38 protein-coding genes and 1 other RNA gene are annotated in these 40,883 nt (G+C 68.7%); 12 read left to right on the top strand and 27 right to left on the bottom strand.

Annotation, left to right across the window (positions count from 1 at the left end):
- The 20 genes from lpxC to H261_RS14465 all read right to left on the bottom strand — a co-directional run.
- The coding region (lpxC, locus tag H261_RS14555; RefSeq protein ID WP_008618898.1) for a UDP-3-O-acyl-N-acetylglucosamine deacetylase at positions 1-872 on the bottom strand (872 nt) is incomplete at its 3' end.
- Between the two features lie 278 nt (positions 873-1,150).
- The gene (ftsZ, locus tag H261_RS14550; RefSeq protein ID WP_008618896.1) at positions 1,151-2,776 is read right to left on the bottom strand and encodes a cell division protein FtsZ; all 1,626 of its coding nucleotides are present in this window, start codon (positions 2,774-2,776) and stop codon (positions 1,151-1,153) included.
- 63 nt (positions 2,777-2,839) lie between these two features.
- Positions 2,840-4,084, bottom strand: coding sequence for a cell division protein FtsA (gene ftsA / locus H261_RS14545; protein ID WP_008618893.1), 1,245 nt, complete (start codon positions 4,082-4,084; stop codon positions 2,840-2,842).
- Positions 4,085-4,086: 2 nt separating this feature from the next.
- On the bottom strand, positions 4,087-5,055 hold the full coding sequence (locus H261_RS14540) for a cell division protein FtsQ/DivIB (RefSeq protein ID WP_008618890.1): 969 nt from the start codon (positions 5,053-5,055) through the stop codon (positions 4,087-4,089).
- A complete protein-coding gene (locus tag H261_RS14535) occupies positions 5,046-5,963 on the bottom strand; it encodes a D-alanine--D-alanine ligase (protein WP_008618888.1) in 918 nt (305 codons plus the stop codon). The genes H261_RS14540 and H261_RS14535 overlap by 10 nt, the downstream gene beginning before the upstream one ends.
- A complete protein-coding gene (gene murB, locus H261_RS14530) occupies positions 5,960-6,886 on the bottom strand; it encodes a UDP-N-acetylmuramate dehydrogenase (RefSeq protein WP_008618886.1) in 927 nt (308 codons plus the stop codon). Before murB ends, H261_RS14535 begins: the two co-directional genes overlap by 4 nt.
- Positions 6,883-8,313, bottom strand: coding sequence for a UDP-N-acetylmuramate--L-alanine ligase (murC, locus tag H261_RS14525; RefSeq protein ID WP_008618884.1), 1,431 nt, complete (start codon positions 8,311-8,313; stop codon positions 6,883-6,885). The genes murB and murC overlap by 4 nt, the downstream gene beginning before the upstream one ends.
- Before the next feature lie 3 nt (positions 8,314-8,316).
- A complete protein-coding gene (gene murG / locus H261_RS14520) occupies positions 8,317-9,426 on the bottom strand; it encodes an undecaprenyldiphospho-muramoylpentapeptide beta-N-acetylglucosaminyltransferase (RefSeq protein WP_008618882.1) in 1,110 nt (369 codons plus the stop codon).
- Positions 9,423-10,553 carry a putative lipid II flippase FtsW gene (gene ftsW, locus H261_RS14515; protein WP_008618880.1) on the bottom strand — a complete coding sequence of 377 codons (1,131 nt, stop codon included), beginning with the start codon at positions 10,551-10,553 and terminating at the stop codon, positions 9,423-9,425. Before ftsW ends, murG begins: the two co-directional genes overlap by 4 nt.
- Positions 10,550-11,923: a UDP-N-acetylmuramoyl-L-alanine--D-glutamate ligase gene (gene murD, locus H261_RS14510; RefSeq protein WP_008618879.1), complete on the bottom strand. Its 1,374-nt coding sequence runs from the start codon at positions 11,921-11,923 to the stop codon at positions 10,550-10,552. The genes ftsW and murD overlap by 4 nt, the downstream gene beginning before the upstream one ends.
- Before the next feature lie 12 nt (positions 11,924-11,935).
- Positions 11,936-13,024 (bottom strand): phospho-N-acetylmuramoyl-pentapeptide-transferase, encoded by a 1,089-nt coding sequence (gene mraY, locus H261_RS14505; protein WP_008618878.1) that lies wholly within the window; start codon positions 13,022-13,024, stop codon positions 11,936-11,938.
- On the bottom strand, positions 13,025-14,425 hold the full coding sequence (locus H261_RS14500) for a UDP-N-acetylmuramoylalanyl-D-glutamyl-2,6-diaminopimelate--D-alanyl-D-alanine ligase (RefSeq protein ID WP_008618877.1): 1,401 nt from the start codon (positions 14,423-14,425) through the stop codon (positions 13,025-13,027).
- Positions 14,422-15,858 carry a UDP-N-acetylmuramoyl-L-alanyl-D-glutamate--2,6-diaminopimelate ligase gene (locus H261_RS14495; protein WP_008618876.1) on the bottom strand — a complete coding sequence of 479 codons (1,437 nt, stop codon included), beginning with the start codon at positions 15,856-15,858 and terminating at the stop codon, positions 14,422-14,424. Before H261_RS14495 ends, H261_RS14500 begins: the two co-directional genes overlap by 4 nt.
- Position 15,859: 1 nt before the next feature.
- Entirely contained in the window at positions 15,860-17,626 is a 1,767-nt protein-coding gene (locus H261_RS14490) for a peptidoglycan D,D-transpeptidase FtsI family protein (protein ID WP_008618875.1), read from the bottom strand.
- Complete coding sequence (ftsL, locus tag H261_RS14485) at positions 17,623-18,261, bottom strand: cell division protein FtsL (RefSeq protein ID WP_008618873.1); 639 nt, start codon at positions 18,259-18,261, stop codon at positions 17,623-17,625. Before ftsL ends, H261_RS14490 begins: the two co-directional genes overlap by 4 nt.
- Complete coding sequence (gene rsmH, locus H261_RS14480; RefSeq protein WP_008618871.1) at positions 18,258-19,214, bottom strand: 16S rRNA (cytosine(1402)-N(4))-methyltransferase RsmH; 957 nt, start codon at positions 19,212-19,214, stop codon at positions 18,258-18,260. Before rsmH ends, ftsL begins: the two co-directional genes overlap by 4 nt.
- Positions 19,211-19,672 carry a division/cell wall cluster transcriptional repressor MraZ gene (mraZ, locus tag H261_RS14475; protein ID WP_040476569.1) on the bottom strand — a complete coding sequence of 154 codons (462 nt, stop codon included), beginning with the start codon at positions 19,670-19,672 and terminating at the stop codon, positions 19,211-19,213. Before mraZ ends, rsmH begins: the two co-directional genes overlap by 4 nt.
- A 340-nt stretch (positions 19,673-20,012) precedes the next feature.
- Positions 20,013-20,414: RNase P RNA component class A (gene rnpB, locus H261_RS23440), an RNA gene on the bottom strand.
- Between the two features lie 135 nt (positions 20,415-20,549).
- Positions 20,550-21,281: a protein phosphatase CheZ gene (locus tag H261_RS14470; RefSeq protein WP_008618867.1), complete on the bottom strand. Its 732-nt coding sequence runs from the start codon at positions 21,279-21,281 to the stop codon at positions 20,550-20,552.
- Positions 21,278-21,733, bottom strand: a complete 456-nt coding sequence (locus H261_RS14465) for a bacteriohemerythrin (protein ID WP_008618864.1) — start codon at positions 21,731-21,733, stop codon at positions 21,278-21,280. The genes H261_RS14470 and H261_RS14465 overlap by 4 nt, the downstream gene beginning before the upstream one ends.
- Before the next feature lie 135 nt (positions 21,734-21,868).
- Here H261_RS14465 and H261_RS14460 point away from each other — a divergent pair, with 135 nt between their 5' ends.
- The 7 genes from H261_RS14460 (at position 21,869) to H261_RS14430 (ending at position 26,803) form a co-directional block, all read left to right on the top strand.
- Positions 21,869-22,861, top strand: coding sequence for an endonuclease/exonuclease/phosphatase family protein (locus H261_RS14460; protein WP_152426885.1), 993 nt, complete (start codon positions 21,869-21,871; stop codon positions 22,859-22,861).
- Between the two features lie 78 nt (positions 22,862-22,939).
- Complete coding sequence (locus tag H261_RS14455; RefSeq protein ID WP_008618860.1) at positions 22,940-24,106, top strand: cyclic nucleotide-gated ion channel; 1,167 nt, start codon at positions 22,940-22,942, stop codon at positions 24,104-24,106.
- Positions 24,107-24,134: 28 nt separating this feature from the next.
- Positions 24,135-24,479, top strand: a complete 345-nt coding sequence (locus tag H261_RS14450; RefSeq protein WP_008618858.1) for a DUF1491 family protein — start codon at positions 24,135-24,137, stop codon at positions 24,477-24,479.
- Between the two features lie 54 nt (positions 24,480-24,533).
- Positions 24,534-24,908, top strand: coding sequence for a RidA family protein (locus H261_RS14445; protein ID WP_008618856.1), 375 nt, complete (start codon positions 24,534-24,536; stop codon positions 24,906-24,908).
- A gap of 74 nt (positions 24,909-24,982) precedes the next feature.
- Positions 24,983-25,651, top strand: coding sequence for an SDR family oxidoreductase (locus H261_RS14440; RefSeq protein ID WP_008618854.1), 669 nt, complete (start codon positions 24,983-24,985; stop codon positions 25,649-25,651).
- A gap of 9 nt (positions 25,652-25,660) precedes the next feature.
- Positions 25,661-26,263 (top strand): 2-hydroxychromene-2-carboxylate isomerase, encoded by a 603-nt coding sequence (locus H261_RS14435; protein WP_008618852.1) that lies wholly within the window; start codon positions 25,661-25,663, stop codon positions 26,261-26,263.
- 111 nt (positions 26,264-26,374) lie between these two features.
- The gene (locus H261_RS14430; protein WP_008618850.1) at positions 26,375-26,803 is read left to right on the top strand and encodes a flagellar biosynthesis repressor FlbT; all 429 of its coding nucleotides are present in this window, start codon (positions 26,375-26,377) and stop codon (positions 26,801-26,803) included.
- A 41-nt stretch (positions 26,804-26,844) separates the two neighbouring features.
- On the opposite strand, the gene H261_RS14425 is transcribed toward H261_RS14430, so the two are convergent.
- Genes H261_RS14425 through H261_RS14405 form a run of 5 tightly spaced genes read right to left on the bottom strand, consistent with a single transcriptional unit; the run spans position 26,845 to position 33,600 of the window.
- Entirely contained in the window at positions 26,845-28,983 is a 2,139-nt protein-coding gene (locus H261_RS14425) for a flagellin (protein ID WP_008618843.1), read from the bottom strand.
- A gap of 12 nt (positions 28,984-28,995) precedes the next feature.
- The gene (gene flgK / locus H261_RS14420; protein WP_008618842.1) at positions 28,996-31,572 is read right to left on the bottom strand and encodes a flagellar hook-associated protein FlgK; all 2,577 of its coding nucleotides are present in this window, start codon (positions 31,570-31,572) and stop codon (positions 28,996-28,998) included.
- 27 nt (positions 31,573-31,599) lie between these two features.
- Positions 31,600-32,100: a flagellar protein FlgN gene (locus H261_RS14415; RefSeq protein ID WP_008618838.1), complete on the bottom strand. Its 501-nt coding sequence runs from the start codon at positions 32,098-32,100 to the stop codon at positions 31,600-31,602.
- A 1-nt stretch (position 32,101) separates the two neighbouring features.
- Positions 32,102-32,425 carry a rod-binding protein gene (locus H261_RS14410; RefSeq protein ID WP_008618837.1) on the bottom strand — a complete coding sequence of 108 codons (324 nt, stop codon included), beginning with the start codon at positions 32,423-32,425 and terminating at the stop codon, positions 32,102-32,104.
- Positions 32,425-33,600 (bottom strand): flagellar basal body P-ring protein FlgI, encoded by a 1,176-nt coding sequence (locus H261_RS14405; RefSeq protein WP_008618835.1) that lies wholly within the window; start codon positions 33,598-33,600, stop codon positions 32,425-32,427. Before H261_RS14405 ends, H261_RS14410 begins: the two co-directional genes overlap by 1 nt.
- 256 nt (positions 33,601-33,856) lie before the next feature.
- Here H261_RS14405 and H261_RS14400 point away from each other — a divergent pair, with 256 nt between their 5' ends.
- On the top strand, positions 33,857-34,288 hold the full coding sequence (locus H261_RS14400; protein ID WP_008618834.1) for a flagellar assembly protein FliX: 432 nt from the start codon (positions 33,857-33,859) through the stop codon (positions 34,286-34,288).
- Positions 34,289-34,416: 128 nt separating this feature from the next.
- On the top strand, positions 34,417-34,833 hold the full coding sequence (gene dksA, locus H261_RS14395) for an RNA polymerase-binding protein DksA (RefSeq protein WP_008618832.1): 417 nt from the start codon (positions 34,417-34,419) through the stop codon (positions 34,831-34,833).
- 164 nt (positions 34,834-34,997) lie between these two features.
- Here dksA and H261_RS14390 read toward each other — a convergent pair whose 3' ends face one another.
- Entirely contained in the window at positions 34,998-35,795 is a 798-nt protein-coding gene (locus tag H261_RS14390) for a division plane positioning ATPase MipZ (RefSeq protein WP_008618829.1), read from the bottom strand.
- Positions 35,792-37,837, bottom strand: a complete 2,046-nt coding sequence (locus H261_RS14385) for a molybdopterin oxidoreductase family protein (RefSeq protein ID WP_008618828.1) — start codon at positions 37,835-37,837, stop codon at positions 35,792-35,794. Before H261_RS14385 ends, H261_RS14390 begins: the two co-directional genes overlap by 4 nt.
- A 129-nt stretch (positions 37,838-37,966) precedes the next feature.
- Here H261_RS14385 and H261_RS14380 point away from each other — a divergent pair, with 129 nt between their 5' ends.
- The 3 genes from H261_RS14380 to H261_RS14370 all read left to right on the top strand — a co-directional run.
- Positions 37,967-39,091 carry an NAD(P)/FAD-dependent oxidoreductase gene (locus H261_RS14380; RefSeq protein ID WP_008618827.1) on the top strand — a complete coding sequence of 375 codons (1,125 nt, stop codon included), beginning with the start codon at positions 37,967-37,969 and terminating at the stop codon, positions 39,089-39,091.
- Positions 39,088-40,305, top strand: a complete 1,218-nt coding sequence (locus H261_RS14375) for a hypothetical protein (protein WP_008618826.1) — start codon at positions 39,088-39,090, stop codon at positions 40,303-40,305. The genes H261_RS14380 and H261_RS14375 overlap by 4 nt, the downstream gene beginning before the upstream one ends.
- 9 nt (positions 40,306-40,314) lie before the next feature.
- The coding region (locus H261_RS14370) for an AMP-binding protein (protein ID WP_008618825.1) at positions 40,315-40,883 on the top strand (569 nt) is incomplete at its 3' end.

The following is a 40,883-nucleotide window of genomic DNA, read 5'->3' as shown; positions in this document are numbered from 1 at the left end:
CGCAGCAGCTGGTTGGTGACGGCATGGCCGGCGCGCACGCCGTGGTAATGGCCGAGCAGGGGGGCGCCCGCCAGATAGAGGTCGCCCACCGCGTCCAGCACCTTGTGGCGGACGAATTCGTCGGTATAACGCAGGCCGTCGTCGTTGAGCACCTTGGTGCCGGTGCTGTCGATCACCACAGCGTTGTCCAGCGAGCCGCCGCGGGCCAAGCCGTGGGCGCGCAGCATGGCCACTTCCTGCTCGAAGCCGAAGGTCCGGGCGCGGGAGACTTCCGCCTTGAATGTGCCGCGCGACAGGTTGACGAAGAATTCCTGGCGCGAGATGGCCGAGGCGCCGAAATCGATCTCGAAGCGCACCGAAAAGCCCGACGACGGGGTCAGCGAGGCCATGCGCTCGCCGTCCTTGATCACCACGCGCTTGAGAATGCGGATGGCCTGGCGGGGAGCGTCCTGCTCGACCACGCCGGCGCATTCGATGAGGAACAGGAAGGGGGCGGCCGAACCGTCCATCACCGGCACTTCCGGGCCGTTGATCTCGATCAGGCAATTGTCGATCTGCATGCCGGCCAGGGCGCTCATCAGGTGCTCGACGGTGCCGACCACCACGCCCGCCTCGTTCTTCAGGCAGGTGTTCATGCGGGTGTCGCCCACCGACGACCACAGGGCGGGGACGGCGGCGCCGCCGCCGGCGATGTCGACACGGCGGAAAACAATGCCGGTGCCGGCCTCGGCGGGGTGCAGCACCATGGTCACCTTGGCGCCCGAATGCAGACCGATTCCGGTGCAGCCGATGGCGGTTTTCAAGGTGCGCTGGCGCATGGAATCGGAGGAGGACTTGGTGTCGGGTCGCAGATGGCTGACGATCTGATTCACGCTGAAATCCCCTGTCTTCCGGCTCGCCGCGCCGCTTGTGTCGTGTGGCGTCTGGCGACCCTTCATCTTGATGGTGAAAGGTGTAGCAGTCCGGAGTCCAGGGCTCAAATCAATCATTATTGCCAAATGTTACACTCGCCCCAGGTCGTGAAACGATCGGCGAATGCCTTGATCTCAATGGCGTGAAACAAAAATGGGGCCCGGCCGGTAAACCGGTCGGGCCCAAGTCTTACAGCGCGGTCGGACAGGGGGGAAGCCCCCGTCCGCGATCGGTGTGCTCAGTTGGCCTGGCGGCGCAGGAAGGCCGGGATGTCCAGGTCCTCGCCCGCCCGGCTGGCGGTGGGCTCGCGCCGGGCTTCCATGCGCGGCTGGGGCTGCGGCTGGGGCTGCGGCGCCGGCTGGGCGGGGGCGCGGTGGCGGTTGACCAGGCGGTCGAGCAGGCCGCCCATGCGGCGGGTTTCCTGGGGCGGCTGCGGCGCCAGGACCGGGGCGGAGGGGGTTTCGGAAATCTCGGACAGCGCCTTGTGCAGGTCCTTCATCTCGGGCTGGGCCCGCATTTCCGGCTGAGAACGGCCGAGAACCGGCTCGTGACGGGAATCCATCCCGGGCTCGGCCCGCATCTCCGGCTCGAGCCGCAGTTCCGGCTCCATGCGGGCTTCGGCGCGCGCCACCGCTTCGGTCCGCACCATGGGCTCGGGGCGGCCGATATCCAGTTCCGGCTGGAGCTGGGCGGCCACCGCCGGGCGGTGGACCGGGTGGTGCGCGCGGGCGGCGGCCGGGGCCGACACCGGCGCGGCCGCCGCCGGCTGCTGCTGGGGCGCGGTCTGCGGGCGGAAGAACGGCGCCTGGGCCTGGGCGGCGGCCGGGCGGGCGACCTGGGGCGCCGGCTGGGTGGCCGGGGTGACCAGGGAGATGACGGTGGGCTTGGGCTGGGCGGCGGCTTCCGAGGCGATGCCGGTGGCGACCACCGAGACCCGCATCTTGCCGTTCAGCTTCTCGTCGAAGGTGGAGCCGAAGATGATGTTGGCGTCGGGATCGACCTCGTCGCGGATGCGGTTGGCGGCCTCGTCCACCTCGAACAGGGTCATGTCCATGCCGCCGGTGATGTTGATCAGCACGCCGCGCGCCCCCTTCATGGAGGTGTCGTCGAGCAGCGGGTTGGAGATGGCGGCCTCGGCGGCGTCGATGGCGCGCTTGTCGCCCTCGGCCTCGCCGGTGCCCATCATGGCCTTGCCCATTTCGCTCATCACGGTGCGGATGTCTGCGAAGTCCAGGTTGATCAGGCCGGGCATGATCATCAGGTCGGTGACGCCGCGCACGCCGGAATACAGCACGTCGTCGGCCATCTTGAAGGCGTCGGCGAAGGTGGTGCGCTCGGTGGCGACGCGGAACAGGTTCTGGTTGGGGATGATGATCAGGGTGTCGACGAACTGCTGCAGTTCGTCGATGGCGCCTTCCGCGGTGCGCATGCGGTGCGCGCCCTCGAAGTGGAAGGGCTTGGTGACCACGCCGACGGTCAGGATGCCCTGCTCGCGCGCTGCCCGCGCGATAACCGGCGCGGCGCCCGAGCCGGTGCCGCCGCCCATGCCGGCGGTGATGAACACCATGTTGGCGCCGCCGATCTGGCCGAGGATCTCTTCCAGGCTTTCCTCTGCCGCCGCGCGGCCGACGTCGGGGCGCGATCCGGCGCCCAGGCCTTGCGTCACCTGGTTGCCCAGCTGGATGCGGCGCTCGGTGCGGCTTTGGCCCAGCGACTGGGAATCGGTGTTGGCGACGATGAACTCGACGCCTTCAAGCCGCGACAGGATCATGTTGTTGACGGCGTTGCCGCCGGCACCGCCCACACCGACAACGGTGATGCGGGGCTTCAGCTCCTGATGGGCTCCGGGGAGAAAAGTCAGCATATCCAGGTCCTCCGCGCTGTGTTCGGCCGATTCGATGCCGGCCGTCCGTTGAACTCGAAAATCTCAGAAATTCCGTTTGAGCCACGAGCCGAGACGGCCCCAGCCCGACGCACCTTCTCCGCGAGTCCCCGGCCGTTTGCCGCGCGACGGCGCGGGCGCATGGGCCAGGGCGTAGCGGATCAATCCGGCGCAGGTGGAAAAAGCCGGGCCGCCGGTGGCCTCGGGCAGTCCGTGCAGCCCGAGCGGCTTGCCCAGGCGCACCTGCTTGTCCAGCACCATGCCGGCCAGATCGCGGGCGCCCTGCATCTGGCTGGCGCCCCCGGTCAGCACCACCCGGCGCCCGGCCAGCTTGTCGAAGCCGCCCTGCTCGAGATGCGAGCGCACCAGTTCGAAGGTCTCCTCCAGCCGGGGCTGGATGATCTGGATCAGCATGGAGCGCGGCACCTGATTGGAGGCGCCGTCCTCGTCCTCGCCGACCAGCGGCACCTTGAGGATCTCGCGGTCGTCCGAGGCCGAGGGGATCACCGAGCCGTACAGCGTCTTCAGCCGCTCGGCATGGACCACCGGGGTGGACAGGCCGCGGGCGATATCGCTGGTGACGTGGGCGCCGCCCACCGCGATGACGTCGGTATGGACCAACTGGCCGCCCAGGAACACCGCGATGGAGGTGGTGCCTCCCCCTAAGTCGATGCAGGTGACGCCCAGCTCCTTCTCGTCCTCCACCAGGCAGGCGAGGCCGGCGGCGTAGGGGCTGACCACCCGGGCCTCGATGTCCAGGTGGCAGCGGTTGACCACGGTGGAGAGGTTGCGCACCGGGCCGATCCCCGCCGAGATGACGTGGATGGCCACCCCCAGGCGGTCGCCGAACATGCCGCGCGGATCCTTGATGCCCTCGTTGCCGTCGATGGTGTAGTCCACCGGAATGGCGTGGATCAGTTCGCGGTCGGAGCTTTCGTGATGGGCGCGGCCGTGTTCCAGCATGCGGCGGATGTCGGCTTCGTTGACGGCGTGGCCGTTCATGGCCACCTCCACCTTGACGTTGGCCGAGCCGGGATGGCCGCCCGAGATGTTGATGGCCACGGCGCGGACCTGGTCGTTGGCCATCTCCTCGGCGGCCTCGACGGCGGCGCGGATCGAGGTTTCCAGCTCCTCCATGTCCACCACGGCGCCGTTGCGCATGCCGCGCGCCACCTGATGGCCGATGCCGACCATGCGGGGGCTGCCGTCGTCCTGGATCTTGGCGATGAAGCAGCACACCTTGGTGGTGCCCACGTCCAGGGCGGCGATGAGGCCGTTGCGCGGGGCCATGCTCAGCGCTCCCTTCCGGCCAGGGCGGCGGGCGGCGCGGCCGAGGCGGTGTTGACCGCCGGCTCGCGCGCGCTTTTCAGGATCAGGCGGTCGGGAATCCGCAGGTCGATCATGGTGATCTGCTTGCCCGACAGGGCGCGGGTCTTCTCCAGTTCGGCCAGGCGGCGCCAGGCGGCCTCGGTGTCCAGCTCGGGCAGGCGGGCCTCCAGGCCCTTCTCCACGTCGTCGAGCTTGATGTTCCAGCGGCGGTTGCCGACCCGGACGGCCGCCTTGACCCGGGCGGCCAGCTCCGGCTCGGCGGCCAGCAGGGTGAACAGTTCGTCGGTGCGCGACGGCGCGCCCTCGCCGACGATCAGGGGCAGGTCCTCGAAGCCCTCGAGGGCGCCGGGGATGCGGCGGCCGTCGCGGTCGACCAGCACGAAGCTCTTGTCGGTCTGCCACAGGGCCACCGGTTCGCGCTCGACGATGGACAGGTGCAGCGCGCCGGGCAGGCGGCGCTCGATGGCGGCGGCGCGCACGCTGGGCAGCGCCTCGACCCGCGCCCGGACGGCGGCGATGTCGATTCCCAGGATGGGGTCGCCGTAACGGGCGCCCAGGGCGGCGACCAGCTGGTCGGTGGGGGTGCGGCGGCGGCCGGTGACGGTGATGTCGGCCACCTGGAAGCCGGTCTCGGCGGTCCAGGCCAGGACGGCGGTCCCGGCGTCGTGGATGAGCCGCTGGGGCTTGCCCGAATGCCAGAGCGCCATGCCGCTCACCACGACGGCGGTGGCCAGCAATCCGGCGCCGGCCAGCTTCTGCAGCGGGGTCATGGCGAGGCGCAGGCGCGGCAGGCGGCGCTTGGCCTTGGGGCGCGGCGCGTTGGCCGGGGCCGCCGCCGCCGTCTCGCGCTTGGCGGAAATCTGGCGCGGCGCCCGGCGCACGCCGGGGCGGTCGTCGGCGGTGATGACGATGTCGGAGGGGCTCAGTCGCATCGCGCCTCCTCCACCATCCACCGCACCAGTTCGGGGAAGGTGATCCCCTGATGGGCGGCGATCTCGGGCACCAGCGAGGTGGCGGTCATGCCGGGCTGGGTGTTGACCTCCAGCATGACCAGCCGGGGCGCGGCGCCCGGAGCGGTGTCGTCGTAACGCAGATCGGCGCGGGAAACGCCCCGGCAGCCCAGCGCCCTGTGGGCGGCGACGGCCAAGCGGCAGGCCTCGGCGTAATCGGTCTCCGGGATGGGGGCGGGCATGATGTGGCGCGAACCGCCCGGCGCGTACTTGGCCTCGTAATCGTAGAAGCCGTGGTCCGAGGTGATCTCGAGGACGCCCAGCGCCCGGTCGCCCATCACGGCGACGGTCAGCTCGCGGCCGGGGATGAAGCTTTCCACCAGCACCTCGTCGGCGTCGAACGGCCAGCCGGCCAGCGGCGACGGCTGGTTGTCGCCCACGATGAACACGCCCACCGACGAGCCCTCGTTCAAGGGCTTGACCACGAAGGGCCGGGGCAGCGGGTCGGGTCCCTGGGACTCGGCGCGGCTGACCACCTTTCCCTCGGCCACCGGAATGCCGGCATTGGCGAACAGGGCGCGGGCGAAGGCCTTGTCCATGGCCGCCGCCGAGGCCAGCAGGCCGGAATGGGTGTAGGGCACGCCCAAGAGGTTCAGCACCCCCTGGACGCAGCCGTCCTCGCCGAAGCGGCCGTGCAGGGCGTTGAACACCACGTCGGGCTTGGTCTCGGTGAGGGCGCGCACCAGCTCGGCGGGATTGCGGCCGCAATCCACCAGGGCGACCTCGAACCCGGCCTGCTCCAGCGCCTTGGCGGCGGCGGCGCCCGAGCGGAGCGACACGTCGCGTTCGGCCGAGGCCCCCCCCATCAGGACGGTGACGCGCTTGCTCATGACTTGTCGCTCCTGACGCCGATGCGGCGGATTTCCCAATGCAGGTCCACGCCGCTGGTCTCTCGCACCCGGCGGCGGACCTCCTCGCCCAGGTCCTCGATGTCGGCGGCGGTGGCGTCGCCGGTGTTCAGCAGGAAGTTGCAGTGCTTCTCGCTGACCTGGGCGCCGCCCATCGCCAACCCGCGGCAGCCGGCGGCGTCGATCAGCTTCCAGGCGTTCATGCCTTCCGGATTGGCGAAGGTGGAGCCGCCGGTGCGCACCTTGACCGGCTGGGCCTCTTCCCGCGCCCGGGCGATCTCGGCCATGCGCGCTCCGATGTCGGCGGGCTTGCCGGGGCGGCCCCTCAGCGAGGCGGACAGGAAGATCCAGCCCTCGGGCACGGCGCTGCGGCGGTAGGAAAAGCCCAGCTCGCCGGGGCCGAGGATCTGCAGGGCGCCACTCCGGTCCACCGCCTGGGCCGAGACGGTGACGTCCTTCATCTCGGTTCCGTAGGCGCCGGCGTTCATGCGCAGCGCGCCGCCGATGGTGCCCGGCACGCCCGACAGGAATTCCAGCCCGGCCAACCCGGCTTCCTCGGCGGTGCGGGCGACGGTGAGGTCCAGCGCCCCCGCTCCGGCGGTGATGGTGTCGCCGCTGACGTCGATGGTGGCGAAGGGGCCGGTCAGGCGGACCACCATGCCCGGCACGCCGCCGTCCCTGACCAGCAGGTTGGAGCCGACGCCGACCACGGTGACCGGCACGTCCTCGGGCAGGACTTCCAGCACGGCGATCAGGTCGTCCAGGTCGGCGGGGCGGAACAGCGCCTGGGCGTTGCCGCCCACCCTGAACCAGGTGAACGGCGCCATGGGGGCGTCGAAGCTCATCCGCCCCTGGACCGGGGGCAGGGTGTCGCGCCAGTCGTGATGCTTGGCGGCCGCCATCATTCGGCGCCTCCCGGGCTGGGATCGGGCAGGGCGGCCAGTTCGGCCGGCAGGGCATGGGCCCAGGCGGTGATGTTGCCGGCCCCCAGGCAGACCACCATGTCGCCGGGGCCGGCCAGGGAATTGACCAGCGGCGCCAGGGCCTTGGGATCGGAAAGGGCCATCACCCGGCGGTGGCCGTGCTCCTGCAGGCCCTTGACCAGGGCGGTCTTGTCGAAGCCGGTCATCGGCTTCTCGCCTGCCGCATAGACGTCGGCGGCGATCACCATGTCGGCGTCGTTGAAGCAGGTGCAGAACTCGGCGAACAGGCTGGACAGGCGGGAATAGCGGTGGGGCTGGACCACGGCGATGACGTTGCCCCGGCAGGCGGAGCGGGCGGCCTTCAGCACGGCGGCGATCTCCACCGGGTGGTGGCCGTAATCGTCGATGACGGTGACGCCCTTGGCCTCGCCGGTGCGGGTGAAGCGGCGCTTGACGCCCTTGAAGCCGCCCAGCGCCTTCTTGACCACGTCGTTGGCTAGGCCCAGCTCGTTGGCCACCGCGATGGCGGCCAGGGAGTTCAGCACGTTGTGCTCGCCGTACATGGGGAGATGGATATCGGTGATGGTCCGGGTGGCGCCGGTGACGCGGTCGGTGATGACCACGTCGTAGCGCGCCCCGGTGATGTCCATGGAGAGCTTGTCGGCCCGCACCAGGGCCTGGTGGTTGAAGCCGTAGGTCACCAGCTTGCGGTCGGGAACCCGGGCCACCAGGGCCTGGACCTCGGGGTGGTCGATGCACATGGCGGCGAAGCCGTAGAACGGGATGTTCTCGACGAAGGTGCGAAACGCCTCGTGCAGCTTCTCCACCGTGCCGTAATGGTCCATGTGCTCGGGGTCGATATTGGTCACCACCACGGCGGTGGAGGGCAGCTTGATGAAGCTGCCGTCGGATTCGTCGGCCTCGACCACCATCCACTCGCTGGCGCCCAGGCGGGCGTTGGTGCCGTAGGCGTTGATGATGCCGCCGTTGATCACCGTGGGGTCCAGGTGGGCGGCGTCCAGCAATGCGGCGATCAGCGAGGTGGTGGTGGTCTTGCCGTGGGTGCCGCCGATGGCGATGGCGCTCTTCAGGCGCATCAGCTCGGCCAGCATCTCGGCGCGGCGTACCACGGGGACCAGCTTGGCGCGGGCCGCCTGGACCTCGGGGTTGTCGGCCTTGACCGCCGACGACACCACCACCACGCGGGCGTCGCCCAGGGCCTCGGCGGCATGGCCGATATGGACGCGGATGCCCATCTTGCGCAGGCGCTCGACGTTGTAATTGTCGGCGATGTCGGTGCCCTGGACCGCATAGCCCAGGTTGTGAAGGATCTCGGCGATGCCTGACATGCCGATGCCGCCGATACCGACGAAGTGGATGGTGCCGATGTTCAGCGACATGGTGCGCATGGGTCAGGCTCCACTCTGGTTGGGGATCAGCCCGACCACCAGGTCGGCCAGGGCTTCGGCCGCGTCGGGGCGGCCGGAATTGCGGGCGCAGGCGGCGGTCCGCGCCAGGGCTTCGGGCTGGGTGAACAGGGAATCCAGGCGCGCCGCCAGGGTCTCGGCGGTGAAGGAGTCCTGCTGCATCAGCCAGGCGCCGCCCGAATCCTCGGCGGCGTGGGCGTTGGCGGTCTGGTGGTCGTCGATGGCGAAGGGATAGGGCACCAGGATGGCCGGACGGCCCAGGGTGGTCAGCTCGGCCACGGTGGAGGCGCCGGCCCGGGCGATGACCAGATGGGCGGCGGCCAGACGCTCGGGCACGTCGGCGAAGAAGCTTTCCAGGGTGGTCTGGATGCCGGTGCCGGCATAGGCCTTGCGCACGCCTTCCAGATCCTCGGGGCGGCATTGCTGGGCGATGCGGATGCGGACGCGCAAGCCCTCGGGCAGGCGGGCCAGGGCGGCGGGCACCACCTCGGAGAGGATGCGGGCCCCCTGGCTGCCGCCCAACACCAGCAGATCGATGGGGCCGTCGGCGCCGATCCCGGCATAGGCGACCTCGCGGCTCGCCAGGATGCCGGCGCGCACCGGCATGCCGGTATGGACCAGCTTGGGCAGCAGGCGGGCATCCACGTGGCTGACCTCGGCGAAGGAGGTGGCGATGCGGCGCACCCGGGCGGCCAGCAGGCGGTTGGCGCGGCCCAGCACGGCGTTCTGCTCATGGATGGCGGTGGGAATGCCGGCCAGGGCGGCGGCGGCCATGCCCGGCACCGAGGCGTAGCCGCCGAAGCCGATCACCGCCGCCGGGCGGATGGACTTGAGGATCGAGCGGGCCTGGACGATGCCCAGGCCCAGTTCCAGGGCGGAGCGCAGCGCCGACAGCGTGCCGCGCCCGGCGATGCCGCCGGCCGAGATGCGGAAGGTCTCCAGCTTGCCCAGCGTGCCGCCATAGGCGGCGCCGCGCTTGTCGGTGATCAGCGCCAGACGGTAGCCGCGCCCCAGCAGCACCGAGGCCAGAGCCTCGGCGGGGAAGACGTGGCCGCCGGTGCCGCCGGCAGCGAGGGCGATGAGGGGCTTGTTCATGCCTCCATGCCCTCCCGGCCGTAGCGGGTGCGGGTCAGGGCCAGCACCATGCCCATGCCCAGCGCCAGCGCCACCATGGACGAGCCGCCATAGGAGATGAACGGCAGGGTCATGCCCTTGGCCGGCATCATGCGGAGCGTCGAGGCCATGTTGACGATGGCCTGCAGCCCGAACTGCACCAGCAGCCCGGCGGTGGCCAGGACGACGAACAGGTTGTCCTCCTTGTGGATGCGCGAGAAGCCGCGCAGCACGATGAAGGCGAACAGCATCACCACGAACAGGCACAGCACCACGCCGAACTCCTCGCCGCCCACCGCCAGGATGAAGTCGGTGTGGGCGTCGGGCAGCACCAGCTTGACCCGGCCCTCGCCGGGGCCGCGGCCGAACACCCCGCCGTTCTTGAAGGCGCTGAGGGCCGTGGTGACCTGATAGGCGCCGCTGCCCGAGGGGTCGAGGAACTTGTCGAAGCGCGACTGCACATGGGGGAAGACGTAATAGGCGCCGACGATGCCGATGGGTGCCGCCAGCCCCAGCCCCACCACCAGGATCAGCGGCAGCCCGGCCAGGAAGAACTGGGTGCCCCAGATGGCGGTCAGGATGGCGGTCTGGCCCACGTCCGGCTGGATCAGCAGCAGGGCGGCGACCACGCCGAACAGGGCGGTGGCGATGACCCTTCCGGGAAAGGCGGGGTCCAGGCGGGCCGAGGCGAACATCCAGGCGGCGACCACCGCGAACATGGGCTTGACGAATTCCGACGGCTGGATGGACATTCCGGCCAGGTTGAGCCAGCGCTTGGAGCCCTTGATCTCGACGGCCAGCACCGGCACCAGGATCAGCAGGACGATGGAGGCCAGCAGGCCGATCACCGCCATGCGCCGCACCTGCTTCGGCGTCAGCAGCGACACGCCCAGCATGATGATCACGGCGGGCGCCAGGAAGACGAACTGGCGGCGCACGAAATGGAAGCTCTGCGCCCCGATGCGTTCGGCCACCGCCGGGCTGGCCGCCATGGTCAGGATGGCGCCCACCGCCACCAGCAGGAACAGCGCCGCGATGGTCCAGCGGTCGACGGTCCACCACCAGCGGCCCAGGACGGAGGTATCGGTGCGCCCGAAGGTGACGCTCATCCCCCGCCTCCTTCCGTGAAGGCCTGGACCAACTCGCGGAAGGTGTCGCCGCGATGCTCGAACGACTTGAACTGGTCCCACGAGGCGCAGGCTGGCGACAGCAGGACCACCGCGCCGGGAATGGAATCGGATACCGCCAGATTGCGGGCGGCGGCCACCGCCTTGTCCAGGGTGGCGCAGCGGGTGAAGCGCACCTTGCCGTCCAGGGTGGCGGCGAAGGACTCGGTGGCCTCGCCGATCAGGAAGGCGTGCTGGATACGGCCGAAATGCTTCTCCAGCGAGGCGATGCCGCCTTCCTTGGCCTGCCCGCCGGCAATCCAGTAGACGTGGTCGTAGCAGACCAGGGCCTTTTCCACCGCGTCGGCATTGGTGGCCTTGGAATCGTTGATCCAGTCGATGCCGTGGTCGCTGCCCACCAGTTCCTGGCGGTGGCCGAGGCCGGGATAGGTGGCCAGGGCGGCGGCGATGGCCTTGGGGGCCAGGCCCTCGGCACGGGCGGCGGCGTAGACGGCGCAGGCGTTCTGCCAGTTGTGGCGGCCGGGCAGGCTGGGAATAGCCTTGAGGTCGCAGACCGGCTTGGCGTTGTCGAGCAGCACGCCCTCGGGCGCCGAGACGCCCTCGGACAGCACCGATTCCACCGAGATCTTCACCACCCGGACCCCCAGGCGCGACAGCTCGGCGGCGATGGCGCGGCAGGGGCCGTCGTCGATGCCGATCACCGCCGCGCCGCCGGGGGTCAGGTAGTCGAACACCCGGCGCTTGGCGGCGATGTAGCCGGACATGCCGCCGTGGCGGCCAAGATGGTCGGGAGTGACGTTGAGCAGGATGGCGACGCCCAGCTTCAGGCTGTTGGTCAGCTCCAGCTGGTAGGAGGACAGCTCCAGCACATAGCGTCCGTCGCCCGGCAACTCGGGCAGGTCCAGGGCGGGGGTGCCCAGATTGCCGCCGGCCGCCACCGGCACGCCGCATTCGTCCAGCACATGGGCCAGCAGGGTGGTGGTGGTGGACTTGCCGTTGGTTCCCGTCACCGCCAGCATGCGCGCGCCCGCCTTGGCCAGGGCCAGCAGTTCCACGTCGCAGACCAGCGGCACCTTGGCGGCGCGGGCCTTCTCGGCTACCGGATGGGGCTGGGGATGGGTGTGGGGGATGCCGGGGCTCCACACCAGCAGGTCGGCCTTCTCCATGGGGATCAGGGCGGGGTCGCGGATGGGGATGCCGGCCTCGGCGGCGGTCTTGCGCGCCGCCTCGCCGTCGTCCCAGGCCATCACGCCGGCCCCCGCCGCCAGCAGGGCGCGCGACGTGGCGGTCCCGGACTTGCCCAGGCCCATCACCAGGACACGCTTACCTTTGAGGAAGGGGACGGGGATCATGGCGGATTGACCTCAACGCAGCTTCAGGGTGGCCAGCCCGGCCAGGGCCAGGATGGTGGCGATGATCCAGAACCGGATGACCACGGTCGGCTCGGCCCAGCCCTTCTTCTCGAAGTGATGGTGCAGCGGCGCCATGCGGAAGACGCGCTTGCCGGTCAGCTTGAACGAGGCCACCTGGACGATCACCGAGACGGTTTCCAGCACGAACAGGCCGCCGACGATGCCCAGCACCAGTTCGTGCTTGGTCACCACGGAAATGGCGCCCAGCGCTCCGCCCAGGGCCAGCGACCCGGTGTCGCCCATGAACACCATGGCCGGCGGCGCGTTGAACCACAGGAAGCCCAGCCCGGCGCCCACCAGGGCGCCGCAGAACACCGCCAGTTCGCCCGAGCCGGAGACGTAATGGATCTGGAGGTAATTGGCGAAGACGGCGTGGCCGACCAGATAGGAGAAGATGGCGAACACGCCGGACGCGATCATCACCGGCACGATGGCCAGGCCGTCCAGGCCGTCGGTGAGGTTCACCGCGTTGCCGGCACCGACGATGATGAACACCGCGAAGGGCAGGTAGAACCACGACAGCTGCAGCAGGACGGTCTTGAAGAACGGCACCGCCAGGGCGCCGGCCAGGGGCTCGCGCTGCAGGCCGAGCACCCAGATGGCGGCACCCAGGCCGATGGCGATCTCGGCCACCAGCTTGGTCTTGCCCGGCACGCCCTTGGGGTTCTTCTTGGAAACCTTGAGATAGTCGTCCCAGAAGCCGATCAGCCCGTAGCCCAGGGTGACCAGCAGCACGATCCACACATACTGGTTGCGCAAATCGGCCCACAGCAGGGTGGAGACCGACAGCGCCAGCAGGATCATGAAACCGCCCATGGTGGGCGTGCCCTTCTTGGTCAGCAGATGGGATTCCGGGCCGTCGGCGCGGATGGGCTGGCCCTGCTTCTGCCACTGGCGCAGCCAGGCGATGATGCGCGGCCCCACCAGGAAGGCGACGATCAGCGCGGTCAGCACCGCGCCGCCCGTCCTGAAGGTCAGGTACTTGAACAGGTTGAAGACCGGGACCTGATCGGCCAGGGGGTAGAGGAGATTGTAAAGCATTCAGCGGCCCCCTTCGGCCAGAGCGTTGACCACACGTCCCATCCGGCTGCCCGCCGAACCCTTGACCATCACCACGTCGCCGGGACGCAGCGCCGCCTTGACCAGCCGGGCGACGGCATCGGCATCGGCGGCGTGGCCGCCCCGGCGCTGCTCGGCCAGGGCCTCGTGCAGGTGGGCGGTCAGGGGGCCGGCGGTGAACACCAGGTCGATGTTCCAGCTTTCCGCCGCCGCGGCGATGGAGGCGTGCAGCGCCGGCCCCTGGGGACCCAGTTCCAGCATGTCGCCCAGCACGGCGATGCGCCGTCCGCCCTTGGCCGGCCGCACCGAGGCCAGGGTGGCGATGGCCGCCTTCATGGACACCGGCGAGGCGTTGTAGCTTTCGTCGATCAGCTCGAAGCTGCCGCCCTCGATCTCCACCCGGCGGCGCTGGCCGCGCCCCTTGGGCGCCGCCATGGCGGCCAGGGCCAGGGCGCCCAGGTTGACGTCGCCGCCCAGCGCCTCGACCGCCAGCAGCACCGCCAGCGAGTTCATGGCCCATTGCCGTCCGGCCACGCCCACCCGGTAGGACAGGGGCTGATCGGAGAGCAGGGCGAAGACGGCGGTGGACTGGGGGTCGACGGCGCAGTCCAGCAGCCGTGCGGTGGCCTCGATGTGGTTGCCGAAGGTGCGCACGTCCTTGATGCCGAGCGTGCGGGCGCTTTCGTCCAGGAAGGCGAAATGGAGGTTGTCGCGGGGCAGCACGGCGGTGCCGCCGGCCTCGATGCCGGTGAAGATTTCGGCCTTGGCGGCGGCGATCTCGGCGGTGGAGCCGAAGAACTCCATGTGCACCGCCTCGACGGTGGTGATCACCGCCACATGCGGGCGCGCCATGGCGGCCAGGGGGACGATCTCGCCGGGATGGTTCATGCCGATCTCGAAGATGGCGTAGCGCACGCCCGCCGGCATGCGGGCCAGGGACAGCGGCACGCCCCAGTGATTGTTGAAGCTGCCGACGCTGTAATGGGTGGCACCCTGGTCGGACAGCGCCAGGGCCAGCATCTCCTTGGTGCCGGTCTTGCCGACGCTGCCGGTGACGGCGACGATGCGGGCGCCGCAGCGGGCGCGCGAGGCGATCCCTAGGTCCTGCAAGGCCGCCATGGTGTCCCGGACCAGGACCAGGGGGGCGTCCTCGGCACTGCCCGGGGGCAGCTTGTGGACGATGGCGGCGGCGGCGCCACAGGCCAGGGCCGAGGCCACATGGTCGTGGCCGTCGTGGTTGGGGCCTTCCAGGGCGATGAACAGGTCGCCGGGCTGGACGCTGCGGCTGTCGATGGACACGCCCGACGCTTCCCAGGCGGGGCCGGACGGGGTGCCCGAGACGGCGGCGGCCGCTTCGGACGAGGTCCACAGGGGGCGGATCATGCGGCGCCTCCATCGACGAGACGGACCGCAGCCAGGGCTTCCTCGGCATCGTCGAAGGGCAGCACGGCGGAGCCGACGATCTGGCCGCGCTCGTGGCCCTTGCCGGCGACGACCAGCACGTCGCCCTTCTGCAAACCCGCCACGGCGGCGCGGATGGCGTCCCGGCGGTCGGCGATCTCGATGCCGGCCGGGCAGACGCCCCGCACGGCGGCGCGGATGGCCGCCGGGTCCTCGGAGCGCGGGTTGTCGTCGGTGACGATCATGGCGTCGGCCAGACGGCAGCCGATGGCGCCCATCAGCGGGCGCTTGCCGGGGTCGCGGTCGCCGCCGCAGCCGAACACCGCGACCAGACGCCGCGCGGCGTGGGGGCGCAGCGCCTTCAACACCGTCTCCAACGCGTCGGGGGTGTGGGCGTAATCCACGTAGACGCAAGCGCCGTTGGCGCACTCGGCCACCTTCTGCAGGCGGCCGGGCACGCCGTCGAGATGCTCGAGCGCGGCCAGGGCGGACTCCGGGTCGGCGCCGCAGGCCAGGGCGAGACCCAGCGCCGCCAGGGCGTTGTCGGCCTGGAAACGGCCGGCCAGGGGCAGGCGCACGGTGACGGCGCGGCCCAGGATTTCCAGGTCGAGGTCCTGGCCGTGGGCGGCGGGCGTTGCTTCGATCAGGCGCAGATCGGTGGCGGCGCGGCCATAGCCCAACACCCGGATGCCGCGCTTGGCGCACAGCTCGACGACGCGGGGCGCCAGATCGGAATCGGCGTTGATCACCGCGCAGGCCCCTTCGGGCAGCACCTCGGCGAACAGGCGCAGCTTGGCCCCGGCATAGGCCTCCATGTCGGCGTGGTAGTCGAGATGGTCCCGCGTCAGGTTGGTGAAGGCGGCGGCGGCAAGCCTGACGCCGTCCAGCCGGTGCTGGTCGAGGCCGTGGCTGGAGGCTTCCATGCAGGCGTGGGTGACGCCCATGCCGGCCAGCCGGGCGAGGTCGGCGTGCAGTCCGGCCGGGTCGGGGGTGGTCAGGCCGCCGGAATTGTCCCAGCCGGGCGCGGTGATGCCCAGCGTGCCGATGGACGCCGCGACGTGGCCGAGGCGGGCCATGATCTGGCGGAAGAACTCGGCGGTGGAGGTCTTGCCGTTGGTGCCGGTGACGGCGGCCATCACCGCGGGCTGGGCGCCGTGGAACACCGAGGCCATCAGGGCGAAGCGGCGGCGCGGATTGGCATCGGTGACCAGCACCACCTCGTCCGGCAGCTCGAGGCGCGAGCCCTCGGGAGCCAGCACAGCCACGGCGCCGGCGGCGATGGCGGCGGGGATGAAGGCGCGGCCGTCGGCCCTGGCGCCGGGCAGGGCGGCGAACAGCCAGCCGGGACGGACGGCGCGCGAATCGGCGGTCAGACCGCTGATGGTCACGTCGCGGCTGGGCGCGGTCGCCGTCATGTCACTCAACCGCCGCAACTTCACGGCCTCCTCCGGTGCGGGCGATTCCCTTGCTTGCGCCGGAGGGGGGAATCGGCAGGGTCTTGGGCATCAGCCCCAGCAGCGGCGCGATCTGGGCGATCACCCGGCCGGCGGCCGGGGCGGCGGTCCAGCCGGCGGTGATGAAGCCGAAGGTCTGCTTGGTGGCCTGGGGCTCGTCGATCATCATCAGCACCGCGTAGCGCGGCGCATCCATGGGGAAGGCGGCGATGAACGACGACAGCACCGCCTTCTTGCGATAGCCGCCGGCTCCGGCCTTTTCGGCGGTGCCGGTCTTGCCGCCCACCTCGTAGCCGGGAACGTCGGCCTTCTTGCCGGTGCCGTCGGTGACCACCATGCGCATCAGCTGACGCATGTTCTCCGAGGTCTTGGGCTTGAGCACCCGGATGGCGGGGATCGCGTCGCCGGGGGCGCGGGCCAGCAGGGTCGGCGCGTGGTACTCGCCGCCGTTGACCAGGGCGGCGGTGCCGGCCAGCAATTGCAGCGGCGTCACCGACAATCCGTGGCCGAAGGCGATGGTGATGGTGTTGATCTCGCGCCAGGGCGACGGGATCAGCGGTCCGGCCACCTCGGGCAGTTCCAGCGGCGGGGCCTGCAGCATGCCGATGCGCGACATGAAGGCGCGCTGCGCCTCGGTGCCGGCGTCCAGGGCCATGCGGGCCGAACCGATGTTGGACGAGTGGATGAGGATTTCCGACACGGTCATCCAGCGGTTCAGGGCATGGTCGTCGTGGATGGTGTGTCCGCCGAACACCAGGGGCTTGCTGGCGTCGAAGCTGGAATTGATGTTGGCCTTCCCCAGGTCCAGCGCCATGGCGGTGTTGAACAGCTTGAAGGTCGAGCCCATCTCGTAGGCGCCCTTGGTGGCGCGGTTGAACATGGACGGATCGGTGGGCGGCGGCGGGTCGTTGGGGTCGAAATCGGGCAGGCTGACCATGGCCAGCAATTCGCCGGTGCGCACGTCCATCACCATGCCGGTGCCGCCCACCGCCGAGAATTCCTCCACCGAACGGGCCAGTTCGTTGCGCACGATGGTCTGGACGCGGATGTCCATGGACAGGGCCAGCGGCTCGCGGCTTTCGCGCATGGCGTTCTCGAAGCGCTTCTCGATGCCGGCCACGCCCTTGTTGTCCACGTCGGTGACGCCGACGGCATGGGAGGCCAGCGGGCCGTGGGGATAGATGCGGCGCTCGCCCTTCTGGAACAGCAGGCCGGGAATCCCTAAGTTGTTGACGTCGTAATGCTGGCGCGGCGTCAGGTTGCGCTTCAGGTAGACGAACTGGCGGCCCGACGACAGGCGCTCGATGGTCTCCTCCAGGTCCAGCTCGGGCAGCACGGCGACCAGGCGGATGGCGGCGCTTTCGATGTCCACCTTGGCGGCTTTCAGGTCCTCGGGCCGGGCGAACAGCGACACGGTGGGCAGGCTGGAGGCCAGCAGCACCCCGGTGCGGTCGGAAATGTCGGCCCGCTCCATCTTCAGTTCGTCGGTGCGGGCCTGGGGCTGGGCGTGGGGCTTGGGCGGATTGCGGTCGATGACGGCGACGTCGACCATCCGCGCCCCGACGGCGCCGAAGGCCAGCAGGAAGACCAGGGCGGTGATCACCAGACGCGAGCGGCCGGTCTCGATGGCCTGCATGCGAACGCCGTCCAGCCGCAGCGCCGCTCCGGCCTGGAGGTCGTCTCCGGCATGGAAGCCGGGGGTATGGCGGCGGGGCGCGAAGATACTCACCTTGCGCCTCCCGGTTCGGTGGTGGCCAGGGCGGGGGACTGAATCACGATGCTCCGGCCGCCCTTTGCCGGGGCAGGGGCCGGAGCCGGAGTGGCGGTCTTCGCCGAAGGTGTCTCCAGGGGTTTGACCGTCGCTCCCTGGGCCAGGGTGGCTGCGCCGGATTTGGGCGGCTGCGGCTTGTCGGGCTGCGGCCTGGCGCTGTCGGCCGGCCGGGGCCTGGCCGGGCTTTCCGCCAGTTTGGCCGGAATGGCGGGCGGCGCGGCCTTGGGTTCGGCCGGCTTGGCCTGGGCCTGGACCGGCATGGACATGCGCGACGGCGACACGGCGGCGTAGACCACGCCGGTGGCGGGAATGCCGTCCTTGGGCAGGGTGTCCAGGGTCGCCACCTGGGTCGGCGTCACCGGCTTCATCCCCAGGTGCTTCTCGGACAGGGCGCGCAGGCGGGCCGGGTCGTTGAGATAACTCCACTCGGCCCGCAGGATGTGGATGGTCTCCTGGTTGCCGTGGATCTGGGCGTTGAGCCCGGCCAGCCGGTGTTCCAGGTCCTTGACCTCGTACTTCACCACGAACAGCACCACGCCGACGCCGACCGCCAGCAGGGTCCACAGGATGGTTCCGGTCAGTCCGCGTCTCATGGACGGATCCCCCAGGCGGGAGCCTCGGTGCGGGCGGCGGCGCGCAGCTTGGCCGAGCGGGCGCGGGGATTGGCGCGCGCCTCCTCGGGGGCCGGCGCGACGGCCTTGCGCGACAGCAGGGCGAAGCTGGCGGCGGGGCCCGTCCCTTGAGCCTGGGGCACATGGCGGGACGGGCGCGCGGCCTCGCCGGCGCGGGCCTTGAGGAAGCCCTTGACCACCCGGTCCTCCAGGGAATGGAAGGTCACCACCGCCAGGATTCCGCCCGGAGCCAGCAGGCGCTCGGCGGCTTCCAGGCCGCGCTCCAACTCGCCCAGCTCGTCGTTGACCGCGATGCGCAGCGCCTGGAAGGTGCGGGTGGCGGGATCGATGCCGTCGCCCGAGCGCGGCACAACCTTGCGGATCACCTCGGCCAGCTCGCCGGTGCGCTCGAAGCGCTTGAGACGGCGGGCCTCGACGATGGCCTTGGCGACGCGGCGCGACAGGCGCTCCTCGCCGTAGCGGTAGATGATGTTGGCCAGATCGCCCTCGGGCGTGTCGTTGACCATGTCGGCGGCGCTGGGGCCCTTGGCCTCCATGCGCATGTCCAGCGGCCCGTCCTTGGCGAAGGAGAAGCCGCGCTTGGGCTGGTCGATCTGCATGGAGGACACGCCGATATCCAGGGCGATCCCGTCAACCTGGTTGACGCCCTGAACACGCAGCAACGCGTCCATGTCGCCGAACCGGCCCTCGATCATGGAGAAGCGGCCGGACGAGCCCTCCTCCAGAATCTTGCCCCGCTCCACGGCGGTGGGGTCGCGGTCGATGGCCCACACCCGGCAGGCGGCGGCCGACAGCATGGCGCGCGAATAGCCGCCGGCCCCGAAGGTGCCGTCCACATAGACGCCGCCGTCGCGGAGCGCCAGCGCCGCGATCACCTCGGCCAGCAGCACCGGAATGTGGGGGGCGGGGGTCACGGGCTCACCTTGGGACGCAGCGGCAGGGTGGGGCGCGATTGCAGGGCGCGGGCGCGGATTTCGGCCTCCACCGCCTTGTAGGCCTCGGGCTCCCATACCTGGAAGGTCTGGCCCTTGCCGACGAAGGCGACGGAATCGGCGATGCCGGCATGGGCCAGGATGTCCTCGGGCAGGACGATGCGGCCTTCGGGGTCCCAGGGCAACTGGCGGGCGTCGGCGAAGATCAGGGCCGACAGGTCCTCCTGCTCGGCGGAAAAAGCGTCGAAGTTTTGGGCGCCGTCGGACAGGCGCTCCATGAAATCCATGCCGCAGCCTTCGATGCAGGCGTTGGTGAACGAGCGGTAGCAGACGATGCCGCCGAAGCTCTGGGCGGCCAGGGCAGCACGGAAGGTCGCCGGAACCGAGACCCGGCCCTTCTTGTCGACCCTGTTCACGAATGTGGAGAGGAAGAGTGCCACCCTCGTCCGCCTTCCGCCTGCTGTGCCCGAAACCCCTGAGCCATCTCCGGTGACACACTAATCCTGTGGCCCCGATGGGATGGTGTCTAATGGGATATCATGGGAAAACATGGGAGTCAATGGAATCGGATAGTAATCGCATGGGACAGGCCCAATTGGGAACAATGCTGAGAGGTTTTTGCTAAAGTACTCGAGGAACGCCTCGCATAGCGTTGATATTTACCAATTTTTCACAATCTGTTACCGGGAGGGTGGCAAAACCCCGGCAGGACCGCATCGTGAACAGGCGGCCGAACGGCCCCGGCGGGGCTTCGCCGGCGGTTTGGGATTTGGTGGGAAAAGCGTCAGACGGCCTGTAAGCCGGGTTCTGTCCCCGCCCGAGGGCGGGTGGCGACCATTCATCTGGGACGCCCGTTGCCGGACGCCTCTCGCGACCGACCCGGACGGCGACGCGGAAACGCGTTTCGTCCTTCCGAGGAAGAACAGTGCCGTCCCTATTTGGTCTTGCTCCCGGTGGGGTTTACCGTGCCGCTTCCGTTGCCGGTCGCGCGGTGCGCTCTTACCGCACCCTTTCACCCTTACCTGCTGCCGGGCCGGAGCCTGGGAGCGGGCGGTTTGCTTTCTGTGGCACTTTCCCTGGGGTCGCCCCCGCCGGACGTTATCCGGCACCGTGTTTTCCGTGGAGCCCGGACTTTCCTCCCCCCGGACGCAAGGTCCTGGGGGCGGCCGCCCGGCCGTCTGACGCGGCCCCACTTTAGAGCCTGGGGGCCGCAGGTCAAGCGCCGCGGAATGTGAACCGGCGGCAAAAGAAAAGGCCTCCGGTTTTCGGAGGCCTTTATTGTTCCTATACTTTCGTACGATGGGGTGTTCGCCGTATTTACCCGAACAGCTTGTCGATCTCGTCCTGGGAGATTCCCTGGTTTTCCAGGGCCGGGCCGTTGAGCAGCTTGGAATCGTCGTCCTTGTGCTCCTCGAAGATCTTGGGCGACACGTCGGAGATGTTCTCCGGCCCCCAGATCTCGATCATGGCGTTGATGCGGGCCTCGACATATTTCAGGGTCTTGACCACCTTGGTGATGCGCTGGCCGGTAATATCCTGGAAGTTACAGGCCTCGAACATGGAGCTGACGGTATCGTTGATGTCCTCGACCAGGCGGCCGATATAGGAATCGGAGGCGTGGGCGCGGATTTCCTTGCCGATGCTCTCGATCCTCTCGGCGGCTTCCAGGATCTGCTCGGTGGCGCGTTCGGTGGACGACACGATGGCGTCCAACTCGAAGGTGACGGCCATCAGGCGGTCGTCGTCGGCGTCCTTGGGGCGCAGCGCGGCGATTTCCGCCTTGGTGTGCTCGATGCAGACGGCCAGGGCGCGCAGCTCGGTCTTCAGCATGGAGACTTCGGCGGCCTTCTGGGGCAGCGCGTCGTCGATGGGGGTGGCCGCCACCGGCGGCGGAGCGTCGCCGCGAACCAGGAATTCCAGGCCCTTGATGTCGGCGCGGAGGTCGTTGATGGCCTTCAGCACCTCGGAATTGGAGGCGTTGGGCGCGGCTTCGCCGCGCGCCTGAAGCCGCTTGATCTCGGCGGTGAACAACTTGCGCTCGGTCGTCATGACTGCCTGCCGTCCCCTAATTTCTCCGATGGCGGTTTCGCTCCGCCATCAACCACCCGCTCAACCCACGGCCTGTATGATTTATCGGTAACCTGGATGTGCTGGGTCAACCACTTCTTGAGCAATTCCACAACCTGTTCGTCCACGGCGCCGCGTTCTCCCGCCCGGTAGCGCCCGCAGATATCGCGGACATGGGCTTCCAACTGGCGGTGCTCGGCCTTGTGGGCTTCGAGGCCGGGGTAGCCGGAAGCGGCCATCATAGCCTCTTCGCGGCGAAAATGATGCTCTGCATATTCGGAAAGGGCGGAAAGTACGCTGCCGACCACGTCGCGGCTCTGGCCGGTATCGGTGGCGTCGAACAGCTGGACCAGCAGATCGAACAGGATACGATGGTCGGAATCCAGCAGCGGATTGCCCACGCTGAACGCTTCGCTCCACGCGATCGATACCATCGGGCCCCCCGCCCTGCTTCCCGTCTGGTGTCACTATACCTTACATCCAAGGCGGCACAAGCACGCCGCATGTCCAGTGCGCCTCTCGCCGGGCGGCGGGGCTTGATGTAGACTCGGCCCGGGACGGAGGCCGAAGTGACACCATTGCGAATCGCCACCTTCAATCTGGAGAACCTGGACGACCATCCGGGCGGCGGCATGGATTTCGAGGACCGGCTGGCGGTGATGCGGCCGCAATTTCTGCGGCTGCGCGCCGACGTGCTGTGTCTGCAGGAGGTCAACACCCACCCGGCCGCCAAGGGCGGGCCGCGCCTGTACGCAGCCCTGGACCGGCTGCTGGCCGGCACCGGCTGCGAGCACTGGCACCGGGCGGCCAGCCTCAACCGTGGCGGCCGCCACCCGGCCGACAAGCATAATCTGGTCATCGTCTCGCGCCTGCCCATCCGTGCCCACCGCCAGGTCTGGCACGACCTGGTGCCGCCCTGCGCCTATCGCCCGGTGCGGGCCGAGCCTCCTCCCGCCGAGGCCCAGAAGGTGGAATGGGACCGTCCCATCCTGCATGCCGAGCTGGAACTGCCGGGCGGCCGCATCCTGCATGTGGTCAACGTCCATCTGCGGGCGCCGCGCGCCGTCTGGCTGCCGGGCCAGAAGGAGCGTTTCGGCCGCTGGCTGTCGGTGGGCGGCTGGGCCGAGGGCTTCTTCCTGGCCGAGGTCAAGCAGGCGGGCCAGGCCCTGGAGACCCGTCTGCTGGTGGAGGAAATCTTCGACGCGGACCCCGATGCCCTGGTGGCGGTGTGCGGCGACTTCAACTCCATGGAGCGCGAGGGCGCCCTGCGCATCGTCAAGGGTGACGAGGAGGATACCGGCAATGGCCATCTGGCCATGCGCATGCTGGTGCCGCTGGAGCGCTCGCTGCCCGAGAACCGGCGCTATTCGGTGATCCACCACGGCCGCCCGGTGATGCTGGACCATATCCTGGTGTCGCGGCCGTTGCTGGGCTGGTACCTGGGCGCCGAGATCCACAACGAGACCCTGGGCGACGAACTGGTGTCGCCCGCCACCATCCACGGCACGCCGGAAAGCTACCACGCCCCCATGGTCGCCGAATTCGCGTTGCCCGCCCCCTGACATCCGCCTGATTTCGGACGGTGCGCCGCCGCCGCCGCGGGGCTATAGTCATGGGGGGAGTGCGCGGGGGAGAAAGGCATGGGCGGCTGGCTGTACGGATTGGTGGGGGAGTCGCCGTTTCCCCCCATGCGCGCCGTGATCTACCGGGCCGTCCTGGTGGTCTGCATCGTCCTGTCCACCGCCATCGCCATCATCGATACCGTGCACGACGCCTGGGTCGGGGTCGAGGAGCCCGTCGCCCTGGCCGGCGGTCTGTTCCTGGCGGTGTTGTCGGCCGACTACATCCTGCGCCTGCTCCACGCCCGCTCCCAGCGGGGAGAGGGGGAATCCGGCCTGGCGGCCATGGCGCGCTACGCCCTGTCGCCCTACGGCATCTTCGATTTCCTGGCGGTGGTGCCGTTCCTGGTGGGCGAGGCCGCCGCCATGCTGCCCCATGACGGCGAGACGGTGTTCGGCATCCTGCGCTTCCTCAAGCTGGCGCGCTATTCCCCCGCCCTGGAGACCCTGGGCGTGGTGGTGCTGCACGAATTGCGGCCCCTGCTGGCCGCCCTGTTCATCATGCTGATCCTGGCCATCTCGGCCTCGACCCTGCTGTATTTCGCCGAGCGCGCCACCAACCCCAATTTCGCCAGCGTGCCCGCCGCCATGTGGTGGGCCATCGTCACCCTGGCCACGGTGGGCTATGGCGACGTGGTGCCCATCACGCCGCTGGGCAAGCTGCTGGGCAGCGTGGTGGCGGTGCTGGGCCTGTGCATGTTCGCGCTGCCGGCCTCGATCCTGGCGTCGGGCTTTTCCGAGGAGATGAAGCGCCAGAATTTCGTCTCCACCTGGCATCTGGTGTCCAAGGTGCCGTTCTTCGCCCGGCTGCAGGCCAGCCAGATCGCCGAGATCGCCGGCCTGCTGAAGCTGGCCCGCGCCATCAAGGGCGAGGTGCTGATGCGCGAGGGCGATACCGGCGAGTGCATGTACTTCATCGTCAGCGGTCAGGTGGAGGTCAAGGGCAAGGCCGGCACCTTCATCCTGAAGAACGGCGACTTCTTCGGCGAGATCGCCCTGATCGAGCGCTGTCCGCGCACCGCCACGGTCAAGGCCGTCAGCCGCTGCCAGTTGCTGATCCTCGACGCGCGGGACTTCCATAAGTTCGTCGCCCACGACCATGCCTTGCTGGAGGTCATCTGGGATACCGCCCGCGCCCGCATGGCCCAGGCCGGACATGTCAGCGACAAGGAAAAGGAGCCGGCGTGAGGCCGGCGTTCGGGAAGGATGCACTGATTTGAGCGAGCCGAGGCTGAAGGCCAAGCTGTGGATTCACGCCGCCATCCGCCGTTGTTCGGTGCTGGCCATTCCGGCCTTCGTGGTGGCCAAGGGCGACGAGGATGCCGGGGCGGTGCTGGTCAAGCTCAACCGCGGCGCCGCCGGCTGCGAGGTGTTCACCCAGGTGAGGGACGGGGCGGGCGAGGCGGCCTGGCTGCGCGCCACCGGCCCCGACCCGGTGCCCGAGGACAAGGCCGATTCCTATATCCGCCGGAGTCGTGACGTCGATTCCGACCTGTGGGTTCTGGAAGTGGAGGACCGCGAGGGCCGCGTCCCCTTCCTCGAGCGCATCTTGGCGGGCTGACCTCAAATACGCTATGAAGCTTTCTTTCGAAATTTCTGTCCAAGGACCCGTACCATGACCCGTCAGCTGATCTCTTCCGGTTCCTCGTTCGAGGACGTGGCCGGCTATTCCCGCGCCGTGCGCCAGGACCCCTGGGTGTTCGTCTCCGGCACCTCGGGCTTCAAGGACGGCCAGATCGTCGACGATGTGGTCGCCCAGGCCGAGCAGTGCATGGCCACCATCGCCGCCGCGCTGGAGCAGGCCGGCTCGTCGCTGAAGGACGTGGTGCGCGTCAAGGCCTACATCACCGAAGCCGCCTTCTTCGAGCAGATCGCCCCGGTGCTGGGCAAGGCCTTCAAGGGCATCCGCCCGGCCAACACCACCATCGTCTGCGGCCTGGTCGATCCGCGCATGAAGGTGGAGATCGAGGTTACCGCGCTCAAGGCGTAACGGGCGGCGGGGACGGCCGCGCTCCGGGCATGGAGCGCGGGCATCCTGCCCGCCGAGCAAAGGAGAACCGCACCATGCCCACCATCCTGATCACCGGCGCCAATCGCGGCATGGGCCTCGAGTTCGCCCGGCAATACGCCGCCCAGGGCTGGCGGGTGCTGGGCACGGTGCGCGATCCCATGGCCGGCCGCGCCCTGTCCGAGGCGGGCGGCGAGGTCTATGTCTGCGACGTGGCCGATCCGGCCCAGGTGGCGCGGCTGAAAGGCTCGCTGGCCGGCATCGCCCTCGACGTCCTGCTGCTCAACGCCGGCATCTACGGCGAGAAGCAGGAGTTCGGCGCCGTCGATGCCGCCGCCTTCATGAAGGTGATCGCCGTCGACGCCCTGGCGCCGCTGAAACTGGCCGAGGCCTTCGCCGACCAGATGGCCGGACGCAAGCTCATCGCGGCGGTGTCGTCCAAGATGGGCGCCATGTCCGACAACCCCTCGGGCGGCTCCTACGCCTACCGCGCCGCCAAGGCGGCGCTCAACATGGTGATCAAGAACATGGCCGCCGATCTGGCGCCCCGGGGCATCCTGACCGCGGCGCTGTCGCCCGGCTGGGTGCGCACCGACATGGGTGGTCCCAACGCGACCCTGGACGCCGCCACCGCGGTGGCGGGCATGCGTAAGGTCATGGCCGAACTCAGGGCAGAGGACAGCGGCGCCCTCATCCATTACGATGGGACGCGTCTAGCCTGGTAGGAGTGGGCCATGGCCGCACCGGTTGAGTTCTATTTCGATTTCGCCTCGCCCTACGGCTATTTCGCCGCCCAGGAGGTGGACGGGCTGGTGGCCGGCTTCGGCCGCGAGGTGGCGTGGAAGCCGATCATGATCGGCTCGGCCTTCAAGGCCTCGGGCAACCTGCCGCTGGTCAGCCAGCCGCTGAAGGGCGACTACGCCCGCCACGACTGGGAGCGTCTGGCCCGGCTGATGGCGGTTCCCTACCGGCTGCCCGATCCCTTCCCGGTTCCCGCCCTGCCGCCGTCGCGGGCCTATTGGTGGCTGGAATCCAGGGACCAGGATCTGGCCAGGAGTTATGCCCGCGCCGTCTATCTGGCCTATTTCGCCGAGAACATGGACATCTCCAGCCTGGAGGTGGCCTGCGCCCTGGGGGTGCCGCTGGGCATCGACCCGGACGAGATGGCCGCCGCCGCCCAGGCGCCCCAGTGGAAAGCCCGCCTGAAGGACGAGACCGAGGCGGCCATCGCCAAGGGGGTGTTCGGCTCGCCGTTCTTCCTGGTGGACGGCGAAGGGTTCTGGGGCTCCGACCGATTGTGGATGTTACGGAGCTGGCTGGAAAAGGGTGGCTGGTGACCTAAATAAGCGGTAAGGCTTGGAACCGAGGTTGGGCCATACTTACCGAAGATTGCCTGGGATAAGGCTTGCTGCCATTGTCCCCGCCTTGAAAGAACGGAGTGCGTTGCGTTGCCGCTTATCATCGATCTGAAGCCGGGCGAGAAGCTCATCATCAACGGCGCGGTGCTGGAAAATGCCAGTTCCAACACCAAGGTGCGGGTGCTGAACGACTGCTCGATCCTGCGTCAGAAGGAGATCCTGTCGGATTCCGATAGCGTGACTCCGGCCTCCCGGGTCTATTTCGCCCTGCAATGCGCCTATATCTTTCCGACCAAGCGCGGCGAGTACCTGCGTATGTTCAACCACTATCTCGACAGCTATGTGGAGGCCTGCCCCAGCGCCGCCCCGATCAAGGACGAGATCGGCGAGGCGGTGGCCGAGGGCCATTACTACAAGGCGCTGAAATCCACCCGCCACCTGCTGGAGCACGAGACCAAGGTGCTCGGCTCGCTGCAGACCGTGGCCGTGGCCGAGGACGCGGTCGCCGCCCAGGACTGACGCCGGGGCGGCGGGAGAGGGGGCGGCCGCGGCGCCGCGCGTTACTTCAGATAGGTCAGCAGCGACAGGCTCCGCACCTGGGCCAGCGCCTGATAGCTGGCCTCCAGCGCCGTCTGGTCGGACAGCAGCTTGGTGACCGCCTCGGTCTGGTCGACCTGGGCGATGTCGGCCACCCGCTGGTTCAGAAAACCGATGAACTGGTTGTGCTTCTCGTTCTTCAGCGAGATGGTCTTGCGGGTGCTGTTGATCAGGCTGGCCGCCGACTTGACGTCGCCGGCCTTCTCCGCGCCGAAGGGCGGCGTGCCGGAGGCCGGTGATTCCAGGGCGTCGTTGATCAGGAACAGCGCCTGGCCGATGCGTTCCTGGTGGGCGTCCAGTCCGCCGGCGGTGCCGAACGTCCCCTGGGCGATCAGGCCCAGGGCGCGCATGGCCTTCTCGAAGGCCGGGTCAGAGGCATAGATGCCCACGTCCACGCTGCGGTCGATATCGACGCGGTGCTGCAGCTGCAGGGTGTCGCCCTTGTACCAGCTCTCCGAGTTGATCTTGGTGCCGGTGGACAGGGTCTCGGTGGTCAGGCTGGCGCTGGCGATCTCGATATAGCCGCCGGTATTGGCCACCACCTTGTAGACCCCGTCGTTGACTCCGGTGGTGCTCTTCAGGGTGATGATGCTGTCGACGGCCGGATAGGGATTGCCGCCCTCGTCCTCGAAGCCGTCGGCGTCGGGTGAGGTGATGCGCTCGCCCAGCGTGCCGGTGGAACTGAAGTCCAGCGAGGTGAAGTGGGTGGAATTCCGGACGGCCGTGGTTCCGGTATTGGGGTCGAGGAACGACATCTCCACATCGGTACGGCCGGTCTGCGGCAGGAACTGGGCCACCCGCGCCCCTTCGGGATTGAGCACGAAGGACACCGAGGTGGCGGTGGCGTTGGTCACCGTGAAGGTGCCGTTGTGGCTGGCGGTGCCGCCCAGGGCAAGCTGGTCGCCGACGTTGACGCCGGCGAAATCCACCGTGGCGCCGCTGGCCGCCGTCAGGGTGACGGTGGTCAGGCCGGTGACCGCCGAACTGGTGGTGGTGAAGTTCAGCGTGCCGGCGGTGGCCGGGCTGCCCATGGCGCCGCCGTTGACCCCGAAGGTGATGTCGGTCGAGGCGACCGATTCCTCGGCGGCCGGGCCGAAATTGGTCTTGAAGTTGACCACGCCGTTCTTGTTGCTGATGACCTCGTAGGAACCCTCGTAGCCGGTGGTGAGGGCGCCGTTGGACAGGTCCGGCGCGATGGTGAACTTGGTGCCGATGGTCAGGTTGGACAGCGATCCGGCGGTGTCGGCGGTCATCTTCATGGTGCCGTCGGTGGCGAAGCTGAAGTTCAGCCCGGTGGTGGCGGCGGCCAGGATGTTGCTGGGCGTCGAGCCGTAGCTGATGACGTTGGTGGTGGTGCTGCCCTCGGCCAGCGGGTTGCCGGCCACGTCGCACATGGCCTTGGACTTGATGGTGAAGTCGCCGTTGTTGCTGGGCGATGCGGTGCTGTCCGAGACGGTGATGCGCGACCCGGCATGGATGGTCTTGAACGCGTCCGAACGGGCCGAGGTGATCACCCCGTTGGCGCCGTTGAAGCTCATGGCCGTGGCTTCCAGGTTGGAGAGGGACACCTCCTGGAGGTCGGCGTTGCGGGTGGTGGAAAAGGTGTTGATGGCGCCGTCGTAGAGTTTCTGGAACTGGCTCAGGCTGGCGGCGGGCAACTGGACGGGCACCTCGGACACCCGGCCGCCCGAGAACAGGTACTGGCCGTTGACGTTGGTCCCCAGGTCGGCCTGCATGGTCTGCATGGTCTCGAAGGCGACCTTCTGGATGCTCTTGATGTTCAGCTCGTTCTTCGGATTGTTCTGCCGGAACGATTCCAGCGAGTTGCGGAAGATGGTCAGCGTCTTCTTCACGCCGTCGATGGCGGTGGTGGCGGCCTCGAGCTTGGTGCTCCAGACATTGTTGTTGTCGATGAAGCGCTTGGCGATGGCCTGCTCGTTCTCGAAATTGATGACCGTGTTGGCCCCCGAGGCGATGCCGTCGTAGGTCTGCGACTTCAGCTTGGTGGTGACCTGGATCTGCTCGGTCTGAATCCGCGTCTGGATATCGAGGATCCGGTTGACGTAGGCGGTATTGGCGCCAAGCGTGCCGATGCGGGTCATGATCGGCCTCCCTTACTTCACGATATTGACGAGGATATCCAGCATTTCCTGCAGCGTCGAGATCACCTTGGCCGACGCGGAATAGGCCTGCTGGAAGTTGATCATATTGGCGACCTCTTCGTCCAGGTTCACGCCGCTGGTCGAGGCGTACTGGGAATTGAGCGCCTGGCCCAGCGTGGTCTGGTAGTCCAGCCGGTCCTTGGAATGGGAGGCGTCGGTGGACACCTGGGCGATGGAGGCGGCGGCGTGCTCGGCGAAGTTGTAGCTGCCGGCGTACAGGCTGCCCGCCGTCGCCATCTGGATCTTGGAGGACATGGCGCCGCCCAGCGCCAGGGCGGTGGTGTTGTCGCCCTCGGACAGGAAGTACTTGCCGAGGTCGGTGTTGTACTGCATGGCGCCGCGGCTGACCTTGGCCGGCGAGCCCTGGATGTCGGTGCGCACCTCGATGACGCCCGCCTTGCGGGTCGAGGCGGTGTGCATGCTCAGCTCGGTGATGAAGCTGCCGGACGGCGTCAGGTTGTCGGGGGTGGCGCCCAGAAACAGCTCGCGGTCGGAGGTCTGGCGGATGCGCAGGCGGTAGCCGAACCCCTCGGGGATCACCGAGGCCTCGACCAGCTGGGATTGCTGCAGGCCGAGATGGGCTTCCATGTCCGAGGTGCCGATGGTGCCGCCGCTGACGCCGACCTCCAGCGGAACGCCCCGGCTGTCCCAGATGCGCAGGCGGTAGGCGTTGGGGCCTTCCTGCACGGCGGCGGCCTGGGCCGAGGTGCCCTTGGCGTTGATGGCGTCGGCGATGTCCTTCAGCGTGATGACGCCGGCCCCGATGGTCAGCTGGGTCACCTGGCCGTTGGCGTCGTTGATGGTGATGGAGGTCGCCGCGGTGGTGGTCATCGACGAACTGGACAGGGTGGCGGATTCGTTGGTCTGGGTCTGGGCGTTGATCTTCTTGGCGATGTCGTAGAGCGACGAGCCGGCCGCCATGGCGATGGTGTTGCCGATCTTGCCGGTGGGGTCGCTGATGGTGAAGCTGCGCGCCGTGCTGAGCGTGAAGTCCTGGGCGACCACGTCGGAATCCAGCAGCGAGTTGGGCACCGTGGTGGTGAAGAAGTCGTTGAGGCCGAAGAAGTTGGCGAAGCCCGCCACCTGCTTGTCGGCCTTGTTGTCGCCGTCCACGTCGAAATTGATGCGGGCGTCGGTGGCGTCCGATCCGGCGGCGGTGGCCTCCTGGTCGCGGAAGGCCAGGGTGACGGCGGGGACGCCGGTGTCGAGGACCAGGGTGCCGGTGGTGACCGAGGCGCTGGCCGAGGTCATCAGGTTGCCCTGGTAGCTCTGCTGGCGCATCCAGCTTTGGATCTTGGCGGCCACGTCGGTCATCTTGACGCCCAGCGTGGCGGCATCGTCCGACATGTCCAGCGCGGTGGCGGCGCCGGCGGCGTCGGTATAGCTGGTGCTGCTCATGATGGTGCGCAGGGTGGTGGAGGCGACCTGGTCGCCGTCGGTGTCGAACAGGGCGATGGTGGTGTCGTCGTCGCCCGAGAACCAGATGCGCTGGGGGTTCGAGCCGTTGAGCGTCGGGTTGTTGGGATCGACCAACTGGCGGGTGCCCACCATCTTGGAATTCTGGGTGGGGAAGACGGTGCCGCGGTTGTGGACCTGGTTGATGGTGTCCTTCAGCTTGGCGGCGACCTCGTCCATCTGGGCCTGGAGATTGGGGATGATGGTGTCGCGCACGTCCAGCAGGGCGCGCAGCTGGCCGTCGTTGATGTCGTCGCCGATATCGAGGGCGTCCGAGGTGCTGAGCGTCAGTTCGTTGAAATTGCCGCCGGCCGCCGTCATCCAGGCGTCGGTGATGGTGGTGGACACATGGGTCATGACGGCGGGGCCCTTGTCCACCAGGGTCTTGCCGGTCTTGGTATAGACGCCGATCGACCCGTCGCCGCGCTCGAAGTACTGGATGTCCATGTACTTGGACAGCGAGGTCAGCGCGTTGTCGCGCTTGTCCTGAAGGTCGCCGATATCGCCGCCGATGGCGTTGTTGCGGACGATCTTCTGGTTGAGGTCGAAGATGTCCTCCAACTGCTTGTTGACCAGACCCGTGGTGTCCTGGATGGCCCGGTCGGCCTCCAGCCGCAGGTTCTGCATGTGGTAGGTCATCTCGTTGAACTGGCCGGTCATGTCCTTGGCGGTCTGGACCACGGAGGACTGGAAGGCCGGGGTGTTGACCTGGGTGGCCAGGGTCTCGAACGACGCCTGCAGCTGCTCGATCTGATGCGAGATGGAATTGGACTTGCCCACCGTGCCGAACAGGTCCTGGACACGCGGGTAATAGGTCTGGGTGACGTCCAGCGCCCCCTGGGTGGCGGTCTGGCGGCGGATGTCGCGCATCAGGCCTTCATCCACGTTGCGGACCAGGGCGCCCTGCTGCACGCCGGCGCCCACTCCGTTCACCACCCGGGATTCCGGGACCATCTCCTTGCGGACGTAGCCCTTGGTGTTGACGTTGACCACGTTCTGGGAAATGACGTCCAGGCCCTTCTGGTTGGTCAGAAGTCCGGAAAGCGCCGAATTGAGTCCGAGGGTCAGCGACATGATTTCTCTTCCCCGCCTTTGACGGCGTTACAGGGCCTTGTTGAAGGACAGCGAACCGCCGACGCCGGCGGCGGCGTCGAAGATGCCGGCCCTGCCGTAGGCGGTGGTGCTGGTGACGTTCTTCTTGGCGGCGTCGACCATGATGTCCATCACCCGCTGATAGGCCTCCATCTCGGCCTTGAGACGCCGGGCGTTGGTCTCGATCAGCTCGTTGAGCCGGGTGCCGACGGCCGTCAGCATCTCGCGGCGGTCGTCGTCCAGCAGGCCGGCCAGGTCGGGCGCCTCGATCAGGGGCTGGACCGACTGCTCGTAGAGCCGCGCCAGCGCCGCCTTGTTGTCGGCCAGCAGGCGCACCGTCTCGGGGTCGTGGGAGAGCAGCGCCTCGTTCTCGACGTCGAGCAGGTCGCATAGATTGGTGCAGGCGAACAGCAGGTCGTCGTACCAGAACAGTTCGGCTTCGGCCTGGGCGCGGGCCAGCTCGTCGTCGTCGAGGAAGTCGCTTTCGGGGGTGTTGGGGTCGTCGATCATGTCACTGCACCTCCTGATGGCTCAGCAGCATTTTCTGGACGGCGGAGCCGATCCCGATGCCGTTGCCCTTGCTGGCGACCATTTTACCGTATTCGTCCACCAGCAGGGACCGGAACATCTGCTCGCCGCTGCCGCCGCCGAAGATGCCGTCGGTCTTGATGCCTTCGAACATGTGCTGGAACATCTGGCTCATGAACATGGACTCGAACTGGCGGCCGGCCTTGGCGGCCCGCGCGGTGTCGGTGGCTCCCGCCTTGGGCATCCTGACGCCGGGCGCGCCGGTGTCGGTGTAGGGCGTGGCGGTCATGGCGGGCAGGATGCTCATCACAGCACCTCCAGTTCGGCCTGCAGCGCACCCGCCGCCTTGATGGCCTGAAGAATGACGATCAGATCGCGTGGGCCGATGCCGAGGCTGTTCAGGCCCTCCACCAGCTCCTGCAGGGTGACCCGGTGGGCGACCACGGCCAGCTTGTTGCCGGCGCCTTCGTCCACCTCGATGTCGGTGCGCTGCACGGTGGTGGTGGTGCCGGCGTCCGAGAAGGGCGAGGGCTGCGACACCTGCGGCGTCTCGGTGATGCGGATGGTCAGCTGGCCCTGGGCGATGGCCACGGTGCTGATGCGGACGTTCTCGCCCATGACGATGGTGCCCGACACTTCGTCGATCACCACGCGGGCCATCTGGTCGGGCTCGACGCGCAGTTGCTCGACGTCGGTCAGCAGGCCGACCACGTTGCCGCGATAGCCCGCCGGAACCGCGATCTGCACCGTGCCGGGGTCGATGGGCCGCGCCATGTCGCCGCCCAGGAAGGAATTGACCGCCTGGGCGATGCGGCGCGAGGTGGTGAAGTCGGGGTTGCGCAAGGATACCTTGACCGATTCCAGGTGCGACATCTCGAAGGGCAGTTCGCGTTCGACGATGGCGCCGTTGGCGATGCGCCCGGCGGTGGGCACCCCCTTGGTCACCGACGAGCCCGAGGCGCCCGAGGCGGTGAAGCCGCCGGTCGCCACCTGGCCCTGGCCCACGGCATAGACCTCGCCGTCGGCGCCGATCAGCGGGGTGACCAGCAAGGTGCCGCCGCGAAGGTCCTTGGCGTCGCCCATGGCGGCGACGTTGGTGTCGATGCGGGCGCCCTGGCGGGCGAAGGGCGGCAGCACGGCGGTGACCATGACGGCGGCGACGTTCTTGGGGCTGACCGAGGTGATGGCGCCGGTGCTGTCCCTGATGTTGACGCCGAGGCGTTCCAGCATGCCGGTCAGGCTTTCCTTGGTGAACGGCGCGTTGGTCAGCGAATCGCCGGTACCGTTGAGGCCGACCACCAGGCCGTAGCCCACCAGCATGTTGTCGCGGACCCCTTCGAAATCGGCGATGTCCTTGATGCGCGACGCCCCGAAGGCCTCGGTGGGCATCATCCCCAGCGTCGCGGCCAGCAGCGAGGCGGCCAGCAACAGGGCGCGGATCGGTTCGGCGGTGAACAGGGCTCGGCGGACATTGGGTCTCATGGCGATCTCATCCCAGCGAACTGAATGGGGCCAGCGAACGGAACATGGGTCTGGCGGACATCCTCTTGCGAAACCCGTGCCAAGAGAAAGATCGTTGTATTCCAGGGCGTTGGCGCGGTCATCGCGGCGGGGTGGGCCGATTTGGCCGGGCAGTTAAGGCCCGTCAGCCCGGCAAAACCTGCCCAGTTGACCCGGGGCGCCGGCTCTGGCGAAATAACGCCTGTCGTAGTCCGGCCCAACCGGGTAGAATCGGGACATGAAGATTTCAGGCGTGGGCTCCAAGGGTGCCGTCTCCGGCACCAGGAAGTCCGAAAGTTCAGGCGCCAAGGGCGAGTTCAAGAAGGCTCTCATCGAATCCATGGATTCGATGGAGGAGGCGCATGCCGTCGAGGCTCCGGTGGGCATGACCGGCATCGACGCCCTTCTGGTGGTGCAGCAGGTGGACAATTCCGTCGAGCGCGAGGCGCGGCGCCGGCTGGTCCGTCGGGGTGAGGAATTGCTGGACGGGCTCGAGGAACTGCGCCACGGCCTTTTGATGGGCGAAATTCCCACCAGCCGGATGATGAATCTGGCCCAGAATGTGCGGGCCCGGCGCGAGAATTGCGCCGATCCGCGTCTGGCGGCGATCCTTGACGAGATCGAACTCCGCGTCGAGGTTGAACTGGCCAAACTGTCGCAACGCGGCTGATTTTCCTGTCACCAGCGGATTTTACCCTTCGGCGGGGGGCCGGAATGCAAGACGGCCCTTGCGGGGGTGCGCCTCGATCCATATATTGCGCTGCGACTTGAACCCCGAGCAGGAATTCGAGGGATCGTATGAACGTCACGTTGCCGCCGGACTATGTTCCGTCCGAGGACGAGCCCTTCATGAGCGACACCATGAAGGAGTATTTCCGTCAGAAGCTGCTGCGGTGGCGGGCCGAACTCCTCCGGGAATCCGATGAGACGCTCCAGCATCTGCAAGAAGGCGGCATGCAGGAGCCCGACATCGCCGACCGCGCCTCGGCCGAGGCCGACCGCGCCCTGGAGCTTCGCACCCGCGACCGCGAGCGCAAGTTGATCTCCAAGATCGACGCCGCCATCGGCCGGGTGGCCGACGGCTCCTACGGCTATTGCGAGGAGACGGGCGAGCCCATCTCCATCCGCCGTCTGGAGGCCCGCCCCATCGCCACCCTGTCCATCGAGGCGCAGGAGCGTCACGAGCGGCTGGAGCGCACCCATCGGGAGGACTGATCCTTCCTGGATAAGAAATACGGCTGCCAATGCCCCGCCCTCGGCGGGGCATTTTTCATTGGAAGCGGGCGGGCGCCTCCGCGCCCATGCCTCCCGCGCCATAAGGCGCGCGGCCCCTTGGGCCTATCCAACCCGCGATGAGTTTTACTCAACGCAGGTTGGCATTACCCCGCCGCCGCACTCACCCCGATGGCATCGACCAGGGTGCGCAGCTCCTGGCGGGCGGCCACGTGGCTCATGTTGAAATCGAAGCCCAGCGGCTTCTTCTTCAGGTCGATCAGGGTCAGGCCTTCCAGGAACATGGAGCGGTAGATCACCCGCTCGCCCAGGCCGGGAATGATCCGGAAGCCGACCCGCTTCGACAGCTCGGCCAGCAGCTTCTCCATGTCGCGCTTGTTGCGGGCGTCCAGGGTGGACAGGCGGTTCCGGAGCACGATCCAGTCCACCACCGCCTTCTCACCGCGCATGGCGCGGGCTTTCTTGGTCTCCCACACCATCTCGGCATAATGGCTGGGGCGGCGGATCTTCATGGTTCCCGGTTCGACCAGGGCCAGCACGTCCAGGTCCACCAGCGAGTCGTTCAGGGGCGTCACCAGGGTGTCGGCGAAGGAATGGCCCAGGCGCGACATGGGATGGTCGCTGCCCGGCGTGTCGATCACCACCACGTCGTGGCGGGCGGCGAAGTCCCGGAACGCCTCCTCCAGCCGGGCGCAATCGGCGGCTCCGTCGCCGGTGGGGGGGATGGCCACGTGCTCGGGCAGCGGCAGGTCCAGCTCCGCCCGGTCCCGGCGGGCCGCCCGGTTGCCGACATAGCGGGTCAGCGTCGCCTGGCGGGCGTCGACGTCGATACTGCCCACCGACAGGCCCCGGTCCAGCAGGCTGACGATCAGGTGCATGGAGATGGTGGACTTGCCGGTGCCGCCCTTCTCGTTGCCGACGACGATGACGTGGGCTTTCTTCATGACGGCTCCACCTGTTTCAGCCAGACCTTGGTGTCGTGGAAGACGGCGCCGCCGCCCGGCAGGGCGGGGTCGGCGCTGGTCAGGAAATTGACGCCCTTGCCGCCCGGGAAGAACTCGTCGGGCCAGATGCCCTCCACCGCCGCCACGCCCCTGGCGATGCCGGGGAAGGATTGGACGTGGACGGTGATCTCCGCCTTGGAATTGCCGATGGACACCAATCCGCCCTCGGTCAAGCCCAGGGCGGCGCAGTCGTCGGGGTGGAGCAGGGCGGTGGGCCGCCCGGCTTGGGTCCGCGAGGTGGGCATTTCGGTGAAGCTGGTGTTGAGGAAGTGCCGCGACGGCGGCGTGATCAGGCGGAAGGGGTGGTCCTCGTCCGCCGCGTCGGTGACCGCCAGATGGTCGGGCAGTTCCGGCAGTCCCTCGGCCCCCCAGTCGGGGGCGAAGCGGAAGCGGCCGTCCTCGTGGCCGAAGCCCGAGAGGAAATGGGCGTCCTCGAACACCTTGGCGCAGTCCAGCCCGCCCAGCGCATGCAGCTCGTCGGCGCCCGGCAGGTCGGATGCCGCCAGCACCTGGTCGATCATCTCCCACTCGTCCATCTCGAAGCCGGGGTGGATCGCCCCCAGCCGCGACGCCAGGTCGGCGATCACCCGGTGGTTGGGGCACGACTGGCCGATGGGGGGAATCACCGGCTTGGCCACCTGCAGGAAGGTATGGCCGTAGCTGGTGTAGAGGTCGGCATGCTCCATGCTGGTGGTGGCGGGCAGCACGATGTCGGCGAGGCGCGCCGTCGCCGTCATGAACTGCTCGTGCACGGCCAGGAACAGGTCGTCGCGCAGCATTCCCCGGCGCACCAGCCCGCTGTCGGGGGCGACGGCGGCGGGATTGGAATTCTGCACCAGCATGGCGGTGACCGGCGGGCCGCCGGCCAGATCCTTCGGGTCGCCGGTCAGCACCGGGCCGATGCGGCTCATGTCCAGGGTGCGCACCTTGGGAGCGGGCACGTCGAGGCCGTCCAGCAGGGTGCGGCGAAGGTCGAATACCCCGCCCATGCTTTGGTTGGCGCCGCCCCCCCTGTGCCGCCACGCCCCCGAGACGGCGGGCAGGCACGACACGGCATGGACGTTGACCGAGCCGTTGCGCGACCGGGAATAGCCGTAGCCCGAGCGCAGATAGGCGCGTTTGGTGGTGCCGTAGAGCCGGGCGAAGGCCTCGATCTCCTCGGCGGCGAGGCCGGTGATGGCGGCGGCCCATTGCGGCGTGCGGCTCTCCAGATGCCTCTCCAGCCGCTCGGGGCAATCGGTGTAGCGCGCCATATAGGCGCGGTCGGCCAGATCGTCGCGGAACATCACATGCATCACGGCGCAGGCCAGGGCGCCGTCGGTGCCGGGACGCAGCATCAGGTGCCGGTCGGCCTTTTCCGCCGTGGGGGTGCGGTAGGGATCGACCACCACCAGCTTTGCGCCGCGCTGCTTGCGCGCCTGGGAGATCAGCCCCATCAGGTGCACCTGGGTGGCGGCCGGGTTGGCGCCCCAGATGACGATCAGGTCGCTTTCGGGAATTTCGCGCGGGTCCACGCCCCACTTGGCGCCGGTGCCCGCCACCCAGCCGGTGCTGGCCGAGGTGGAACAGATGGTCTTGGCCTGGTTGGAATAGCCCATGACGCGGCGCAGCCGGTTGATGGCCGATTGCTGCACGTGGCCCATGGTGCCGGCATAGAAATAGGGCCACACCGTTTGCGGCCCCAGGCGAGCCGCCGCCTCCTTGAAGCGCGAAGCGATCTCGTCCTGCGCCTCGTCCCACGAGATGGGGGCGAAGCGGCCTTCGCCCTTGGCGCCCAGGCGCCTCAGCGGGGTGGTCAGGCGGTCAGGATGGTGCACCCGCTCGGCATAGCGCGCCACCTTGGCGCAGACCACGCCGTCGGTATAGGGCAGGTCGCCGCCATGCACCCGGCCGATGCGGCCCGGCCCGGGCAGTTCGACCACCAGCGGGCAGGCGCTGGGGCAGTCGTGGGGGCAGACGGAAGTGGCGGTGTCGACGGTCACGGGCGGGCTTGTCCGGCAATGGTGCGGTGCGGCGGAGTCTAGCGGCGGCGGGGCACGGGTGCAACGGCGATGCGCCTTTAACCCTTGATCCTCCGATGCTATTCTCCGCGACATCTAGATGGTTCCGTTGTGGGGAAGAACAAGGTGTTGACCGAAGCTGCCGCCGAGCGGGTCGATTGCGTGGTGATCGGGGCCGGAGTGGTCGGGCTGGCCGTGGCCCGCGCCCTGGCCCAGGCCGGCCGCGAGGTGGTCGTCCTCGAGGCCGAGGGCGCCATCGGCACCGGCATCTCGTCGCGCAATTCCGAGGTCATCCACGCCGGCATGTACTATCCGGCGGGCAGCCGGAAGGCGCGGCTGTGCGTGGCCGGCAACCGCATGCTGCGCGACTACGCCGCCAGCCGGGGGGTGCCCCACAAGGTGACGGGCAAGCTGATCGTCGCCACCAGCGAGGCCGAGGCGGCGCAGCTGGACGGCATTCTTGAAAAGGGCCGGGCCAACGGCGTCGAGGGGCTGGCCCCGGTTTCCGCCGCCCAGGCCCGCGAGATGGAGCCCGACCTCGATTGCGTGGCGGCGCTGCTGTCGCCCGCCACCGGCATCATCGACACCCATGGGCTGATGCTGTCGCTGCTGGGTGAGGCCGAGGGGCGGGGCGCCGCCCTGGCGCTGAAATCGCCGGTGACCGGCGGGCGTCCCACCGATAGCGGCATGCTGCTCGCGGTGGGCGGCGCCGAGCCGGCCACCCTGCTGGCGCGCCGGGTGGTGCTGGCCGCCGGCCTCGCCGCGCCGCGCCTGGGGGCCGCCCTGGGGCTGGCCAACGTGCCGCCGGCTCATTTGTGCAAGGGCAATTACTTCACCCTGTCGGGGCGCACGCCGTTCTCGCGCCTGATCTATCCGGTGCCGGTGGCCGCCGGGCTTGGGGTGCATCTCACCCTGGACCTGGGCGGGCGGGCGCGCTTCGGCCCCGACGTGGAATGGGTGACGGAAGAGGATTACCGCGTCGATGCCCGGCGGGGGGATTCGTTCTACGCCGCCATCCGCCGCTATTGGCCCGGCCTGCCCGACGGCGCGCTAGAGCCCGCCTATGCCGGCATCCGCCCGAAGATCACCGCGGAAGGGGAGCCGGCCGCCGATTTTCTCATCCATGGCCCCGCCGAGACCGGTTTGCCCGGCGTGGCGGCGCTCTATGGCATCGAGAGTCCGGGGCTGACCTCCAGCCTCGCCATCGCCAAGCATGTGGGGGAGTTGCTGGCATGATCAAACGCCTGATCGCCTTGGCGGTATTGCTGGGCGCCGCCTCGCCGGCCCTGGCGCTCGACCGGCCCCGCGATTTCGCGCCGCCGCCGCCCAGCATGATCCCCAATTTCCGCGAGCAGACCCGCGACGTGGTCATCGAGCTGGGCACCTACGCCAAGAAGCGCAATCCCGCCTTCCAGGTGTTGATGCGCGGCGGCGACGAACTGCTGGTCAAGGGCGAACTGGAGATGGAGTGGGACGACCTGCACGATCCCACCGGCGCCAACTTCATCAAGCGTCCGCCCTTGCGCTCGGTGTTCCGGCCGCTGGTCAAGGTGCTGGACGGCGTCGTCATGGACGGTCTGTATTGCGGCCCCTACGCCTTCGACAAGCCCCTGGACGAGGTGATCAAGGCGCGGCGCGCCCTGGACGCCGAACTGGAGGCCGAGAGGAGGCGCGGCGTCCACCGCCCGCCGGTGGCGGTGGAGATGGGCCCCTTCAGCAACGATCCCGCCGAGGAACTGCGCAAGTACAACGACCTGAAGCAGAAGCAGGCCCGCGCCGAGATCCAGCGGCGCGCCACCTATGCCCTGGACGCCATCCGCTCCGAGGGCCGCAACGTGCTGGCCGTCGAGATGTGCGACGACAAGGGGGGGATGGAGGCCGCCTACAAATCCGCCATCCGGGACAAGGTCACCCCCTATGCCAAGATCGGCGGCGGCCCGCTGGAGGAGACGCCGCGCGCCCATCCCGCCTTCGAGAACGCCAAGGAAATCCTGACCGTCGCCCATGCCCGCAACTGGCTGCCGGTGCTGCGCTCCGACAAGTTCGGCACCAAGGGCAAGTTCGTCGAGGCGGTCGGCGAGACCAATTACGACATCGTGCTGGTGGACGTGGCGCACCGCTCCAGCGAATTGCTGGTCAAGGCCGACATCCAGCGCCTGAAGTACAAGAAGCTGGGGCCGCGCCGGCTGGTCTTCGCGGTGATGCCGCTGGGTCGCGCCTATGACTGGCGCTGGTACTGGATGAAGGGCTGGGAGGTGGGCAATCCCGCCTTCCTCTACGCCCTGGACGAGGGGCCGGGCGCCTTCGTCACCGACCTGGGCAGCGGCGAATGGCGCGGCATGCTGGGCAAGTATCTGGCCGGCATCATGGATCTGGGCTTCGACGGCGTGATGTTCGACGACGTCGGCACCTATCTGTGGTTCGAAGAGCTGATGCCGCTGGGTGGGTGAGGACGATCCATGCTGACCGCCAGCCGCAGCTATGAAGAGGCCTGCCGGACCTTCCGCTGGAAGATTCCGGAACGCTACAACCTGGCCTTCGACGTCTGCGACCGCCAGACCATGGCCGGGGCCGACGGCCATCGCACCGCCCTGATCGTCGAGGCCCCGGACGGTGGCGTCGAGCGCCACACCTTCCACATGCTGCGCCTGTTGTCCAACCGGCTGGCCAACGGGCTGGCCGCCATGGGCGTCGTGCCCGGCGACCGGGTGGCCATGGTGCTGCCCGCCGGGCTGGAGGCGGCGGTGACCCTGCTGGCCGTCACCAAGATGGGTGCCGTGCTGGTGCCGGTGCCGCTCTCGCTGGGGGCCGAGCCCCTGGGCTGGCGACTGGCAGACAGTGGCGCCAGGGTGGCGGTGATCGATCCGGCGGCCGGACCGGCGCTGGACCGCGCCCGCCACCGCCTGCCCGAGTTGGAGCGGGTGCTGGTGGCGGGGGAGGGCGGGGCGCAGGATCTGTGGTCGGTGCTGGAGGCGTCGTCCGACGCCTTCACCCCCCTGGTGACGCCCGCCGACCACCCGGCCTTCAT

Origin of the sequence: Paramagnetospirillum caucaseum (assembly GCF_000342045.1) — a bacterium.
GTDB classification, from domain to species: Bacteria; Pseudomonadota; Alphaproteobacteria; order Rhodospirillales; family Magnetospirillaceae; genus Phaeospirillum; species Phaeospirillum caucaseum.
This window is presented reverse-complemented; position numbering and strand designations above follow the sequence as displayed.

What these genes read in the sequence shown, in the direction of transcription:
- H261_RS14535 (WP_008618888.1), bottom strand. Translation starts at nt 5,963, where the DNA reads ATGAGCAAGCGCGTCACCGTCCTGATGGGGGGGGCCTCGGCCGAACGC.
- murD (WP_008618879.1), bottom strand. Translation starts at nt 11,923, where the DNA reads ATGATCCCCGTCCCCTTCCTCAAAGGTAAGCGTGTCCTGGTGATGGGC.
- H261_RS14470 (WP_008618867.1), bottom strand. Translation starts at nt 21,281, where the DNA reads ATGACGACCGAGCGCAAGTTGTTCACCGCCGAGATCAAGCGGCTTCAG.
- H261_RS14435 (WP_008618852.1), top strand. Translation starts at nt 25,661, where the DNA reads ATGGCCGCACCGGTTGAGTTCTATTTCGATTTCGCCTCGCCCTACGGC.
- H261_RS14405 (WP_008618835.1), bottom strand. Translation starts at nt 33,600, where the DNA reads ATGAGACCCAATGTCCGCCGAGCCCTGTTCACCGCCGAACCGATCCGC.
- H261_RS14445 (WP_008618856.1), top strand. Translation starts at nt 24,534, where the DNA reads ATGACCCGTCAGCTGATCTCTTCCGGTTCCTCGTTCGAGGACGTGGCC.
- H261_RS14540 (WP_008618890.1), bottom strand. Translation starts at nt 5,055, where the DNA reads ATGCGACTGAGCCCCTCCGACATCGTCATCACCGCCGACGACCGCCCC.
- H261_RS14455 (WP_008618860.1), top strand. Translation starts at nt 22,940, where the DNA reads ATGGGCGGCTGGCTGTACGGATTGGTGGGGGAGTCGCCGTTTCCCCCC.
- H261_RS14400 (WP_008618834.1), top strand. Translation starts at nt 33,857, where the DNA reads ATGAAGATTTCAGGCGTGGGCTCCAAGGGTGCCGTCTCCGGCACCAGG.
- H261_RS14375 (WP_008618826.1), top strand. Translation starts at nt 39,088, where the DNA reads ATGATCAAACGCCTGATCGCCTTGGCGGTATTGCTGGGCGCCGCCTCG.
- H261_RS14410 (WP_008618837.1), bottom strand. Translation starts at nt 32,425, where the DNA reads ATGAGCATCCTGCCCGCCATGACCGCCACGCCCTACACCGACACCGGC.
- ftsA (WP_008618893.1), bottom strand. Translation starts at nt 4,084, where the DNA reads ATGGCCCCGCGCAACGGCCTCATCGCCGCCCTGGACGTGGGCACCACC.
- ftsL (WP_008618873.1), bottom strand. Translation starts at nt 18,261, where the DNA reads ATGAGACGCGGACTGACCGGAACCATCCTGTGGACCCTGCTGGCGGTC.
- murG (WP_008618882.1), bottom strand. Translation starts at nt 9,426, where the DNA reads ATGAACAAGCCCCTCATCGCCCTCGCTGCCGGCGGCACCGGCGGCCAC.
- dksA (WP_008618832.1), top strand. Translation starts at nt 34,417, where the DNA reads ATGAACGTCACGTTGCCGCCGGACTATGTTCCGTCCGAGGACGAGCCC.
- H261_RS14425 (WP_008618843.1), bottom strand. Translation starts at nt 28,983, where the DNA reads ATGACCCGCATCGGCACGCTTGGCGCCAATACCGCCTACGTCAACCGG.
- murC (WP_008618884.1), bottom strand. Translation starts at nt 8,313, where the DNA reads ATGCGCACCATGTCGCTGAACATCGGCACCATCCACTTCGTCGGTATC.
- ftsW (WP_008618880.1), bottom strand. Translation starts at nt 10,553, where the DNA reads ATGAGCGTCACCTTCGGGCGCACCGATACCTCCGTCCTGGGCCGCTGG.
- H261_RS14440 (WP_008618854.1), top strand. Translation starts at nt 24,983, where the DNA reads ATGCCCACCATCCTGATCACCGGCGCCAATCGCGGCATGGGCCTCGAG.
- flgK (WP_008618842.1), bottom strand. Translation starts at nt 31,572, where the DNA reads ATGTCGCTGACCCTCGGACTCAATTCGGCGCTTTCCGGACTTCTGACC.
- murB (WP_008618886.1), bottom strand. Translation starts at nt 6,886, where the DNA reads ATGATGGCGGCCGCCAAGCATCACGACTGGCGCGACACCCTGCCCCCG.
- H261_RS14465 (WP_008618864.1), bottom strand. Translation starts at nt 21,733, where the DNA reads ATGGTATCGATCGCGTGGAGCGAAGCGTTCAGCGTGGGCAATCCGCTG.
- H261_RS14495 (WP_008618876.1), bottom strand. Translation starts at nt 15,858, where the DNA reads ATGACGGCGACCGCGCCCAGCCGCGACGTGACCATCAGCGGTCTGACC.
- mraY (WP_008618878.1), bottom strand. Translation starts at nt 13,024, where the DNA reads ATGCTTTACAATCTCCTCTACCCCCTGGCCGATCAGGTCCCGGTCTTC.
- H261_RS14390 (WP_008618829.1), bottom strand. Translation starts at nt 35,795, where the DNA reads ATGAAGAAAGCCCACGTCATCGTCGTCGGCAACGAGAAGGGCGGCACC.
- ftsZ (WP_008618896.1), bottom strand. Translation starts at nt 2,776, where the DNA reads ATGCTGACTTTTCTCCCCGGAGCCCATCAGGAGCTGAAGCCCCGCATC.
- H261_RS14500 (WP_008618877.1), bottom strand. Translation starts at nt 14,425, where the DNA reads ATGATCCGCCCCCTGTGGACCTCGTCCGAAGCGGCCGCCGCCGTCTCG.
- H261_RS14415 (WP_008618838.1), bottom strand. Translation starts at nt 32,100, where the DNA reads ATGATCGACGACCCCAACACCCCCGAAAGCGACTTCCTCGACGACGAC.